Annotated in this window: 58 protein-coding genes and 1 tRNA gene (2 of these 59 cut by a window edge); 17 read left to right on the forward strand and 42 right to left on the reverse strand. The window is 63.8% G+C overall.

Annotation, left to right across the window (positions count from 1 at the left end):
- Positions 1-404, forward strand: partial view of a glutamate-5-semialdehyde dehydrogenase gene (locus DL238_RS13745; protein ID WP_115493028.1) — the final stretch only. The gene continues 862 nt to the left of window position 1, outside the view; 404 of the gene's 1,266 nt are visible here — the last part of the coding sequence; its start codon lies beyond the left edge, outside the window; its stop codon occupies positions 402-404.
- A gap of 205 nt (positions 405-609) precedes the next feature.
- The gene (locus tag DL238_RS13750; RefSeq protein ID WP_181883960.1) at positions 610-1,383 is read left to right on the forward strand and encodes a hypothetical protein; all 774 of its coding nucleotides are present in this window, start codon (positions 610-612) and stop codon (positions 1,381-1,383) included.
- Positions 1,384-1,423: 40 nt separating this feature from the next.
- Here the strand turns inward: DL238_RS13750 and DL238_RS13755 are convergent, their stop codons facing one another.
- The 3 genes from DL238_RS13755 to DL238_RS13765 all read right to left on the reverse strand — a co-directional run bounded on the left by DL238_RS13755 (position 1,424) and on the right by DL238_RS13765 (position 8,804).
- A complete protein-coding gene (locus DL238_RS13755; protein WP_115493029.1) occupies positions 1,424-4,042 on the reverse strand; it encodes an NACHT domain-containing protein in 2,619 nt (872 codons plus the stop codon).
- A 137-nt stretch (positions 4,043-4,179) separates the two neighbouring features.
- The gene (gene lepA, locus DL238_RS13760; protein WP_115493030.1) at positions 4,180-6,015 is read right to left on the reverse strand and encodes a translation elongation factor 4; all 1,836 of its coding nucleotides are present in this window, start codon (positions 6,013-6,015) and stop codon (positions 4,180-4,182) included.
- 98 nt (positions 6,016-6,113) lie between these two features.
- Complete coding sequence (locus tag DL238_RS13765; protein WP_234031116.1) at positions 6,114-8,804, reverse strand: EAL domain-containing protein; 2,691 nt, start codon at positions 8,802-8,804, stop codon at positions 6,114-6,116.
- A gap of 240 nt (positions 8,805-9,044) precedes the next feature.
- On the opposite strand from DL238_RS13765, the gene DL238_RS13770 reads away from it, so the two are divergent.
- Positions 9,045-9,965, forward strand: a complete 921-nt coding sequence (locus tag DL238_RS13770) for an alpha/beta fold hydrolase (RefSeq protein WP_115493031.1) — start codon at positions 9,045-9,047, stop codon at positions 9,963-9,965.
- Positions 9,966-9,967: 2 nt separating this feature from the next.
- On the opposite strand, the gene DL238_RS13775 is transcribed toward DL238_RS13770, so the two are convergent.
- The 5 genes from DL238_RS13775 to DL238_RS13795 form a co-directional block, all read right to left on the reverse strand.
- Positions 9,968-10,903 (reverse strand): glycerophosphodiester phosphodiesterase family protein, encoded by a 936-nt coding sequence (locus tag DL238_RS13775; protein ID WP_115493032.1) that lies wholly within the window; start codon positions 10,901-10,903, stop codon positions 9,968-9,970.
- A 38-nt stretch (positions 10,904-10,941) separates the two neighbouring features.
- Positions 10,942-12,069 carry a DNA polymerase III subunit beta gene (dnaN, locus tag DL238_RS13780; RefSeq protein ID WP_115493033.1) on the reverse strand — a complete coding sequence of 376 codons (1,128 nt, stop codon included), beginning with the start codon at positions 12,067-12,069 and terminating at the stop codon, positions 10,942-10,944.
- A gap of 227 nt (positions 12,070-12,296) precedes the next feature.
- Positions 12,297-13,049, reverse strand: coding sequence for a 3-oxoacyl-[acyl-carrier-protein] reductase (gene fabG / locus DL238_RS13785; protein WP_115493034.1), 753 nt, complete (start codon positions 13,047-13,049; stop codon positions 12,297-12,299).
- Positions 13,049-13,987 carry an ACP S-malonyltransferase gene (gene fabD, locus DL238_RS13790; protein ID WP_115493035.1) on the reverse strand — a complete coding sequence of 313 codons (939 nt, stop codon included), beginning with the start codon at positions 13,985-13,987 and terminating at the stop codon, positions 13,049-13,051. Before fabD ends, fabG begins: the two co-directional genes overlap by 1 nt.
- A 25-nt stretch (positions 13,988-14,012) precedes the next feature.
- Entirely contained in the window at positions 14,013-14,843 is an 831-nt protein-coding gene (locus DL238_RS13795; protein WP_115493036.1) for an LD-carboxypeptidase, read from the reverse strand.
- Positions 14,844-14,988: 145 nt separating this feature from the next.
- Here DL238_RS13795 and DL238_RS13800 point away from each other — a divergent pair, with 145 nt between their 5' ends.
- Both DL238_RS13800 and DL238_RS13805 read left to right on the forward strand, forming a co-directional pair.
- A complete protein-coding gene (locus DL238_RS13800) occupies positions 14,989-16,419 on the forward strand; it encodes a glutamate ligase domain-containing protein (protein WP_115493037.1) in 1,431 nt (476 codons plus the stop codon).
- On the forward strand, positions 16,416-16,703 hold the full coding sequence (locus DL238_RS13805; RefSeq protein ID WP_115493038.1) for a hypothetical protein: 288 nt from the start codon (positions 16,416-16,418) through the stop codon (positions 16,701-16,703). Before DL238_RS13800 ends, DL238_RS13805 begins: the two co-directional genes overlap by 4 nt.
- On the opposite strand, the gene DL238_RS13810 is transcribed toward DL238_RS13805, so the two are convergent.
- Positions 16,700-17,656, reverse strand: a complete 957-nt coding sequence (locus DL238_RS13810) for a DUF808 domain-containing protein (protein WP_115493039.1) — start codon at positions 17,654-17,656, stop codon at positions 16,700-16,702. The two genes, DL238_RS13805 and DL238_RS13810, sit on opposite strands and share 4 nt — an antisense overlap.
- A 224-nt stretch (positions 17,657-17,880) precedes the next feature.
- Here DL238_RS13810 and rpsF point away from each other — a divergent pair, with 224 nt between their 5' ends.
- The 4 genes from rpsF (at position 17,881) to DL238_RS13830 (ending at position 20,770) form a co-directional block, all read left to right on the forward strand.
- A complete protein-coding gene (rpsF, locus tag DL238_RS13815; protein ID WP_115493040.1) occupies positions 17,881-18,252 on the forward strand; it encodes a 30S ribosomal protein S6 in 372 nt (123 codons plus the stop codon).
- Positions 18,252-18,476 (forward strand): 30S ribosomal protein S18, encoded by a 225-nt coding sequence (gene rpsR, locus DL238_RS13820; RefSeq protein ID WP_010240048.1) that lies wholly within the window; start codon positions 18,252-18,254, stop codon positions 18,474-18,476. The genes rpsF and rpsR overlap by 1 nt, the downstream gene beginning before the upstream one ends.
- A 14-nt stretch (positions 18,477-18,490) precedes the next feature.
- Entirely contained in the window at positions 18,491-19,180 is a 690-nt protein-coding gene (gene rplI, locus DL238_RS13825) for a 50S ribosomal protein L9 (protein ID WP_115493041.1), read from the forward strand.
- A 153-nt stretch (positions 19,181-19,333) separates the two neighbouring features.
- Positions 19,334-20,770 (forward strand): AMP nucleosidase, encoded by a 1,437-nt coding sequence (locus tag DL238_RS13830; protein WP_115493042.1) that lies wholly within the window; start codon positions 19,334-19,336, stop codon positions 20,768-20,770.
- Between the two features lie 449 nt (positions 20,771-21,219).
- Here DL238_RS13830 and DL238_RS13835 read toward each other — a convergent pair whose 3' ends face one another.
- From DL238_RS13835 to DL238_RS13950, 25 genes are all read right to left on the reverse strand, one after another.
- Complete coding sequence (locus DL238_RS13835; RefSeq protein WP_115493043.1) at positions 21,220-23,424, reverse strand: putative bifunctional diguanylate cyclase/phosphodiesterase; 2,205 nt, start codon at positions 23,422-23,424, stop codon at positions 21,220-21,222.
- A 168-nt stretch (positions 23,425-23,592) separates the two neighbouring features.
- Positions 23,593-24,498 carry a 30S ribosomal protein S6--L-glutamate ligase gene (rimK, locus tag DL238_RS13840; RefSeq protein ID WP_115493044.1) on the reverse strand — a complete coding sequence of 302 codons (906 nt, stop codon included), beginning with the start codon at positions 24,496-24,498 and terminating at the stop codon, positions 23,593-23,595.
- Positions 24,495-24,938 (reverse strand): ATP-dependent zinc protease family protein, encoded by a 444-nt coding sequence (locus tag DL238_RS13845; RefSeq protein ID WP_115493045.1) that lies wholly within the window; start codon positions 24,936-24,938, stop codon positions 24,495-24,497. The genes rimK and DL238_RS13845 overlap by 4 nt, the downstream gene beginning before the upstream one ends.
- Positions 24,935-26,011, reverse strand: coding sequence for a YncE family protein (locus DL238_RS13850; protein ID WP_325048449.1), 1,077 nt, complete (start codon positions 26,009-26,011; stop codon positions 24,935-24,937). Before DL238_RS13850 ends, DL238_RS13845 begins: the two co-directional genes overlap by 4 nt.
- Positions 25,969-27,822 (reverse strand): M2 family metallopeptidase, encoded by a 1,854-nt coding sequence (locus tag DL238_RS13855; RefSeq protein ID WP_115493047.1) that lies wholly within the window; start codon positions 27,820-27,822, stop codon positions 25,969-25,971. The genes DL238_RS13850 and DL238_RS13855 overlap by 43 nt, the downstream gene beginning before the upstream one ends.
- A gap of 73 nt (positions 27,823-27,895) precedes the next feature.
- The gene (locus tag DL238_RS13860; protein WP_115493048.1) at positions 27,896-28,669 is read right to left on the reverse strand and encodes an alpha/beta fold hydrolase; all 774 of its coding nucleotides are present in this window, start codon (positions 28,667-28,669) and stop codon (positions 27,896-27,898) included.
- Positions 28,670-28,712: 43 nt separating this feature from the next.
- Entirely contained in the window at positions 28,713-29,159 is a 447-nt protein-coding gene (locus tag DL238_RS13865) for a GFA family protein (RefSeq protein ID WP_115493049.1), read from the reverse strand.
- A gap of 29 nt (positions 29,160-29,188) precedes the next feature.
- The gene (locus DL238_RS13870; RefSeq protein WP_115493050.1) at positions 29,189-29,779 is read right to left on the reverse strand and encodes a hypothetical protein; all 591 of its coding nucleotides are present in this window, start codon (positions 29,777-29,779) and stop codon (positions 29,189-29,191) included.
- A 52-nt stretch (positions 29,780-29,831) separates the two neighbouring features.
- A complete protein-coding gene (locus DL238_RS13875) occupies positions 29,832-30,242 on the reverse strand; it encodes a hypothetical protein (protein ID WP_199801469.1) in 411 nt (136 codons plus the stop codon).
- A 41-nt stretch (positions 30,243-30,283) separates the two neighbouring features.
- A complete protein-coding gene (locus tag DL238_RS13880) occupies positions 30,284-31,309 on the reverse strand; it encodes an aspartate-semialdehyde dehydrogenase (protein ID WP_115493052.1) in 1,026 nt (341 codons plus the stop codon).
- Between the two features lie 67 nt (positions 31,310-31,376).
- Positions 31,377-32,564 carry an APC family permease gene (locus tag DL238_RS13885; protein WP_115493053.1) on the reverse strand — a complete coding sequence of 396 codons (1,188 nt, stop codon included), beginning with the start codon at positions 32,562-32,564 and terminating at the stop codon, positions 31,377-31,379.
- 7 nt (positions 32,565-32,571) lie between these two features.
- Complete coding sequence (locus DL238_RS13890) at positions 32,572-34,809, reverse strand: S9 family peptidase (RefSeq protein WP_115493054.1); 2,238 nt, start codon at positions 34,807-34,809, stop codon at positions 32,572-32,574.
- Positions 34,810-34,901: 92 nt separating this feature from the next.
- Entirely contained in the window at positions 34,902-35,294 is a 393-nt protein-coding gene (gene rplS, locus DL238_RS13895; protein WP_115493055.1) for a 50S ribosomal protein L19, read from the reverse strand.
- 2 nt (positions 35,295-35,296) lie between these two features.
- The gene (gene trmD / locus DL238_RS13900; RefSeq protein ID WP_115493056.1) at positions 35,297-36,133 is read right to left on the reverse strand and encodes a tRNA (guanosine(37)-N1)-methyltransferase TrmD; all 837 of its coding nucleotides are present in this window, start codon (positions 36,131-36,133) and stop codon (positions 35,297-35,299) included.
- Entirely contained in the window at positions 36,130-36,489 is a 360-nt protein-coding gene (locus DL238_RS13905; RefSeq protein WP_115493057.1) for a hypothetical protein, read from the reverse strand. The genes trmD and DL238_RS13905 overlap by 4 nt, the downstream gene beginning before the upstream one ends.
- A 2-nt stretch (positions 36,490-36,491) precedes the next feature.
- A complete protein-coding gene (locus DL238_RS13910) occupies positions 36,492-37,325 on the reverse strand; it encodes a TIGR04222 domain-containing membrane protein (RefSeq protein ID WP_234031117.1) in 834 nt (277 codons plus the stop codon).
- Positions 37,326-37,348: 23 nt separating this feature from the next.
- Positions 37,349-37,912, reverse strand: coding sequence for a glycine-rich domain-containing protein (locus DL238_RS13915; RefSeq protein WP_115493058.1), 564 nt, complete (start codon positions 37,910-37,912; stop codon positions 37,349-37,351).
- A gap of 38 nt (positions 37,913-37,950) precedes the next feature.
- Positions 37,951-38,670, reverse strand: coding sequence for a DUF5818 domain-containing protein (locus tag DL238_RS13920; protein ID WP_115493059.1), 720 nt, complete (start codon positions 38,668-38,670; stop codon positions 37,951-37,953).
- 66 nt (positions 38,671-38,736) lie between these two features.
- Positions 38,737-39,588, reverse strand: coding sequence for a methyltransferase domain-containing protein (locus tag DL238_RS16195; protein WP_181883961.1), 852 nt, complete (start codon positions 39,586-39,588; stop codon positions 38,737-38,739).
- Entirely contained in the window at positions 39,578-40,405 is an 828-nt protein-coding gene (locus DL238_RS16200) for a glycine/sarcosine N-methyltransferase (protein WP_181883962.1), read from the reverse strand. Before DL238_RS16200 ends, DL238_RS16195 begins: the two co-directional genes overlap by 11 nt.
- 159 nt (positions 40,406-40,564) lie before the next feature.
- Positions 40,565-41,074 carry a ribosome maturation factor RimM gene (gene rimM / locus DL238_RS13930; protein WP_115493060.1) on the reverse strand — a complete coding sequence of 170 codons (510 nt, stop codon included), beginning with the start codon at positions 41,072-41,074 and terminating at the stop codon, positions 40,565-40,567.
- Between the two features lie 119 nt (positions 41,075-41,193).
- Entirely contained in the window at positions 41,194-41,694 is a 501-nt protein-coding gene (rpsP, locus tag DL238_RS13935) for a 30S ribosomal protein S16 (protein WP_115493061.1), read from the reverse strand.
- Positions 41,695-41,731: 37 nt separating this feature from the next.
- Positions 41,732-43,216: a signal recognition particle protein gene (gene ffh, locus DL238_RS13940; protein WP_115493062.1), complete on the reverse strand. Its 1,485-nt coding sequence runs from the start codon at positions 43,214-43,216 to the stop codon at positions 41,732-41,734.
- Positions 43,217-43,345: 129 nt separating this feature from the next.
- Positions 43,346-43,421, reverse strand: a tRNA-Ala gene (locus DL238_RS13945).
- A gap of 102 nt (positions 43,422-43,523) precedes the next feature.
- Entirely contained in the window at positions 43,524-43,859 is a 336-nt protein-coding gene (locus DL238_RS13950; RefSeq protein WP_115493063.1) for a TIGR02300 family protein, read from the reverse strand.
- 162 nt (positions 43,860-44,021) lie between these two features.
- Here DL238_RS13950 and aroA point away from each other — a divergent pair, with 162 nt between their 5' ends.
- Genes aroA through DL238_RS13970 form a run of 4 tightly spaced genes read left to right on the forward strand, consistent with a single transcriptional unit; the run spans position 44,022 to position 46,725 of the window.
- Positions 44,022-45,362, forward strand: coding sequence for a 3-phosphoshikimate 1-carboxyvinyltransferase (aroA, locus tag DL238_RS13955; RefSeq protein ID WP_115493064.1), 1,341 nt, complete (start codon positions 44,022-44,024; stop codon positions 45,360-45,362).
- Positions 45,363-45,386: 24 nt separating this feature from the next.
- The gene (locus tag DL238_RS13960) at positions 45,387-45,833 is read left to right on the forward strand and encodes a DUF411 domain-containing protein (protein WP_115493065.1); all 447 of its coding nucleotides are present in this window, start codon (positions 45,387-45,389) and stop codon (positions 45,831-45,833) included.
- Positions 45,830-46,099, forward strand: coding sequence for a CBU_0592 family membrane protein (locus DL238_RS13965; RefSeq protein WP_115493066.1), 270 nt, complete (start codon positions 45,830-45,832; stop codon positions 46,097-46,099). The genes DL238_RS13960 and DL238_RS13965 overlap by 4 nt, the downstream gene beginning before the upstream one ends.
- A complete protein-coding gene (locus DL238_RS13970) occupies positions 46,096-46,725 on the forward strand; it encodes a (d)CMP kinase (protein WP_115493067.1) in 630 nt (209 codons plus the stop codon). Before DL238_RS13965 ends, DL238_RS13970 begins: the two co-directional genes overlap by 4 nt.
- 4 nt (positions 46,726-46,729) lie before the next feature.
- Here the strand turns inward: DL238_RS13970 and DL238_RS13975 are convergent, their stop codons facing one another.
- Positions 46,730-47,452: an EAL domain-containing protein gene (locus tag DL238_RS13975; RefSeq protein WP_115493068.1), complete on the reverse strand. Its 723-nt coding sequence runs from the start codon at positions 47,450-47,452 to the stop codon at positions 46,730-46,732.
- A 441-nt stretch (positions 47,453-47,893) separates the two neighbouring features.
- Between DL238_RS13975 and rpsA the strand changes: the two genes are divergently transcribed.
- The 3 genes from rpsA to gloB all read left to right on the forward strand — a co-directional run bounded on the left by rpsA (position 47,894) and on the right by gloB (position 51,028).
- Positions 47,894-49,597 carry a 30S ribosomal protein S1 gene (rpsA, locus tag DL238_RS13980; protein ID WP_115493069.1) on the forward strand — a complete coding sequence of 568 codons (1,704 nt, stop codon included), beginning with the start codon at positions 47,894-47,896 and terminating at the stop codon, positions 49,595-49,597.
- Positions 49,598-49,805: 208 nt separating this feature from the next.
- Positions 49,806-50,255, forward strand: coding sequence for a hypothetical protein (locus DL238_RS13985; RefSeq protein WP_234031118.1), 450 nt, complete (start codon positions 49,806-49,808; stop codon positions 50,253-50,255).
- Positions 50,256-50,272: 17 nt separating this feature from the next.
- Positions 50,273-51,028, forward strand: a complete 756-nt coding sequence (gene gloB / locus DL238_RS13990; protein ID WP_115493070.1) for a hydroxyacylglutathione hydrolase — start codon at positions 50,273-50,275, stop codon at positions 51,026-51,028.
- Positions 51,029-51,043: 15 nt separating this feature from the next.
- Here the strand turns inward: gloB and DL238_RS13995 are convergent, their stop codons facing one another.
- The 6 genes from DL238_RS13995 to DL238_RS14020 all read right to left on the reverse strand — a co-directional run bounded on the left by DL238_RS13995 (position 51,044) and on the right by DL238_RS14020 (position 54,130).
- Positions 51,044-51,514 carry a GNAT family N-acetyltransferase gene (locus tag DL238_RS13995; protein ID WP_234031119.1) on the reverse strand — a complete coding sequence of 157 codons (471 nt, stop codon included), beginning with the start codon at positions 51,512-51,514 and terminating at the stop codon, positions 51,044-51,046.
- A gap of 4 nt (positions 51,515-51,518) precedes the next feature.
- Complete coding sequence (locus DL238_RS14000) at positions 51,519-52,094, reverse strand: F0F1 ATP synthase subunit B family protein (protein ID WP_115493071.1); 576 nt, start codon at positions 52,092-52,094, stop codon at positions 51,519-51,521.
- Positions 52,087-52,581, reverse strand: coding sequence for a F0F1 ATP synthase subunit B family protein (locus DL238_RS14005; RefSeq protein ID WP_115493072.1), 495 nt, complete (start codon positions 52,579-52,581; stop codon positions 52,087-52,089). The genes DL238_RS14000 and DL238_RS14005 overlap by 8 nt, the downstream gene beginning before the upstream one ends.
- An 82-nt stretch (positions 52,582-52,663) precedes the next feature.
- Positions 52,664-52,888, reverse strand: coding sequence for a F0F1 ATP synthase subunit C (locus DL238_RS14010; RefSeq protein WP_115493073.1), 225 nt, complete (start codon positions 52,886-52,888; stop codon positions 52,664-52,666).
- 68 nt (positions 52,889-52,956) lie between these two features.
- Positions 52,957-53,715, reverse strand: coding sequence for a F0F1 ATP synthase subunit A (locus tag DL238_RS14015; protein ID WP_115493383.1), 759 nt, complete (start codon positions 53,713-53,715; stop codon positions 52,957-52,959).
- A 79-nt stretch (positions 53,716-53,794) separates the two neighbouring features.
- Positions 53,795-54,130: an AtpZ/AtpI family protein gene (locus tag DL238_RS14020; protein WP_115493074.1), complete on the reverse strand. Its 336-nt coding sequence runs from the start codon at positions 54,128-54,130 to the stop codon at positions 53,795-53,797.
- A gap of 274 nt (positions 54,131-54,404) precedes the next feature.
- Between DL238_RS14020 and radC the strand changes: the two genes are divergently transcribed.
- A complete protein-coding gene (gene radC / locus DL238_RS14025) occupies positions 54,405-55,097 on the forward strand; it encodes a RadC family protein (protein ID WP_115493384.1) in 693 nt (230 codons plus the stop codon).
- Positions 55,098-55,118: 21 nt separating this feature from the next.
- On the opposite strand, the gene DL238_RS14030 is transcribed toward radC, so the two are convergent.
- On the reverse strand, positions 55,119-55,223 hold the final stretch of the coding sequence (locus DL238_RS14030; protein ID WP_115493075.1) for a DUF3857 domain-containing protein. It continues 2,697 nt past the right edge of the window; the window shows 105 of its 2,802 coding nt (coding positions 2,698-2,802); its start codon lies off the right edge, out of view; the stop codon is at positions 55,119-55,121.

The following is a 55,223-nucleotide window of genomic DNA, read 5'->3' on the forward strand; positions in this document are numbered from 1 at the left end:
ACGACTGCGAACTGCGCGGCGACGAAACCGCCGTCGCACTCGCGCCCAGCATCAAGCCCGCGACCGACGAAGACTGGGGCACCGAATATCTCGACCCCATCGCGAGCGTGAAGGTGGTCGACGGCCTCGACGAGGCGATCGACTGGGTCGACACCTATTCGAGCCACCACACCGACGCGATCATCACCGAGGATGACGACGCTGCCGCTAAGTTCATGACCAGCATCGACTCCGCGATCCTGATGCACAACGCCTCGACCCAGTTCGCCGACGGCGGCGAGTTCGGCATGGGCGCGGAGATCGGCATCGCGACCGGCAAGATGCACGCGCGCGGTCCGGTCGGCCTCGAACAGCTGACCAGCTTCAAGTACCTCGTCCACGGCAAGGGCCAGACGCGGCCGTAGTTTGTTTGGCCTCAAACGCCGGCCCCTTGAGCTAACTTGGGCCATCCGGCCCCTTAGGCTTTCCTCGCAGGAGCTCGGGCGGGCGGTCGCCCTTGCCTCCCTGCGGTCGGATTGGCGCATTTAACGCTGTCCTACAGCATAAGGGCCGGGGCATATGCCTCGGCCCTTTTCGCATGTGAGGAGAGCTGCCGATGAGTCCGAGGCCATGACCCGCAAAGCCGACAACCGCGAGCAGCGACTGCCCGTGCCTGCTGGCGAGCTGCCCGACTTCGTCCCCGTCCCCCGCGAGTACAACCGCCACGATGGCTGGACCGAAGATCGCCAGCGCCGCTTCATCGCCGCGCTCGCCGATACGGGCTCGGTCCACGCCGCGTGCAAGGCGGTCAACATGAGCCAGGCCGGCGCCTACCACCTGCGCCGCCAGCCGGGCGCGCAGAGCTTTCGCGCCGCATGGCAGGCGGCGATCGACCTCGGCGTGCAGCGGATCGAGGACGTTGCCATGGACCGTGCCCTGAATGGCGTCGACGTGCCCGTCTACTCCTACGGCAAGCTGGTCGGCACGCGGACCACCTATAACGACCGCCTGCTGATGTTCATGCTGCGCAACCGCGCGCCCGATCGCTTTGCGGAAGGCCGCGCAAAAGGCCTCAACGCGGTCGGCCAGATGGAGCTGAAGCGGCTCAAGAAACAATGGCGCGAGGAGTACGAGCGCGAGCGCGCGCAGGGCGGCGAGGCCCGCGTGTTCGCCTCGATCGACGCCAAGCTGAAAGCGCTCCACCAGCGCCACCTCGACTCCATGAGCCCCCGCGCCCGCGCGGCCTGGGACGCCTTCAAGGCCATCGAGGCCGAGGACGAGGCCGCAGGCTACCGCTGGTGGGAGGACCCGGAGCACCCGGCTTATGCGGAGGCGATGAGCGAGGAAGCGGAAGATGAGGGGGAAGAGGAGAGCGGCATCTGCCAAGAAGACGGAAACCTCTGAAAACATAAATTGGCACAGTAAGCCTTTTCTCCCTCCCATACTACGTTTCCACTTCTTCCCCGTGAGGGGGAACATTTACATCTAGAACAACGCTAGCTCCTTTGCTCTCAAGGCGTCTTTTAACCGCCTTCACCCCTCTAGGTAAAACTGCAAGCCCATCCCTTGCGCCCTCTAGAATAATACTTTCCGACCGGGCACCTGCGCTGATACGAAATTCTGCATTTGCCATTTTCGCATTAGAGAAATTTGTATTCAGAAATTTTGCATGTCGAAACCGGCACCCTCGAACATCTGCACTCGCAAAAATCGCAAAATGCAAATCAGCATCGTCAAATATTGATCCGCTCAACTCTGCACTGTAAAAATCGAACATATCCAAAACGCAGCCTGAGAAATTCAACCGCCTTAGGCAATACAATACTAACTGATTGACCGGCCCTTGGCGTTGCCCGCTGAGCTTGCGGAGAAAGGCTCCGGCTGCAGTTCTCGACGGCCAATCTATGTTAGAAACTTCGCCTGTTGCAACCGCGAAACTATTAAGTACAGCCACGCAAGCTTCCGCCGCATTGCGGAAGCGGCGATTTTTCTCATTTGTCCTCAACGTAGAGAACCTATCCATATCGACGCCATCGCGAACGAAAACAGCGACCAACTCGGAAAATACACTTTGGCCGCACACCTGCTCATCTTGCGACAAACGCTGAATCTCGCGATCTACAAAAGCCAATACCTCGTGGTCGAGCGCAGTTTTCCCGCAAAGTCGGGCCCAGCGAAACGCCGCTTCTCCCTCATCCCAACCCTCATCAAAATTCGCCTTATGCTGCTTCCGTTTCCTAACAATTTCTTTTATCAACCTGAATAATGCCAAGGCTATAAGATACTCAGCAAACGACTTATGAGTAAACTCAAACGTCTTTTGCCCGTCCTCCCTCAGACCCTTTTGCCTAAAATAGAAGGCAAGAAGGAGGTTAGAAATGCCATCAGACATTCCCTTTTCAAAGCTTGGCAGAAGATTAGACACTTTACTTTGCCTACAATGCTCCTCTACTTCCGCTAAAGTAGCAGTTCTTCCTGCGCCGTGCCAAACAGCAACCGAAACTTCTTCCAATAATCTAACAAAATGATCAAACTCTAAGGCGCCTGTTGTGGGGTGCCTCCGAGCTGACCAGACCCTTTCGTGTATCGCTGCCAATAAATCTGCATAAATTGAATTGACAGAAATATTATTGAGATCAATTTTTCCACGAAAGTAGGCAAGAGCGACAAGGTAGTTGAGAAGTGGTTGAGATGTGACGGAGCCCAACTCCCCCCGCCGCAAGTTTTCGGGCATCGACTTTATAACTCTATTAGTCAAAAGAGCATACTTTGCCCACCATACATCTCTCAGATCATCGTTGAGAACCTCTGCATTCTCGTACCTGCGGCGCTCTTCGGGAGGTGTATAATATGACAGCAAATGAAATATTTTTCCGTCGCCGCGAAATGAGGCCTCAGCGGACTGAACAGCCAAATCCCGACCCGTAAATAGGATCTTAGCACGCAAGTCGTCTCCAGAGTTCTTTCGATCAAGCCAGCGAAGAGCATCTGCAACAAAATCCTTGGCGCTCTCATGGGCCGCTCGACCTTGCATTTGGATTTCGTCGAGTCCGTCCAGGATAATTAATAGAGGCCGCTCAGCAGTACCTTCGTCCAATGGGTTGTGCATTCTAAAGAAACGAGTTTCTTGAAAATAAGATGATATCGCTGATGCAAACGAATCTTGAATGTCAAGAAGATGAAGCTGAAGTAGCAGTATATTGCGGCCCTCGGAGGCGAGTTCAGCTGCCGCCATGTACGAAAGAGATGACTTTCCAGAACCAGGCCCCCCGGTTAAAGCTGCGAAGCTATGCCCTTTATCCTGACAGAGGAATTTTTTAATTTCCGAGCCAGTCATGCCCGCTTGCGGGCGGAGATTGAGGTCTATATCACTCGAGCGGATATCTGAATTGCCGAATTTCTTTTTCTTGGTTATAAAATACAGAGGGGTATCAACATATATATCTTTTAGAGAGAAAGTCTCATCGAATACGTTTCGGTGAATTAACGAAACCAAATGAGCCCTATAATCCGACCACTCGATGAATTTCTCTTTGGCTGAAAAGAATGGCGACACCTTCTCTTCTTTGAGAGTTTGATATCGGTCTCCATTCTCCAACCACTCGGCGTGCAGAGCCTCTGCAAACTGGCCATCAGCGCGTCTTAGCAGGTTTGAAGCATCTATAGAGTTTATATTTATATAGCCAAGCCACTCTGAGATTTGGACCTTAAAACTAGCCGGTAGCCCAGAATACGCCATCTCTAATAAGTCTGAGAAATGAAGGTCGTAAATAACTTTCAGATCAAGTGACTGGAAAGATGCGGCCTTCTTTAAATCGTACCGTGTCTCATCATGAAAACTCTGCTCTATTATCTTATAGGCAACACGCTTTAGAGCCCCTTCTATGAGAAGTGCTAGCTCGGTATCCGCGCCTTTTCTTAGCCCCAGGGAATCGGCTATCTCAAACGTATGTCCGGTCGCGCGCAATGGGTCGTTTGCGGAAATGGCGCTGCCCAAAGATGCAGCTGCCTTTAGTAATTTCCATGGTGAAATTTGTAGCGTCAGATACCTTTGTTTGACCATACACTCCCCCCGTAATCTGCCTGATTTTTGTTAGGAAAGAAGGAAGTGGTACTATCTTGGTGTCGCCGTCAAGTGGCGGCAGCCGTCGGGCCGGGGGTGTCTACTAAACGCGCGCGCCCGCATCCTCAGAATGAGGGTCACTCCTCCCCCATCCGCAGCGCAGCAATAAACGCCTCCTGCGGAATGCTGACATTCCCATATTCCCGCATCCGCGCCTTCCCCTTCTTCTGCTTCTCCAGCAGCTTCTTCTTGCGGGAAATGTCGCCGCCGTAGCATTTGGCGGTCACGTCCTTGCGCAGGGCGGCGATGGTTTCGCGGGCGATGACCTTGCCGCCGATCGCGGCCTGGATCGGGATCTTGAACAGGTGGCGCGGGATCAGGTCTTTCAGGCGCTCGCACATGCCGCGGCCGCGTTCCTCCGCCACGCCGCGGTGGACGATCAGCGACAGCGCATCGACCGGCTCGTTGTTGACGAGGATGTTCATCTTCACGAGGTCGCCTTCGCGCAGGCCGATCTGCTCGTAATCGAAGGAGGCGTAGCCGCGGCTGATCGACTTCAGGCGATCGTAGAAGTCGAACACCACCTCGTTCAGCGGCAGCTCGTAGGTCACCTGCGCGCGGCCGCCGACATAGGTCAGGTTGGTCTGGATCCCGCGCCGGTCCTGGCACAGCTTGAGGATGCTGCCCAGATATTCGTCGGGCGTGTAGATCACCGCCTTGATCCACGGCTCCTCGATCACCTCGATCCGGTTGGGGTCGGGGTAGTCGGCGGGATTGTGCAGCTCGATCACCTTGGCATCCTCGGTCTTCGAATGGCCGAGGTGGATGCGGTAGACGACCGATGGCGCGGTGGTGATGAGGTCGAGGTCGTATTCGCGGCTGAGGCGCTCCTGAATGATCTCGAGGTGCAGCAGGCCGAGGAAGCCGCAGCGGAAGCCGAAGCCCAGCGCGGCGGAGCTTTCCGTCTCGAAAGTGAAGCTCGCATCGTTGAGGCGCAGGCGCGCGATGCTCTCGCGCAGCTTGTCGAAATCGGCGGCGTCGACGGGGAACAGCCCGCAGAACACCACCGGCTGCGGCTCGCGATAGCCGGGCAGCGCCTTGGTCGCGCCGTTCTTGACCGTGGTGATGGTGTCGCCGACGCGGGCCTGCTCCACCTCCTTGATCTGCGCGGTGATGAAGCCGATCTCGCCCGGGCCGATCTCGGTCAGGTCGATGCGCTTGGGGGTGAAGGCGCCGACGCGGTCGATCAGATGCTCGGTCCCGCCCTGCATGAACTTGACGTTCAGCCCCTTCCTGAGGACGCCGTCGATCACGCGCACGAGGATGACGACGCCGAGGTACGGGTCGTACCAGGAATCGACGAGGCTGGCGGTCAGCGGTGCGTCGCGGTCGCCCTGGGGCGGCGGAATGCGTGCGACGATCGCTTCGAGCACGTCCTCCACGCCGATGCCCGATTTCGCGCTGGTGAGCACCGCGCCGCCGTTCTGCCAAGTGCCAGTGGCCTGGATGCCGACGATCTCCTCGATCTCCTCGGCGACCCGCTCGGGCTCGGCGGCGGGGAGGTCTATCTTATTGATAACGGGCAGGATTTCGTGGTCGTGCTCGATCGACTGGTAGACATTGGCGAGGGTCTGCGCCTCGACCCCCTGCGCCGCGTCGACCACCAGCAGCGCGCCCTCGCAAGCGGCGAGGCTGCGGCTCACCTCGTAGGCGAAGTCGACGTGGCCGGGCGTGTCCATCAGGTTGAGCTGATAGGTCTCGCCATCATTGGCAGTGTAGTTGAGGCGCACGGTCTGCGCCTTGATGGTGATGCCCCGCTCGCGCTCGATATCCATATTGTCGAGCAGCTGCGCGGTCATCTCGCGCTCGGTCAGGCCGCCGGTGAGCTGGATCAGCCGGTCGGCGAGCGTGCTCTTCCCGTGGTCGATATGGGCGATGATGCTGAAATTGCGGATCTTGGAAAGGTCGGTCATTACCGCGCCGCAATAGACATGGGGCGGGCGTCTGTCAGCATGTTTGAGGGTCTGGCCGGTCGGCTTCGTGTGGGACCGGGGAAATCGCGCGAGCGCGCTCAGGCGGTGCGGCGGCTCTGCTGGTCGGGGGAAGTGCGAGTGGCCAGTGCAGTGGGCAGGTCGATATTGCCCCGGCTGTCGCGGCTGAGCGCCTGGTCGAACAGCACCCCGATGCGGTTCTCTGCGCACCAGCGCACTTCGGCGTCCACCGCCAGCCGTTCGGTCAGCGCCACGCGGAAGCGGGTGCCCTCGGGCACGTTCCACAGCCCCTCGATCAGGGCCCCGCGCGAGGACAGGTTGCGCACGGTGGCGTTGTAGAAATCCTCCCCGTGCTGCAGCACCACACGGCGCAGCATCGCCTGACGCGCTTCGCGCGAAAGGCGCGGGCCGGTGGGCGTGATCGCAAGCCCCTCTTCGAGGCGCGCGTCGGCTTCCTCGACCGAGAGAGGCTTGGAATAGATATAGCCCTGGATGTGGCTGCAGCCGTGGCGACGGATCAGATCGAGCTCGTCCATGGTCTCGACACCCTCGGCGGTCGTGTCCATCCCGAGCGCTTCGGCCAGGCTGCTGATCGCCGCGATGATCGCGCCGTTGCGACTTCCCGGGAGTGTCGCTCCACGTACGAAGCCCTGGTCGATCTTGATCTTGTCGAACGGCGCATTCTTGAGATAGCCGAGCGATGAGTAACCGGTGCCGAAATCGTCGAGTGCCAGCCGGACGCCGACTTTCTTGAGTGCGGCGAAAGTGGCGTCGGTGTTCTCGCCGTCGTCAAGGAAGACGCTCTCGGTAATTTCCAGTTCGAGCCGGGATGCCTTGATCCCCGTGCTGGCAATGGTGCGCGCAATCGTCGCGGGCAGGCCTGGGTCGGCAAATTGCAGGGGCGAGACGTTGACGGCGCAGCGGATCGTCTCGGGCCAGCGGGCCAGATCCTCGCACGCCTTGCGGATCGCCCATTCACCGATCGCCACGATGAGCCCTGCATCTTCGGCCACCGGTATAAATTTTTCCGGGCTGATCCACCCATGGGCGGGGTGCTTCCAGCGCAACAGCGCCTCGAACCCGGAAATGCGCTCGCTCACCGTGTCGATGACCGGCTGGTAGTGAAGCTGCAGGCTGCCACTGTCGACCGCGAGCCGCAGTTCCTCTTCCATCTGATTGCGCTCCTGCGCGGCAGCATGGAGATCGTGGCTGAAGATGTGATAGCGTCCGCGGCCCGCATCCTTGGCGGCATACAGCGCCAGGTCCGCGCTGCGAATTACGCGTTCGCTGCTGGTGCCATGGTCAGGGGCCATGGCAATACCGACCGACACGCCGATGACCATACGCTTCCCCTCGATCGAATAGGGTTGCGAGAGCGAATGAATGATCTCCTTGGCCAGATGCTCGATCTGGACCTCGGTACAGCGTCGGGGAATGATGATCTTGAACTCGTCGCCCCCCAGGCGACCGACCACGCCCATGTCGCCGATCACCTTTTCCAGTCGCCGGGCGACCTGCACCAGGAGCTTGTCGCCGGTGGGATGCCCGAAGGTGTCGTTCACATGCTTGAACCGGTCGAGGTCGAGCATCAGGATGGTGCACGCACGCCGGTTCTTGTCGCGGCTGGTCAGCAGCTTCGACAGGCCCTGCGAAAGCGAATGCCGGTTGGCCAATCCGGTCAGCGAATCGTACATCGCCAGGCGAGAGGCATGTTCGGCGCTGCGGCGGCGTTCGGTCAGGTCGGTGCCCGAGCCTCGGAAGCCGCAGAAATTGTCGAACCCGTCGAAGATCGGCCGGCCATTGATCGACCACCAGACGGCATCCTCGCGCGCACCGTCATTGCCGCGCACCGGCATGTCGTGAAACGCCGACTGCGCAGTGAAGTGGAACTTGATCGTCCGCTCCGCATCGCGTTCGTCCGGCTCGATCTCGAACAGGTTGGTGAAGATCTTGCCGTAGAGGTCGTCGATGTCGAATCCGTATCGATCGGCGAATTCCTGGGAAATATAGACGATTCGCCCATTGCAGTCGGTCTCCCAGAACCAGCCCTGCCCGGTCGCCTCGTATTCGCGCATGATGTCGATCGAGCGGTTGCGCAGCCGCTCGTCCGCCTGCCGCTCGACTTCGGTGTTGCGCTCGTGTCGTTCCTGGAAGAGCGCGATGCAGACCCCGGCGAGGGTGGCGAGAAGGAACGCAACCAAGACGGTAACGTCGCCACCGATGGCCATGTGACCGACGAAGGGAAGCCAAAGCCCGACTTTCAAAGACAGCAGCACGAAGGGCCGACCGCCCAGGAAGACCGCAGCCAGATTGCCCATTCCGATGATGGCAGCGAGGCCGAGGCTTTGCGGCAGCCCGCCATGCGCCATCCACTCCGAAAAACCGATGCCCACCAACAGATTCGGCAGCAACGCGAAGGCGGAGAAAACCGCAATGTCGCGCACCAGCCCTTCGCCCCGGATCGGGCGCGTCGCAAAAAACAGGAGGGATGCAAACAGGAATGCCACCAAGGCTGGCAAGGTGGGGAGGATACTGCCGATCAGTCCGCAGATCGCTGCGGCGACCAGCGTGACCCCTCCCAGAATACGCCACCGCTCGGGCAGCGCGGAGGTATCGATTTCCGGCACGTCCATGCTATCGCATGCGACCTTGTCTGCCTGCTTGCGCTCGGCCAGCTTCACGACACGGCGGCGCTTCTCGGCAGGTGCATCGGCGCCCGAAGCGCGGTCCTCCCGCAATGCCTGTCTGGGTTTCTGCGCGCTCGCGTCCATGCTCGGATATATCCCACGCACGCGCGAGGAAATGATGAACGGGAGTGGTTAGCGCGTCCTTAATTTGCGCTGCCAACGGGCCTTCGCGGTCATGACAGGGATTCCGTGACTTGTGTCGCCGCCCGCAGCCCGGCATCACCGCCTCGTGTTCGAACTCCGCCATCCGCACGCAGACTGCTCGCACTGCGGGAAAAAGCCGCCATTTCGGTGTAACTCCCGGCTTCTCAAGGCAAATTCAGTATGATCCCTTTCGCCGATATCGACATGTGCCTGCGTGGATGGGGACTGTTCGGCAGTCCGCCCACTACCACCAGCCGAAAGACAGGGCGGAACGGTGAACCCGGCGGGCCGCTCAGTGCGAAAGTAACTTTCGAAAAGGTTGACGGGCACACACTGCGCGTGGCGCGATGGCGACTCGACCAGGCCTCGGACAAGCCGCCACTGCTGTTCTTCAACGGCATCGGCGCGAATATCGAGGCGGTGGCTCCGCTGGCCGAGGCGCTGACCGAGCGCGGTTTCATCATGTTCGACATGCCGGGCACGGGGGAATCGCCCGATCCGTTGTTGCCGTACAACCCCTTTACGATGAGCTGGACCGCGCTCTCGCTTCTAGACCGCTTCGGCCTCGACGAGGTCGATGTCATGGGGATGAGCTGGGGCGGCTCCATGGCGCAGCATTTCGCGCTTCAGCACGGGGGCCATGTCCGCCGGGTGGTCCTCGCGGCGACCTCGCCGGGAATGCTGATGATCCCGGGCGACCCCAAGATGCTCGCCGAGATGGTCGATCCCTCCTCGGCCATAAACGAGATGCTGGTCGGCGAGTATTTGACCGCGATGGGGAACGCGGATGTGAGCAAGCTGGCGCGCAACACGATCGGCAGTATCACCGCGCCGAGCACCACGGGCTACTTTTACCAGCTGATGGCGCTGGCGGGATGGACTTCGCTCCCCGCGCTGCCTTTCCTCGACAAGCCGGTGCTTGTCATGATGGGAGAGAATGATCCGATCGTCCCTCTATCCAACGGGAAACTGCTGGCAGGCACGATCCCCAACGCGCGGCTGGAAGTGTTCGAGGACGCAGGCCACCTGTTCCTGATGACCCATCCGGAAAAATCGATCCGTCTGCTGCGAGAGTTCCTCGACGCGCCCGAGGATGCCTGAACCTAGCGACGCGAAGCCCCGCAGATACCCTCACCCGCAAGACGCCCCGCCTCGGCCAATGCCTCCGCGGCTTCCCGAGGACGGTCGGTGGCGATGATATCGACCCCCGCCGCGCCGAGATCGGCGTAGCGTTCGTCGATCCCCAGATCCCCGATCTGCCGATCGATCGATTGCGCGCCGCCCAGCGTGCCGAAAATCACCTCGACATCGCTCTCGTCCAGCGCCGCGTACAGGTCCGGCTGAGGCAGACGCGTGCCGGTGAAGGCCACGATACGATCGCTGGGAATGCCTGCCTCGATCGCCTCGGCCAGCGCGTCGAAGCGATTGATGGACAGCGAGATCGTCATGTCCGGTGCCAGCCGATGCAACCTGACAGCGGACGCAACGGAGTATGCAATCAGCACCACCGAATGCTGCATATCCGCATCGCGGATGGCGGCGATGGTATTATCGTATGAGGCAGACGGCTTGAAATCGATCTGCAGGACAGTTCGACCCTTTGCCCAGGCAAGCGCCTGGGCCAACGTCGGAATTCCGTAGGGAGTGGTCCAGCCCGCCTCATCGCGCAGGCGCAGCTTGGCGAGATCGGCCCACTGCTGCTGAGCTGCGGTCCCGCGGCCGGTCGTCGTACGATCGAGACGGTCGTCGTGAAGCAGGAACAGAACACCATCGCTGCTTTGCGCGACATCGATTTCCATGATCGCGGGCGCGGCATGGAGCAGCGCATCCATCGCCTCGATCGAATTCTCGGGCAGGCCGGGCGTCGGCCCTCCGCGATGCGCCGAAACGATCGTGCGCTGCCGGGCCTCCATGCAATCGAGGAACGCCGAGAGATCGCCCCCGGTATCGAGCGACCATGCGCGCGGTGTCTCTTGGGACACGGCAGGGACCGCGGTCAGCGAGGCCGCTATCAGCGACGGGAGCAGAAAAGCCTTCATGCGACGCGCCTACCAGCGCCGTATGACAGCTTCGTCTCTCAGACCCGCATCGGCATGAGGACGTAGAGCGCGGGCGAATTTTCGTCGCGACGGATCAGCGTGGGTGCGCCCGCATCGGCGAGGTGCAGTTCGACCATGTCGGAATCGATCTGGCTGAGGATGTCTTTCAGGTAATTGGCGTTGAAGCCGATCTCGAACCCGTCGGACTTATACTCCGCCGCGATTTCTTCCGCCGCAGTGCCGTTGTCGGGGCTGGTGACCGACAGCGTCACCTTGTCCGCATCGAGGCCCATCTTCACCGCGCGCGTCTTCTCGGTGGCGATGGTCGCCACGCGGTCCACGCCTTCGTAGAAGGCCTTGGGATCGAGCCTGAGCAGCTTGTCGTTGCCGGTCGGGATGACGCGGCTGTAATCGGGGAAGGTGCCGTCGATCAGCTTGCTGGTGAGGACAACGCCGCCCTCGCCGCCCAGCGCGAAGCGGATCTTGCTGGCCGAAAGGTCGACCTGGACGTTCGAATCGAGCGCCTCTTCGAGCAGCTTGCGCAGCTCCGCCACGGCCTTTCGCGGCACGATGACGTCGGGCATGCCGTCGGCGCCTTCGGGCCGGTCGATCGTGTAGCGGGCCAGCCGGTGGCCGTCGGTCGCCGCGGCCTTGAGCACGGGGCGCGCTTCGTCCGACACGTGCAGGAAAATGCCGTTGAGGTAGTAGCGCGTTTCTTCGGTGCTGATCGCGAAGCGCGTGCGGTCGATCAGTTCGGCCAGCTCGCGGGCGGGCAGTTCGAAGCTGGTCGGCAGTTCGCCTTCGACGATCACGGGGAAGTCGTCGCGCGGCAGCGTGGGCAGCTGGAAACGGCTGCGCCCCGCCTTCACCGTCATGCGGTTGTCGGCCGTTTCGAGGCTGACCTGGCTACCATCGGGCAGCTTGCGGGCGATGTCGAACAGCAGGTGCGCGGACACGGTAATCGCGCCGCCGCTCTCCACGCTCGCGGCGGTCATCGTCTCGACCACCTGCAGATCGAGGTCGGTCGCCATGACCTTGACCCCGCCGCCCTCGTCGGCGTCGATCAGGACATTGCTCAGGATCGGGATGGTGTTGCGCCGCTCCACGACCGACTGCACGTGGGACAGGGAGCGTAGCAGCGTCGCGCGTTCGATGGTGGCCTTCATCGGTCCTTCTCTCGTCTCATTTGCGCATCGGAAACAGCGGAACTCCCCCTTCGGGTCCGCCCAGCGCGAGAATCTTATCCGGTTTCCTTATCGCGCCTGCAAGCATGGGCAAGGATCAAGCGCGAGTCTGCCGGAAAAGCCGGGGATAAGGCGTTGAACGCGCTTAGGCCAGCGGTAGCTGCCCCTGAAGCACGTTTGCCACACCTCTGCACCCGTTTTGCCAGCCGTCAGCTCAACATCGCCATGCCGCCATTGACGTGCAGCGTCTGCCCGGTGACGTAGGCTGCCTCGTCGCTGGCGAGGAACGCCACCGCAGAGCCGATCTCGTCCCCCTCGCCCATGCGCCCCGCCGGAATGCGCGCGTTGATCGCGGCCTTCTGCTTGTCGTCTAGCGCATCGGTCATCGCAGTGCGGATGAAGCCCGGCGCAACGCAGTTGACGGTGATCCCGCGGCTGGCGAGTTCCTGCGCAAGGCTTTTCGACATGCCGGTAAGGCCCGCCTTCGCCGCAGTGTAGTTCATCTGGCCGGGATTGCCGGTCGCCCCGACCACGCTGGTGATCGAGACGATGCGCCCGGAACGCGCCTTCATCATCGGGCGCGCAGCGGCGCGCATCAGGCGGAAGGCGGCTTCGAGGTTGATGCGGATCACCTGATCCCACTCCTCGTCCTTCATCCGCATGGCGAGATTGTCGCGCGTGATGCCGGCGTTGTTCACCAGGATATCCATCTTTCCCAGCGTATCGATGGTGGCGGGCACCAGTTCCTCGACACTGTCCGGGTTCGACAGGTCGCAGGTGATCTCCACATGATCGCCGCCGACCTCGTCCTGCAACTGCTCGCGGAAGGCGCGCAGCTTGTCGCCGTTGGAACCCGACAGCGCGAGCCGCGCGCCCTGACCGGCAAGCGCCTTGGCGATGGCGGAGCCGATGCCGCCGCTCGCGCCGGTGACCAGCGCGGTCTTTCCTTCGAGTGAGAACATCAGCCGATCTCCTTCGCCACGGCTTCGAGGTCTTCCATCGTGATGCAGCTGGCGACCTTCGCGTCCTTGTCGGTGCGCAAGACCATCGGGCCGAGCACCTTGCCGCCAAGCTCCACGAAATGTTCCACGCCATCGGCGCGCATCGCGAGGACGCTTTCGCGCCAACGCACGCGGCCGGTGATCTGTTCGACCAGCAGCTTCTGCTCTTCCTTGGAATCGGCGACCTTGGCGGCGCTCACATTGGCATAGAGCGGCAGGTCCAGCGCCGACGGCGAAGTGTTCTCGAGCGCGAGCTGCATCCGCTGCGCGGCGGGCTTCATCAGCGAACAGTGGAACGGTGCCGATACCTGGATGCGCACGGCGCGCTTCACGCCGAAATCCTTGGCCGTTTGCAGCACGCGCTCGATCGCCTCGGCATGGCCGGAGAGCACGACCTGCGACGGGTCGTTGTCGTTCGCGATCTCGCAGACCTGGCCCTGCGCGGCCTCGTCCGCCAGCTTCTGCGCGGTCTCGATATCCGACCCCAGCAGTGCCACCATGCCGCCGACGCCGATCGGCACCGCATCCTGCATGGCAATGCCGCGCAGGCGCAGCAGCTTCGCGGTATCGCCCAGCGAAAACGCATTGACGGCCGCAAGCGCGGTATATTCGCCCAGCGAGTGGCCTGCGACGCACGAGGCGGCGTCCTTCAGCTTCACGCCGAAATCCTTCTCCAGCACCCGCAGCGTGGCGATGGCATTCGCCATGATCGCGGGCTGCGCGTTCGAGGTGAGCGTCAGTTCCGCATCGGGCCCTTCGCGCATCATCGCCGACAGTTTCTGGTTGAGAGCGTCGTCGATTTCCTGGAAGGTCTCGCGCGCGGCGGCGCTGGCGTCGGCAAGATCGGCACCCATGCCGACCTTCTGGCTCCCCTGACCGGGGAAGATGAAAGCTCGCATCTAAATCTCCTTGTTGGCCGCGGGCCTAGGAACCGCGCGCCGGGCTTGCAAGGCCGAAGGGGACGATCCGGTTCTCGGCCGTATGACCGATCTCGGCCCGCCCCAGATACGGAATACCCGCCCGCGCGCACCAGAATTCCGCGATTTCCTCGGCGCTCTGCCCGAACTCGCGGTCGTTTTCGGGCACGTTGGTGACGGCGCCGAGACGCAGGCCCGCGACGCGCGGCAGGGTGTTGGAAAGGCTGAAGAACAGCCGGTCGACGGCATACAAATGCTCGCTGACCTCCTCGACCATCACGACATGCCCGGAAAGATCGGGCAGCAGCGGCGTATCGACCAGCATGGCGAGCGTGATGAGGTTGAAGGCAACCGTCGGCGTCTTTCCGTCAAGGCTCGGCTCGAGCCCGCTGCCGTCGCCCGAGAACCAGCGCAGCACACGGCGCACCGCCTCGCGCCCGCGCTCCGAGCGCGCGCTGACCGGCATCGAGCCGTGGACCGGCTGGCCGATCCCTGCGCGGTAGAGTGCGGCGAGCATGTAGCCCATGTCCGAAAAGCCCACGTAGGTCTTCTGCCGCGCGGCATCGTTCATCTGCGCCACCGCCGCCTGCGCGATCCGGTTGGAGCCGTAGCCGCCCTTGGCGAACCACACCGCGTCGTATTGCGGGTCGTTGGCGCATTCGAGAAGGGCGGTCAGCCGTTGCAGGTCGGTACCGGCGAAGTGGCCCCAGCTCTTGAAGCATTGCGGGTGCACGTAGACGCTGTGTTCGGGAAATTCGTCGGCGACGAGCTGCTCGATCGCTGCGGCATGGTCTGGCGTGATGGCGGTGGCGGGCGCGCAGATGGCGATGCGGGTCATGGGCCTGCTGTACCCGCCAAACCCACCCCCGTCATCCCCGCACAGGCGGGGATGACGCTCACTTCTACCGAGCCTGGCCGCAAAAAGCGGGACCCCCGCCTGCGCGGGGGTGACGAGTTGATCTTATGCCAATAGTGCTCAGCCCATGACCGACTTCCCCGACCCGACCGCCGACCTCACTGCCCGCCCCTGGTTCTTCTGCGGGATCGGCGGATCGGGAATGCAGCCGCTCGCCGCGATCCTGAAGGGTCGCGGGGCGGAGGTCGCGGGATCGGACCGCAGCTTCGACCAGGGCCGCACGCCGGAAAAATTCGCCGCGTTGGAAGCGCAGGGGTTCAAGCTCTTCCCGCAGGACGGCAGTGGGATCACGCGGCCCGAGCAGGTGCTGGTGGCCAGCGCGGCAGTGGAAGACACCGTGCCGGAAGTGGTGCGAGCCAAAGAGCTGGAGCTTCCCCGCCTGACCCGTGCGGACCTCAACGCGGCGCTGTTCAACGCCGCCGAAACGGGCGTCGCCGTCGCGGGCACCAGCGGCAAGTCGACCGTGACCGGGATGCTCGGCTGGATTTTGCACCACGCAGGCCGCAATCCGACGATCATGAACGGCGCGGTGATGAAGAACTTCGTCAGCGACGACCGCCCCTTCGCCAGCGCAGTGGTCGGTGACGCCGACCTTTACGTGTCCGAGGTCGACGAAAGCGATGGTTCGATCGCGCAATACAAGCCCGCCGTCGGCATTCTCCTCAACGTCAGCCTCGACCACAAGAGCATGGACGAGCTGCGCCAGCTGTTCGGCGACTTTCTGGAGGCGTCGCAGCGCGGCGTGGTGAACGCCGACGACGAAGAGGCTTTCCGGCTGGTCGCGCACGCCAATTCGCCACTGACCTTCGGCGTGACCAATGGGTGCGCCGCGCTCGGCATCGTCGAGGGATCGCTGGCAGAGGGCCCGACGCGGCAGGCGGCGATGGTGCACGACAAGCGCGACGACAGCCAGCACGCGCTGACGCTTAACCTGCCGGGGCACCACAACCTCTCAAACGCACTTGCGGCGATTGCGGGGGCGAACGCGGCTGGCGTTTCGGTGGCCGATGCGGTCGCGGCGCTGGCCGAGTTCAATGGGCTGGCAAGGCGGTTCGATATCGTCGGCACAAGCGCAAATGGCGTGACCGTGATCGACGATTTCGGTCACAACCCGGAGAAAGCCGCAGCAACGCTGCGCACGCTGAAAGCACACGAAGGGCGCGTGCTCGCCTTCTTCCAGCCGCATGGCTACGGCCCTCTCAAACAGATGGGCGCCGAACTCGCCGAAACCTTCGCCCGCGAACTCGGCCCGGAAGATATCACCATGCTGTGCGACCCGGTCTATTTCGGCGGCACGGTCGACCGCTCCGAAGGCAGCGAGCGGATCGTCGACCTGATCGCGAAACACGGCGGCAAAGCCATCCACATCAACACACGCGACGGCTGCGGCGACTGGATAGTGGCGAATGCCCAGCCCGGCGACCGTATCGCTATCATGGGCGCGCGCGACGACACGCTGAGCGCCTTCGCGCGCGACGTGCTGGAGCGGCTGGGTTGAGCGTCTACCAGCGCGCCCGCCGCCATGCGCTCAAGATGCTGCTCGGCGTCGCGCTCGGCGTCGTCTTCATCATCGCGGTCGATGCGTGGATCGGCCATTCGAGCATCGCCTTCGCGGTCGTCATCTTCGGCCTGTTCATGGCCAATATCGGCATTCTCGGCTTCAATTGCCCGAACTGCCGCAAGAACCTGTTCTTCCGCGGACCGCTGATGCTGCCCTGGCCCAACAAGACCTGCAGCCGATGCGGAACCGACCTGACGAAAGTGCCTGCCAAGGCCCCTTAGTGAGCGCCCTCTTCCTCGCCATGCCCGAGGCCGAAAACCTTGTGCAGCACGAGGAAGATCACTGCGCCCAGCACCAGACCGAGAAGCGCCGAGGCCGCTGCATAGGTCACCCAGCCGAGAATGCCGCCGAGCGCGCCCGTGGTGCTCTCCACTGCGTGCTCCAGCCCATGGCTCGCATCGTAGAGCGTGTGGAAGCCCAGCTCGTGCGTGCCGTGCAGGATGATCCCGCCGCCGACCCACAGCATCGCGGCCGTGCCGACGACGGACAGAATGGTCAGGATGTGCGGCATGGCATTGAGCATCAGTTTGCCGACCTTCTTGGCGGTCTCGCCCGGCTTCTCCATCAGGTGCAGGCCGATATCGTCGAGCTTCACAATCAACGCGACCGCGCCATAGATGCCCACCGTCACCGCCAGCCCGACGAGCGCCAGCACTACCGCACGGGTGACGAAGGTCTCCGCCGCGACTTCGTTCAGCGCAATTGCCATGATCTCGGCGGACAGGATCAGGTCGGTACGGATCGCGCCCGACACGCGCTCCTTCTCGAACGCCGCCTTGTCCTCGATCGGCTCTTCGATCGTCTTGCCGTGCTTCGCCCCGCTCAGCTTCTCGACGATCTTCTCCGCGCCTTCGTAGGAGAGGTAACAGCCGCCCAGCATCAGTATGAAGACGATCGCCTGCGGCAGGAACTCACTGAGCAGCAAGGCGCCGGGTAGCAGGATCAGCAGCTTGTTTTTGATGCTGCCCTTCGCAATCTTGGCGATGATCGGCAGTTCGCGCGCCGGGCTGAATCCGGTGACGTAGCTGGGCGTGACCGCCGCATCGTCGATCACCACGCCGGCGGTCTTCGATCCCGCACGGCCGGCAGCTGCCGCCACATCGTCGACCGAGGCCGCCGCTGCGCGCGCGATGATCGATACGTCGTCCAACAAAGCGGCGAGGCCACCGGGCATTGCAATTCCTTTTCACATTCTGCCTATGCCACGCCAACGCGGCAGAAGCGTCTTTGGCACCGCAAGAGCGCCAAGCGAAGCCTTGCATTATCCCTCAATCCCGCTATGTGCCCCGCTTCCCTGCTGTCGGCGACGGCTGGCAGTGGGGAAACCAAGAAAGCCGGAGGGGCCCCGCGATCCGCGCGGATCAGCCAGCGATCGGCAGCAACGTGAAAGGACAAGGGATGGCTCTTTACGAGCACATTTTCCTTGCGCGCCAGGATTTGAGCCAGTCGCAGGTCGACGCTCTGGCAGCGCAAGCCACCGAAATCATCGAGTCGAATGAAGGCAAGGTCACCAAGACGGAGACCTGGGGCCTCAAGAACCTCGCCTACAAGATCGACCGCAACCGCAAGGCGCACTTCGTGCTGCTGAACGTGGAAGGCCCCGGCAGCATGGTTGCCGAGCTGGAGCGCCAGACCCGCATCAACGAAGACGTCATCCGCTACATGACCATCCGCGTGGACGAACACGAGGAAGGTCCCTCGGCGATGATGCGCAAGAACGAACGCGATTCCAAGAAGCGCCGCGAGCGCTCGGATCGGGGAGACGACTAATGGCCCGCCCGTTTTTCCGCCGCCGCAAGACCTGCCCGTTCTCGGGCAAGAACGCACCGGTCATCGACTACAAGGACGTGCGCCTGCTGCAGGGCTTCATGTCCGAGCGTGGCAAGATCGTGCCCAGCCGCATCACCGCCGTCAGCGCGAAGAAGCAGCGTGAACTCGCCAAGGCGATCAAGCGCGCGCGCCACATCGGCCTTCTTCCCTACGTCGTGAAGTAAGAGGAGCGAGACACATGGATATCATCCTCCTCGAACGTATCGGCAACCTCGGCTCGATCGGCGACGTTGTTACCGTGAAGGACGGCTACGCCCGCAACTTCCTGCTGCCGCAGAAGAAGGCGCTGCGCGCCAACGCCGCCAACAAGAAGGTGTTCGAAGCCAACCGCGAACGCCTCGAAAAGGAAAACGCGGAACGCCGCGGCGACGCCGAAAAGGCTGGCGAGAAGATCGCCGGCGCCGAAATCGTCCTGATCCGCGCGTCCTCGAACGCCGGCCAGCTGTACGGTTCGGTCAACGTGCGCGACATCGTGGCGGGCCTCGAAGCCCAGGGCCACGAAGTCGACAAGCGTCAGGTCGTCATGGGCAGCCCGATCAAGACGATCGGCATGCATGACGTCACCGTCGCGCTGCACCCCGAGGTGCACGTGACGGTGAAGGCCAACGTCGCCCGTTCGGACGACGAAGCCGAGCTTCAGAGCCAGGGCGTCGACGTCCTCGCCCAGCTGTTCGAAGACGAACAGAAGGAAATCGAGGAAGCCGCCGCGGCGAACCAGACCGACCCCAATCTCGAGCCGGGCGAAATCCCTGCCGAGCTGATGGAAGACGGCGTTTCGACTCCGGAAGACCAGACGACCACCGAGTCGCTGATCGAGGCGACCGAGCCGGACACGAGCTCGGACGAGGTCGAACCCAAGAGCGAGTAAGCCCTACGGCGCGAAACCGCCGGCCATACGACGCCACACGAAAGGCCGCTCGCATCTCCCGATGCGCAGCGGCCTTTCCTTTTGCACGCCAAATGGCCTTCATCGCGGGTGCCATCTTGGCGCTGTCACGCGACGCGGCTAGGACGCGGAGCAATGCTATCCATCGACCAAGCCCTCGACGCGCTCGAAGCGCAGTACGACGCCGCCGTTTCCGCCCTGCGCGCGGACATCATCGCCTTCGTGGAACGCGGCACGCTGCCGGCAGAAAGCGCGCGCGCCGGACGCTACACCTATCCGCGCCTCTTGCTGCATTACGACGGCAGCGAAGCTCACAATGCACAGAGCCGCGCCTTCGGCCGTCTCGGCATGGCCGGCACCTACGCCACCACGGTCACCCGCCCGGCGCTGTTTCGCGCCTACCTGCGCGCTCAACTGGAGCTTATCGAGAGCGATTACCCGGTGCGGCTGGACGTGCAGCCGTCGGAGCAGGAAATTCCCTTCCCCTACGTGCTCGACGGTGAAACCAGTGCGCAGCTGACCGGCGTCACACCGCAAGACATCGCACGTCACTTCCCGCATACCGACCTCGCCGATATCGGCGACGAACTGGCCGACGGGATCGAGCTGACCGAACCGGATCAGCTCATTCCGCTGTCGCTGTTCGATGGGTTGCGGACCGATTTCAGCCTTGCAAGGCTGGCGCATTACACCGGTACCGATCCCGAGCACTTCCAGCGCTACGTCCTGTTCACCAACTACCACCGCTATGTCGATGAATTCGTCGACTGGGCGGGCGCGCGGCTGGGCGAGGACGAGTGCAACGCGCTTGCCGGCCCCGGCGGGCTCTACCTGACCGAGGCGACCGAAAACGCCTCGCAGCAGCTTTCCGACGCGGCATGGCGGCGGCACCAGATGCCCGCCTACCACCTGATCGGGAAGGACGGCGAAGGGATCACGCTGGTCAATATCGGCGTAGGGCCGAGCAATGCGAAGACGATCTGCGATCACCTCGCGGTGCTGCGGCCCGAGGCGTGGCTGATGATCGGCCACTGCGGTGGTCTGCGCCCGAGCCAGAAGATCGGCGACTACGTGCTCGCCCATGCCTACCTGCGCGACGACCATGTGCTCGACCCCGTGCTTCCGCCGGAGATCCCCCTGCCCGCGATTGCCGAGGTGCAGCAGGCGCTGGCGGCAGCGGCGGAGGAGGTTTCCGGCCGGCACGGCAGCGACCTCAAGCAGCGGCTTCGTACCGGCACCGTGGTCACGACGGACGATCGCAACTGGGAACTGCGTTACGCGCTCTCGGCCAAGCGCTTCTCGCTGAGCCGCGCGGTCGCGATCGACATGGAAAGCGCGACCATCGCCGCGCAGGGCTTCCGCTTCCGCGTGCCCTACGGCACGCTCCTGTGCGTATCGGACAAGCCGCTGCATGGGGAAATCAAGCTGCCCAAACAGGCGAACACCTTTTACGAAGAGGCGATTGCGGGACACCTGCAGATCGGGATCGGGGCCGTGCGCCATCTGCGCCGCGAAAGTCCGCGCCTCCACAGCCGCAAGCTGCGCGCTTTCAATGAACCGCCCTTCAGGTGAGTGTTGCCAGCGCCGCGCGATCCTGATCGACTGCGCCAAGGACCGAACTGGCGCCGTCCTACCTTTCGAATCTCGCCGAGCAATTTGGTTTTCTCGCGAGTTTTCTTGGTGGATTCTCCGCGACCGTTTTCGCCACTCTGTTCACACTGACGGAGAAGTCTCGTCCGGCGAGCTGTGCCATCGCCCTGGCGGCGATTGCGGCGGTGTTCTTCATTGTCACGGTTTCGGTCAGCATGACCCTTCTGGCCGCAACGCATCCGGACGCTCCTGAGAACATCGCGAACTCGTCGACAGAGGGCCAACGTATTTTCGTAGGGCTGACCTTCATTTTCGGCCTCTACTCATTGCTCGGCGCCATCGCCGCGAGCGGCTGGATCCGGTCCCGAAAGCTTGGATGGACAACCACCTTGGCAGCGATGTTCGGTGCAGTCTGCGTGATCGCGCAGGCCTCACCCGACTGCCTGGGCGTCGCCGGACGCGAAAGCGCCCAGTTCCATGATGCTCGCGGCCTTCCCGTAGAAGTAGCCCTGCCCGTATTCGCACTGCATGAGCTTCAGTATATTGCGCTGCTCCTGCGTTTCGATCCCTTCGGCGATCACCGAAATGCCCATGTTCTTGGCCATCCCGATCATCGCCTGCACGATCGTGCGCGACTGATTGTCACTCTCGATCCCCTGCACGAAGGAAAGGTCCAGCTTGACCTTGTCGATCGGAAAATCGCGCAGGTGCGACAACGACGAGTAGCCCGTTCCGAAATCATCCAGCGCGATGCTGACGCCCGCCCGACGCAATTCGTCCAGAACCGACTTGATCGGATCGGTCTTTTCGACCGACAGCATCGTCTCGGTGACTTCGAGCACGATCAGGCCCAGGTCCACCTGATGTTGCGCGAAAGTGGATTTGAATCGGGAGGCGAAGTCCCGCGAAAGAAGATCGGCTTCGGTGGCATTGACGCTGATGAAGCTGAGATCGGGGAAAGCCGAAACGAGCAGCGCGGTTTCCTTGGCCACCATTTCCAGCATGTGCTGGTCGATCTTGCGCGAGACTATCGGATCGAGAAGCGCAGGGGCGACCTCGCCGGCGGTCTGGACGATACCTTCGGGTGAGGTTATCCGCATCAGGGCCTCGAAGCCTACGGTCTTTCCCGAACCGAGATCAACCACGGGCATGTAGCCCGCGAACATGCGCCCTTCGGTAATCGCCTCGCGAACCTCGTCGATGGCCTGCTGGCGCACCGCTCCCATCCGGTCGAAAGCCTCCGAATACACCGTCAGGCTGCCGCGCTCGGTGTGTTTCGCATGGTATAGTGCGGTGTCCGCGCGCCGGATCGTTTCCTGGGGACCGAGGTCCTTCTCGATCGAGGCCATACCTGCGGTCGCACTGATCTCGAAGCCTCGCCCGCCGATGCGGGAGCAGTGCTTGACCGCTTCGAGCATGCGTTCGGCGGCACGCCGCGCGTGACCGGCGATCTGATAATTGGGAAGGATAACTGCAAATTCATCGCCGCCCCATCGGGCAACGATTGACCGCGCCGGAGCCGCCGCGCCAAGACGCTCGGCGATCTCGACGAGGATGGCGTCGCCGGTGAGGTGGCCGAAGGTGTCGTTGAGATCCTTGAAGCCGTCCAGATCCAGCAGAACCAGGCTGCTGAATTCGCAGTCGGGCTCGATTTCGCCGATCCGCTGCTTCAAAGCCCGGTCGAAGGCCGCGCGATTGAGCATTCCGGTAAGCGAATCGTGGCTTGCTGCGTGGCGCAGGGCCAGTTCGTTGCGATAGCTATCGGAAATATCCTGTATCACCCCGACGAGGCGGGCCGGCCGCTCGCCATCGCTGCCGATATACTCACCCGCCGAACGCACGCGCTTCATCGTACCATCGCCGGCCACAAGGTCGGCATCGAAGGCGTAGGAACCACCTTCGTCGATCGCCCGGGTCACGGCGTTGTACACCATATCGCGATCTTTGGGATGATAATGGTCGATACACGCCTCGATCGGCGGCACCTCGCCATATTCCAGGCCATAGATCGAAAAGACCTCCGTCGACCAATGCAGCGTGCCGCTTTCCACCTCGATCTCCCACGCTCCGATCTTGGCGACGCTCGCGGCCTGGGCCCAGAGCCGGTTGGCCTTGGCGAGCGTCTCGTTCTGGGTTTCGAGGCGGGCGTGGAGTTCGGCTGCCTCCACGCTGACCGCGTGCAGTCGCAGCAGATCCTCGACCGTAGCAGCATGTTTCAGCAGCTCGGCGATATGGCTCTCGCCGAAGCGATGGGGCCGCGAGTCGACAAGGCACAAAGCGCCCAGATAATCCCCGCACTTGAGGCGTATCGGGACCCCGACATAGGAGCGGACAAACGGCGCCCCCGTCACGATCGCGTTCCGGGCGAACGTCTCATCGACATGAGTGTCGTGAATCAGAAGGGGGCTTTTCTGGTCGACCGCGTGGCGGCAAAAGGACATCTCGATCGGCAGTTCGCTGATCTCGGCCCCAGTCCGGGCGAGGTAACCCTGTCGTGCCGGCTCAAGCATGGTGACGAGCGAGGCGTCGCAATCGAATTGCTCGGCACATTGCTCGACCACGCGATCGAGCGACTGCTGGACGCCGTCATCAAGCTTGGAATAAAGCCGCAAAGTGTCTTCCGACGGCGCGCCCATCGCCTGCCCTTCCTCATTTCCCTCGCTTTTCAGCGCTTGAATCAGTGAATGGCAGGTAAACCGTTAGGAAATGCTTTCGAAACCAAGCGAATATTGGCTGGGTCACGTGAGCTCACACGGGTATCGTTAACCCCGCCCCCGCGGGGCAGTTGGAGAAGGAGGAGGGTCCTAGCCCGCTCCCTTCGTCTTGGTCGCGCCGATCTTTGCATGGGCACTGATGAAGTCGATGATCTGGCCGGCGATATCCTTGCCCGTTGCCGCCTCGATACCCTCCAGCCCAGGCGAGGAATTCACCTCCATGATCACCGGGCCGTGGTTGGACCGGAGCATATCCACACCGCAGACATTCAGCCCCATGCGCTTTGCCGCGCGCACCGCGGTGCTGCGTTCTTCGGGCGTTATCTTGATCAGCTGAGCACTGCCGCCACGGTGCAGGTTGGACCGGAAATCGTCCGCCGCGCCGGTACGCTTCATTGCCGCGACCACCTTGCCGCCGATCACCAGCGCGCGGATATCGGTGCCGCCCGCTTCCTTGATGAATTCTTGAACCAGGATGTTGACGTTCGCCCCCCGGAACGCCTCGATCACCGACTTTGCCGACGACATCGAGTCCGCCAGCACCACGCCGATGCCCTGCGTGCCCTCCAGCAGCTTGATGACCACCGGCGGGCCCTTGACCGCGCGGATGATCTCCTCCGCTTTCTTGGGATCATTGGCATAGGCAGTCAGCGGCAGTCCGAGGCCGTGCTTGGCGAGGATCTGCAGGGACCGCAGCTTGTCGCGGCTGCGCCCGATGGCGACGCTTTCGTTCAGCGGCCAGCAGCCGCGCATTTCGAACTGGCGCAGGATCGCGAGCCCGTAGTTCGTCACAGAGGCCCCGATGCGCGGGATGACCGCGTCGTATCCGATGCACGGCTCGCCATCGTAATAGACCTCGGGCTTGTGGCTGGCGATATGCACGGTGCAGCGCAGCGTGTTGAGCCAGTCGATCTGGTGCCCGCGGGCCTCAGCCGCCTCGACCAGCCGCTTGTGCGAATAGAGGTTGGGGTTTCGGGCAAGCAGCGCGATTTTCATGGTTTATGGCCTTTCACCGGATCTCTGCCGGGGGACTGGAGCCAGGAATTCCCCGAATCGACAACGAAACGTCTTCGGAGCGCACTTCTCCCTACCAGCATCGGGAATTTCATGTCGCTACGATCTGCTAGACTGATCTCTGCGCGAAAGGTTTCCTCCCCGATTGTGAGCGGCGTCTTTATGACATAACGCAGCTGGGTTTCGCCGTTCGAACTGGTGATGCCGCGCACGTCGACATGCACTGCCTCGCATACCTGCATGACCCTGGTGCCGGGGAAGAACACCTCGAAGCGGACGAACTTTTCCCCGTCGCGCCGAAATTCCTCGATAACCATGCCGTGCAATGAACTCGTGCGCGCGCCGCTGTCGATCTTTGCGGGCACGCCTTTCAGCCCGAGTTCGGGCAGTTCGACCAATTCACGCCATCCGACCGTAATCACTGTGCGGGCCTGCGCTTCACGATCGCAAGCCCGTCGCCGCCATCGCCGGTCGCGATACGGCGCAGGACGCGGCCGCTCTTGTAATCGACCTCTGCCACGGTGTCGGTCCCCGTTTCGGCGACATAAATCCGCTCCCCGTCGGGCGACCACAGGATGGTGACTTGGAAGCGGGCCTGCGCAGCGTCAGGCTCGTCCACCGCGATCGTGCGGACGACTTCTGACGTGTCGAGGTCGATTACCGAAAGGCTCGCGTCGGCGAGGTTGCTCGTGACCGCGACGTCGCCCTGCGGACGGATCGCGAGGCGCAGCGCGAAGCGGCCGACATCGATCGTATTGCGCAGGTCCAGCGTCGCCGGATCGAGCTCGTACGCTCTGTTCGATCCGCGTGCGGAGACCCACAGCGCCTCGCCGTCGGGCGACAGGTCGATGCCTTCGGGCTCTTCGCCGATCGCCGCCGAGAGGGGCGCACGTCTGGTGATGAGGTCCACCAGCGTCACCGTGCCGGAGCCGAGGTCCATCGTCCACGCGTTGCGCGCGTCGGGCGACACCGCGAGCATGTGGCTGCCATCCTGACCGGTGGCGTATTCGAGCTTCCGCGGCTCGCTGCCGAGAGGGTCTTGTATCCAGTAGATGGATTTGCGCCCCTCGGCGGTGACGTAGATGTCGCCATTGGGGTGCCATTCGATACCGTGCGGGCGCGCACCCTCCCCCAGCACCAGATCCCGGACGCGGGTCAGATCGTCCGCCTCGAAGATCGCCACCTCGCGTCCGCCGTAGCAGGCGAGGGCGACGAACTGACCGTCGGGCGAGGTCGCCAGCTCGTGCGGAGTGGCGCAGGCTTCGACCCGGCGCACCTCATCCCCGGTGGCGAGGTCGATCTGCGAGAGCGTATTGCCGCGCTTGTTCGCCACGAACAGTGTTCCCGACGGCATATCCTGGGCGGTCGCGGCCTGGGACCGGCATCTGCCGCAGACCGGCTGAGCGCAGGCGGCGAGAAGCCCCCCTGCGGCGCTTGCAAGGATGAACGCCCTTACCACCCGGTCGGCTTGCCCTCGTTCTGCTCGTCGAGCCATTCCTTCAGCGGCGCGAAATATTCCATCATCGCCTCACCGCTCATCTCGCGAGTGCCGGTGAAGGCTTCGAGTGCATCGGGCCACGGCTCGCTCGCGCCCATTTCGAGCATCGCGTCGAGCTTCTGCCCCACCTCCTCGTTGCCGTAGAACGAACAGCGATGCAGCGGCCCTTCCCAGCCCGCCTGATCGCAGGCGGCCTTGTAGAACTGGAACTGCAGGATCCGCGCGAGGAAGTAGCGGGTGTAGGGCGTGTTGCCGGGGATGTGGTACTTCGCGCCCGGATCGAAGGCGTCGGCGGGCCGCTCCACCGGCGGGGTGATGCCCTGGTACTCGCGCTTCAGATCGTGCCACGCGGTGTTGTAAGTGGCCTGCGTGATCGACCCGTCGAACACGCCCCAGCGCCACTTGTCGACCAGCAGGCCGAAGGGCAGGAACGCGACCTTGTCCATCGCCTGGCGCAGCAGCAGGCCGATGTCCTTGTCCGCACTGGGCACGTCCGCGCGGTCGAGCAGGCCGATCTGGACCAGATATTCGGGCGTGATCGACAGCGCGATAAAATCGCCGATCGCTTCGTGGAAGCCATCGTTCGCGCCGTTCAAGTGCAGGTAGTCCTGCGCGTTATAGGCGCGCTGGTAGTAGTTGTGGCCGAGCTCGTGGTGGATGGTGACGAAATCGTCCGCATTCACCTTGATGCACATCTTGATGCGGATATCGTCCTTGTTGTCGACGTCCCACGCCGATGCGTGGCACACGACTTCGCGGTCGGCCGGCTTGGTGAACATGCTGCGTTCCCAGAAGGTCTCCGGCAGCGGTTCGAAGCCGAGCGAGGAATAGAACCCCTCGCCGATCTTCACCATGTCGATCGGGTCCTGGCCCTGCGCCTGCAGCAGCTCGCCGATGTCGTAGCCGAGATCGCCCGCGCCTTCGGGTGCGACCAGCGGGTAGATATTGCCCCATTCCTGCGCCCACATATTGCCGAGCAGATCCGCCCGGATCGGGCCGGAAGCGGGCTGGATGGCGTCCCCGTACTTCGCGTTCAGCTTGGTGCGCACATAGGTGTGGAGCGACTGGTAGAGCGGCGCGACCTCCTGCCACATCCGCTCCAGCTCGTCGGAGAATTCCTCGGGCGGCATGTCGTATCCCGACCGCCACATCGTGCCGACATTGTCGAAGCCCAGCTCCTCCGCGCCCTCGTTGGCGATCTCGACCATGCGGGCATAGTCGTCCTTCATCGGCGCGCCGACATTGGTGTGCCAGCTGGCCCACATCTCCGCGTATTCCTCGGGCGTATGGTCGAGATTGCCCATCTCGGCCTCGATATCCGAACCGCTGATTTCTTCGCCGTTCAGCGTGCCCTTGCCCTTGCCGTACTGGCTGTTGAGGCTGGTCGCGATCTCGTTCAGCTCGGTCGCCGCGCCGTCGGCGGTCGGTGCGGGCAGGACGATGCCGTTACGCAGGATGTCGAGCTTGCGCGCGACCTCCGGGTCGAGCCCGTCGACCTCGGCATATTTCGCGGCTTGGAGCGCGTAGTTGACCGATTTCTCGGTCCCCTCGGCACCCACCTGCGCCGCGAGCGCATCGGTATCGTGCGTGATATAGGTCGCATTGACCCAGTATATTTGGCTGGCCCGCACCGAATAGCCGAACAGGTCCGTCTCGACCATCGCGACCCAGTTGGCCGCGCCCTCCGGCGTCATCGGATACTCGGCCATCGCCGCTTCGGTTTCGCCGCCCACGTGATGGTCGGCCAGAGCAGGCGTTGCGAGCGTCGCGGCGGCAAGCGCGGCGAGCGAGACAGAGAGAAGCTTCATCGGGGCATCCTGTCGTAGTGTTTGCAATTGGACGCGAAACTAGCTTCGCGCGATGTAATAGCAAGCGGACGCTTCAGCCTTCCGCCGGGCCCAGCCAGTCCGCCATCGCGCGGCCGAGATCGGGCTTGGTGACGCTGGTCATGTGCGTACCGGGCACCTCGACATAGCGTGCGTCGGGCAGCCGCGCGGCCAGGTCCTGCGCGGAGCCGTTGTCGCGGTCCTCGTCGCCGCAGACGACCAGCGTCGGGCAGGCGATCTTCGCGAGCTCCGCGAGGTCGAGGTCCTCCATGCTGCCCAGCAGCAGCCGCGCAGCGACGCGGTCGACCTTCTGCGATTTGAGGAACTGCATCGAGAAATAGGCGGGATCGCCCTTCGGGATCGCATCGAACTCGTCGATCACCCGGATGAAGAAGGCCGCGCGTTTCTGCCATTCGCCGAGCCCATCGATCCCCATCCCGCCGAGAATGAGGCGGGCCGGGTCGAGCGCGCCGGAGGAGACCGCATGGATCGAGGTCCGCGCGCCGAGCGAGAAGCCGGCAAGGTCGTAATCGGTCAGGTCCAGATGATCGACCAGCGCCGCGACATCCTTCACCAGCACGCCCGGCGGATAGGCCTCCGGCGCGCGCGGCGCATCGCTTTCGCCATGCACGCGAAAATCGAGCATGACGACCTCGTAGCCCTGCTCCGCAATCCGCTCCGCATGGCCCCACTTGATCCAATTCATCTGAGCGCTGGAGAACAGGCCGTGCAGCAGCACCAGCGGTCGCGCGCCGGGATCGCCGACCCGATGCAGGGCGAGGCTGGTGCCGTCGAGGGATGGGAAGAATTCGGTCGTACTATCGGTCATGATCAATCCAGTGTCGGGTCGCCGATGGATGCGCGCGCATCGCTCAGCACGGCGGCTCCTTGCCCGCACTCTTCCATTTCTGCATGAGGATCTCGTGCTCGTCCGTACGGATGCGCGGCAGGTGAGACGTATCGAGCCAGGCTTCGTACATGCTTTCCGCGCCGAAATGATGCTTCGGCTCGAACCCGGACGGATCGTCGAAACTTCCGACTGTCAGATCCATATTCTCGGATCCTTCGCGAAAGCGGAAGCCGAGCGGAGTCCCGCACCGGGAGCAGAAGGGGCGCCTGGCAATGGGCGAACTGTCGTACCAGTCGGGTTCGCTATCCCACGCGATAGTCACGTATTTTACCGAGACGAATGCGATCGAAACCCCACCTGTTGCCCTCTGGCACATCCGGCAGTGGCACAAATACGCTTCACCCGGATCGACCATGGCCGAGTAGCGCACACGTCCGCATTGGCACCCGCCGCTCCGCCGCTCTTCCATTCCGTTCGTCCCTCTGCTCGCGTGCTCGATTAACGGAAGTTGCAGTTCGTCCCGCCCCACAAGGTCGCCACCTCGCCATCCTCGATCAGCCCGGAGACGGACATTTCTCCTTCGCCGAGCATGAATTCCTTGCCCAGCGTGCTGTCCTCGAACGCCTCGTAGGTCCCGAGTTCACGCACGGTCTCTTCGCTCATGCCAAGGGTCACGCCATCCGGCCCGGAAAATTCGGCACGTTCGCTCGGTCCGCTGACCGACCAGCCGACGAAGCGCTCCTCCTGGAAATGAGCTACGAAATCGTCGAAGGTCGCAAAGGTGATTTCCCCGGCCGGACAGTCCGGGTTGGTGCCGAATTGCGGGCCACCGAAGACCATCGTCAGTTCTTCGACCACCATGTCCTGCGGTTCGCCGAAATCGAGCAGGACGGCATCGCCACCTGCCTCGGGCGGCGCGATCGTCAGCCCGTCTGCGAGAAGCGAAATCGGGCGGTTGCTCGGCGCATTGGGCGTTTGCGCGGCAATCTCTTCGGCGGTCGGGGTCGCGGGGTCCTCCGCCGTCTCGCCGCACGCGGCGAGCGCCAGCGCTGCCATGCCGATCATCGCAAAACCGAAACGCGCCTTCATCTGCTCTCTCCCACGGGCCTGTTGCGCCGTTAGTGTCAGAGCGATGCGCGCTTCACAAGCGCTCGTCGTCGTCGGAGGCTGGCGGCGGGTCGTCGATGCGCCGGTCGATGATGATCCCGTCCGGCTGCGCAGCCCGGTCCGGCTCCGTATTCCGCGACGCCTCGCGCCAGGAGCCATCGATGGTCGCACCGACACCATCGCCAAAGCCGCCCATCTGGCCGCGCACCCTTGCCAACCGCTTCATCAGGAAGCGGCGGAAGAGCAGCGGCACCAGCAGCGAGATCGCGGCAATGGGCACCGCGATCCACCACAGCCAGTCGAGCCAGTCGACCATGCGGGTAAGCGCGAAGATGATCGCGAATGTGATCGCCCAGCGAAGTGCCCAGCGCCGGACGGCTCGCCCGATCACCGCCGAGGTCTCCCGCTCGATCTGGTCGAGCGACTGGCCCATCTGCGCGGCCATGTGTTCCTGCTGGCGGGGATCGGGGCCGAGCACGGTCCTGCTCAGCCCTTCTTGAGGTGTCGGCGGCCCAGAAGCTCCGCGATCTGCACGGCATTGAGCGCGGCACCTTTGCGCAGGTTGTCGCTGACGCACCACAGGTTGATGCCGTTCTCCACCGTCGGGTCCTCGCGCACGCGGCTGATGTAGGTCGCGCCGTCGCCCACGCTTTCCACCGGCGTGATGTAGCCTTCGTCCTCGCGCTTATCGACCAGCATGATGCCGGGCGCCTCGCGCAGGATATCCTGCGCCTGTTCGGCGGTGATTTCGCGCTCGAACTCGATGGTCACCGCTTCGGAGTGGCCGACGAACACGGGCACGCGCACGCAGGTGGCGGTCAGCTTGATCTTGGGGTCGAGGATCTTCTTGGTCTCGACCACCATCTTCCACTCTTCCTTGGTCGATCCATCGTCGAGGAAGACGTCGATATGCGGGATCACGTTGAACGCGATCTGCTTGGTGAACTTGCTCGGCTCCACCGGATCGCCGACGAAGATCGCGCGGCTCTGCTGGAACAGCTCGTCCATGCCTTCCTTGCCGGCGCCGGAAACCGACTGGTAGGTCGAGACGACCACGCGCTTGATCCCTGCGGCATCGTGCAAGGGCTTCAGCGCCACGACCAGCTGCGCGGTCGAGCAGTTGGGGTTGGCGATGATGTTCTTGGCGGCGTAGCCGTCGATCGCATCCGGGTTCACCTCGGGCACGATCAGCGGCACGTCCGGGTCCATCCGGTAGTGCGAGGAATTGTCGATGACCACGCAGCCTGCCGCAGCAGCCTTCGGCGCATATTCCTTGGCGATGGCGCCACCAGCGGAAAACAGCGCAATGTCCCACCCGGTGAAGTCGAAATGCTCGAGGTTCTTGCACTTGAGCATCTTGCCGCTGTCGCCGAATTCGATCTCGGTGCCCTGGCTGCGCGAGCTGGCCAGCGCGACCACCTCGTCGATCGGGAACTCGCGCTCGGCGAGAACCTGCATCATTTCGCGCCCGACATTGCCCGTCGCGCCTACGATGGCGACTTTGTAGCCCATCAAAAACTCCTGTCCGTGCTGCGCTGCCACATGGGGCCAAGGACGCGATGTCGCAAGCGGAACCGGGTCAAATCACGCCGAACATGTGCAGCACCAGCACCATCAGCGCTCCAAAGGCGAGCAGCGCGCCGGGCAGCGTGATCCAGCGACGGCCGACGTTCTCTTTCAACGCCAGCGCGTTGAGCGTGCCGAACACCAGAAGGAAGACCACGCTCGCTCCGCTGACCAGTCCATCCAGCCCGCCCATCACCGCAAGCGCCAGCGCCAGCGCGGCCAGCGCGAGCACCGCCCATTGCGGCGAGCCATGCGCGTTCTTCCCCACCAGCACATCGGGCAGGCCGCCATCCTGCGCCACTTCGCGCGCCAGCCGCGCGGAACTGAACAGCGTCGCGTTGATCGCGCTCGCGGTGGAGAAAGCGGCGGCGATGGTCACCGCGATCAGGCCCGGCGTGCCCAGCGCCGCCTGCCCGGCCTGCGACAGGGCGACCTCGCCATCCTCGATCACGGCCTGCGTGCCGGTGAGCATCGGCACCGCGAGAGCGACAAGTACGTAAATCAGCGCGGCGCTGCCAATCGCGAGCGGCATGATCCGCCGCATCACCCGCTTGCGGTCCTTCATCTCGTCATAGTCGTAAGCGATCAGCTCGAACCCTTCGTAGGCCATGAACACCGATGCCGCGCCGATCACGATGCCGATCAGCCCCGGTTGCTGCGCAATCGAGAGCTTCTCCACCTCGAACTGCGCAAGGCCCATCGCTGCAAGCCCGGCAAGAATGGTCAGCTTGATCACCACGATGGCAATCTCGACCCCGGCCGCCTGCCCGGCCCCGCGCAGGTTCAGTCCGGTCATGATCAGTATCGCCGCCGCCGCCATCGCTGGCGGGAGCCATGAGAGGCCGCCCGACGCGTGGCCCAGATAGGCGCCGAACGTATAGGCATAGACCGCGCAAGTCAGCACGTATCCCGCCAGCAGCACCCATGCGGAGCCGCGTGCGAGGCGGGTAAATCCCAGATCGCGGAGGAAGCTGTAAACGCCGCCCGCCTCATCCTTGTCGACCGTCAGCGCTGCGAGGCTGTGCCCCGTGGCATAGGCGACCATTCCGCCCAGCACGAAGCTGAGCGTGGCCCAGTGTCCGGCATTGGCGATGACGACGCCCAGCGTGGAAAAAATGCCCCCACCGACCATTCCACCGACCGCGATCGCCCAGACGGCAGCCAGCCCCAGCTGCCCGTCGGCGGACCTTTTCTCGGTCATGCGCGGGCTACTCCGGCGGCGTCACATCATGGCTTTCGAGGAAACGGAAGATCGTGTTCCACAGGTGCGGGCTGATGTTCTCGCCCGATACGCGGTGCGTGTAGCCGGGGTAGAGCATCATCTCGAACGGCACGTTGCCTTCCTGCAGAACCGAAATCAGCTCGGACGAATTTTCGAACACCACATTGTCGTCCGCCATGCCGTGGATCAGCAGCAGCGGATCGCTGATCTTCGTCGCGTTGGGAATGGCGCTGGCGGCCTCGTAAGCCTCCGGCACCAAATTCGGATCGCCCATGAACCGCTCGGTATAATGCGTGTCGTAGAGGCCCCAGCGCGTCACCGGCGCACCCGAGATGCCCGCCGCGTAAAGCCCCGGATCGGCTTGAAGGCGCTTGAGCGTCATGTAGCCGCCATAGGACCAGCCGTAAATCGCGAGCTTGTCCGGATCGACGAAATCGAGCGTCTTGAGGAATTCCGCCCCCGCCTTCTGGTCGCGCACCTCGACCCCGCCCATCGCGCGGTAGAGCGGCTGTTCGAAGGCGACGCCGCGATTGGCCGATCCGCGATTATCCATCGCAAACCAGATATAACCCTGGTCGACCACCGCCTGCGCCAGCGCACCGGTCCAGCTGCGATCGACGATCTGCGGCCCAGGCCCGCCATAGTGATAGATGAAGACGGGGTACTGCTTGCCCGGCTCCATTTCGGGCTTGAGCATCATGTAGTGCAGCGGCGTGCCATCCTCGGCGGGAATCGTGCCGTATTCGGGCATAACGTGGCTGGCGAGATACGGCGCGTAGGGATGGTCCGCGTCGAGCGCGTTTTCCTGCACCCAGGCGAGTCGCTCGCCACTTGTGTCCGCAAGGTAGCTCTGCGTCGGCTGGTCGGGTGCCGACCGGCTGACGAGCAGCGTCTGCGCGTCCTTGTCCATCACGGCGGCGTTAACGAAGCCGGTCTCGGTCAGCCGCGTCTCTGCGCCGCCCTCCATCGGCGCGGCATAGGTGTGGCGTTCGAGCACGTTCTCGACGCCCTGATAATAGATGCGGCCTGCGTCCTCATCGACACCGGTGAGCCCGATCACCGGCTCGGCGCGGTCGGTAACCTTGGTCCAGTCGCTGCCATCGAAGAGATAGAAGTTGCCGATGCCATCGCGCTCGGACCACCACAGTAGGCGACCATCCTTCAGGAAGCGGTAATTGTCGGAAAGATTGATCCAGTAATCCTCGGTCGCGGCTTCCTCGGTGAACCACACCTCGCTCGCACCGGTCGCGGGATCGACCTTGAGCATGTCGAGCCGGGTCTGCTCGCGGTTCTGCCGCTGGACGTAGAGCGCGCTGCCGTCAGGCGCCCAGTCGACCCGGGCGAGATAGATGTCGGTTTCCTCGCCCATGTCCACCTTCACGCGGTTGCCGCTGTCGGGGTCCATGACGAACAGCTCGACGATGGCATTGTCGCTGCCCGCCACGGGGTAGCGCTGGTCGAACACCTTGGTGCCGGTCGCGCCGATGGCGGCGCGGGTCACGACGCCCACCGGCCTCTCGTCGGTCCGCTGCACCGCGATGCGGGTGTCGTCCGGGCCCCACCAGTACCCGGTCAGCCGCGCCATCTCCTCCTGCGCGACGAATTCCGCCTCGCCCCAGCGGATCAGTTCGCCCTCTTTGGGCGTGATCGGCTGCGCGTCCTCGCCGACCGGGCCGACCCATAGCTGACGATCGCGCACGAAGGACACGTATCCGCCCTCTTCGCTCAGCTTGGGATTGAGTTCGCTCTCCTCGGTGTCGGTCAGCCGGGTGACGCTGCCATCGAGTTTCGCCAGATAGAGATCGCCGTCGAGCGGCACGAGCACACCCGACCCATCCGAATTCCACTGATAGGTGATGATGCCCTTGAGGTTGCCCACCCGTGCGCGTTCGCGCTGCATCTTCTCGTCTTCGGACAGCTCACGGCCCGACCCCAGCGCCTCGCTGTCCACCAGCATCGTCCATTCGCCCGTTTCGCGGTCGTACCCCCACAGGTCGTACCGCTCGCGCTCGTCCTCGCGGTTGCGCAGCAGGGTGAGATAGCGTCCGTCGGGCGAAAGCTTGGCCTGCCGTGGGCTTGGCCCGTCGAGGCCGGGGCTGGCGAACACGCGTTCGAAGGTGAGATCGGCGGTCTGGGCGGCTTCGCTGGTCATGGCGTCGCTCTCCTGTGCGGCAAGGGGCGTTGCAAGGGCAAGGATGGCAGCGGCGGCAAGCAGGTGGCGCATGTGATGGGCGATCCCTCGAAACAGGCAAAAGAAAAGGCGCCGCGGTTCTAGACCGCAGCGCCTTTTCGTCAAACCGGTACTGGCAGAAGGGCTCAGTCGGCCTTCTGGTTCGGCGCGTTCTTGGCCGGGCGCGTGTCGCGACGTTCGGCGATACGCGCGCTCTTGCCAGTACGGCCGCGCAGGTAATAGAGCTTCGCACGACGCACGACGCCGCGGCGGACTACGGTGATGGAGTCGACGATCGGCGAGTAGAGCGGGAACACACGCTCCACGCCTTCGCCGAAGCTCATCTTGCGAACGGTGAAGTTGGAACCCATGCCGCGGTTCGAACGCGCGATGACCACGCCTTCGAAGTTCTGAATACGCTCGCGCGTACCTTCGACGACCTTCACGCCGACGCGCACGGTGTCGCCGGGGCGGAAGTCCGGAATATCCTTGCCGAGATTTTCAATCGCCTCGGCTTCGAGTGTCTGGATCAGGTTCATGCCTAATCGTCCTTCGTTTCTCGCTGCGCGCCAGAGGCAGACTGGACCGGAGCACCAGTGTGGCGCTCCCACAAATCCGGCCTGCGTAACCGTGTCATTTCTTCGGAGCGTTGCTTGCGCCACGCCGCGATCTTCGCATGATCCCCCGATCGCAGCACTTCAGGGATCGTGCGCCCTTCCCATTCCTGAGGTCGGGTGTAGTGCGGGTACTCGAGAAGGCCGTCCTCGAACGACTCTTCCGCCCCGCTTGAAGCCGCGCCCATTACTCCGGGAAGCAGCCGAATGCAAGCATCGAGTATTGCGATTGCGGCAGGTTCTCCGCCGGACAGGACGATGTCCGCCAGGCTGACTTCCTCGATCTCGGGCCGCGCGTCGAACAGCCGCTCGTCGAAGCCTTCGAACCGCCCGCAGATGATGGTGACGCCAGGGCCTTCCGCGATCTCGCGGATGCGGGCCTGCGTGATCGGCTTCCCGCGCGGAGTCATCGCAAGCACGGGGATTGCTCTGTCCTCAGTTCGCCCGTCGACAAGCTCAGGACGAACGGTTGTAGCGTCACTCTCAAAATCCGTTCGTGCTGAGCCTGTCGAAGTGCGGGCGGATTTTCGCTCGGCAACTGCATCCAGCGCCGCCGCCAGCACATTGCACTTGAGCACCATGCCCGCCCCGCCGCCGGCAGGCGTGTCGTCGACCGTGCGGTGCTTGTCGGTTGCGAAATCGCGAATCTGTACGGTGTCGAGCGACCACGCACCCTCGCGCAGCGCGCGCCCGGCGAGCGACACGCCGAGCGGGCCGGGAAACATCTCCGGGTACAGGGTCAGAACATTGGCAGCGAAGGTCATTCGAAAACGTCGGGATCGCTCTTGTCGGAGGGCCGCAGAATTTCACCCATTTTGGTCATAGGAGCATGGAGCACAAGTAGCGCGATCATCGAAGCACACCAGATCCAGAAAGTCTCGTACGCCGCAGCAAAATAAGGAAGCCCAGCAGCCGGACTATCGTCCAATTCATCGACACCCCATCTCCAGCGCACCGTCCCAAAAGCCACCAGAGGCGCGCAAACGAATATCGCAAGCGCAGATATGGCGCGCGCACGCTCGGGGGATCGCAAGTACCGATAGGGCACCAGCATCGTCACGGGGGTCAGTAATGCGGCTGCCAAAAGGATGAAAGGCGTGCCGATGAGTTCGCGTTCCATTTTTACCCCCCGCAACCGCCGCAGCCACCGCCGCTGCAGCCCGAGCCGCCATCGCCGCCATCGCCCGCGTAGCCGGCATCTCCGCCGCCATGGCGCATCGCGTGCAGCGGGTCGAGAGGCGTGCCTGCGAGCACCGCGGTACCGAAGATCGCCACGCCCAAAGCCATCTGATCGTTCATGGGCGCGCGCTTGAGCCCGACATTTTCCTCGCGCGCATCCTTCAGCACGCGGATACCCTCGCGCGTGCGGCGCAGGCCCGACAGCAGGCGCCAGCCGATCACCACCAGGCCCAGCACGATCAGCACGGCCAGGATGGCGACGGGCTCGCCCTCGGCGCGGCCCGCCTGCAGGCGGTAGAGGCCCAGCAGCACGATCAGGATCATCGGCACCGCCGCCATCAGCCGTACCGATAGCGCCTCGCCCGATCGGGTCAGCAGGCCCGCTTCGATCAGCGCATCGCGATCCTTCCTGTAACCGCCGTCGATCGCGCGCACGAAGGTGTTCCAGCTGAAGCTGTCGCCCAGGCTCATCAGCCGCGTTTCTGCGCCTCCGCCTGCGCGGCCATCCGCACCATCGCGGGCGCGGACATGGAAGGTCTTGCCCTCCAGCGCCAGCCGTCCCGACGCGAGCAGGCCCGCCATCATCGCTTCGGCATAGCGGCTCTTCCCGCTCGCCAACGCTGCATATTGCCCGGCATCGGCAGGTACGCCCGGTTCGCCCACCGGGCGCAGGATCATCGGCACGACCAGCGCCAGCACCCAGCCGAGCACGACCAGCGCCGAATAGAGAACCAGGAAATCGCGCGCGTCGTATTGCGCCAGGCCAAAGTCCATCATGCCCCCTTCGCTACAGGCCTTCGCTAGAGGATTGCCGCTGCAACCGCTGCGGCCAATGCTATCGCGATTGCCGCCGCCAAGCCAGTGGCACGGCCGACAAGAACGCGGCGCGGCACGATCGCCACATCGACCGGATTAACCCGTACGCTGCGCGGATCGATCACGAAGCGGCGATGCGCATCCGGCCAGATGTCGGCCGGAGCGGGAGCGCCGAAATGCTCTTCATAGCTGGCGAGGGTCCGGGCATACTGGTCGTAATAGCGGGTCCGTTCGACCGTGCCGCCCGCCGTGGGACCATGGTGGAGAGGCATGCGCAAAGCCTCGGGGCAGAACCGCTCCCAGTAATCCCGGGTGAAGGTAAGGTGCAGGTGCCACGCCTGGTCGACCGCGTCGGACGGGGTGACTTCGTGCCCCGCCGCGCAGGCGAGCCAGCAGAAGCGCTTGTATTCGTGAACGACGCGCGCGGCGTGATCGGCGGCCCAGCGGTTTTCGCGCGCGAGCCTCTGCGTAAAGTTAAAGGCGGCGTCGGGCGGTCCGATCTCGAAGGCGGCAAGCCGCTGCCACAGGTCGGTATCGGTCGCGCGCATCGCGCCCTTATCGCGGCGCGGGCACGCTCACGCCAGAGCTAGGCTGCGCATTTCACGAACACGACGCCATCGCCCTCGACCGTGGCCGCACCGATGCTGACCGGATCGTACTGCGCATCGGTCGCCGGTCGCATGATTGCGAGACCGTCGGGCCCGCGCGCTTCGATGGGAAGATCGCCCATCGGCGCGTCGAGATCGATGCGGGGATACTGGTCGAGGATCACCAGCGCACTTTCGTCGTGCCGGCTGATTTCGCCGTCGAGGATCGTGCCCGCCGGACCCGTCTCGATCTGGAAATCGGGATCCGCGCAATCGGCATTCACACTCTTGGCAACCCAGCTGCCGGTCACATAGTCGCGCGTCAGCGCGACGCCGCCCGACCGGGCCGGATCGCGATCTGCTGCCGGCGGGGTCGTACGCTGCATCGAATCGATGATGATCGTGCCATCGCCTTGCTGACAGAAGCTGGCATCGGCCATTTCCGCGCGGACCGACACATAGTCGCCCGGCCCGAAACCGTCCTGCGGGGTGAAGGCGTAGCGCGCGCCGTCGGCAGTCGCCAGCACTTGGCATTCGACGCCGTCCTCGATGCGGCCTTCATAGCTCGCGAGCGCCGGTCGCCCCGATGGTCGCGTGCCCGCTGCGGGGTCCGCGCCCCCATCGGCGCCCGGCAGTGTGTCGGTGTCGTTGCCGCCCGCACAGGCTGCGATGGCCATCAGCGCGGCGATCAGAACTGCTGTGAATTTTCGTTCCGCCATGCCCGGTCAAGCCATCGGCGCAGCCTGTGTTCCGAAATTCGCCAATGCTGGTCCGCGCGCGACCTGTCAGGCTTTCTTGCGGAAATGCATGATGCCCCAGGTGAGCTTGCCCGCATCCGCACCGCGGACCCAGTGCGCCAGTCCTTCGAGCATGCGGTCGACGAAGGCGTCGTCGGTCGACAGCTCGCCACGCTGCGCATCGAGGTCTTCGGCAACCTGTGCGTAGTGGTTGCGCAGCTGCCCGCTGAGATCGTCGACCCGCACCTCGTCCATGCCGCGCTCGCCCAGTGCCTCGCGGTAGAAGCCGAAGCTGGCGAGATTGGCGAGGTGGATGCGATCGTAGATCGGCTGGAGCGAGGAGGTATCCTCGATCCCGTCGGCCTGCATCGGATCGGTGAAGATGAAATCGCCACCCGGCCTCAGCACGCGGGCGACCTCGCTCATCACCGCGCCGCGATCGGGCGCGTGCAGGATCGCGTCCTGGCTCCACACGACATCGAAGGAGGCATCGTCGAAGGGAAGGTCGTCGAAAGATCCCTCGACCACGTCGATGCGGTCTTCCAGCCCCTGTTCGGCGGTCAGCTTGCGATTGCGCGCATTCTCCGCGGGCGCGATATTGAGGCAGGTGACATGGCCCGCGCCATGTTCGCTCAAGATCCGGCGGGCGCCCCCGCCATAGCCGGATCCGATGTCGAGCACCTTCTTGCCGGCCAGAGCGCCGACCGTCGCGGCCATGCGATCGACCGTGCGGCGGCTCGCCTCGCGGATATCCTTCGTGTCGTCGTAAAGACCGACATGGATATCCTCGCCGCCCCAGACGGTGGAATAGAACTCCACCGCATCGTCGCTGGTGTAATAATCGCGCGCGGTATCGGTCGTCGCTTCGGTAACTGCCTGCGTCTGGGCGTCACTCGGCATATTCTTTTTCCGCCACGTGGATGAAGAAATCGGGCGTCTCGCCATTATCGGACTGCTGGAAGTCGCCGTAGGTGTGGATCTGCTGGAAGCCCACATCCTCGAGCAGGCCGCGCACGTAGCTTTTCCTCAGCGGAAACATGTTGAGGAAATATTCCGACTTGTCGGGGAAGGTGTATTTGAACCGCGCAAGGCTGTCGTCGACATAGTCGGGCTCGGCGGTCACCTGATCGCCGCAGTAGTAGTATTTGTGCTTCGTGCTGAAGCCGTCGTCCAGAATGCCATCATAGTTCCGCTGGTCGATGATGAGCACGCCGTCATGCTTGAGCGCCGCATAGAACTCGGCAAGCGCACGGCGCCGGTCGTTCTCGTCATGCAGGTGGGTGAAGCTGTTGCCGAGGCAAATGATCGCATCGAACTTGCCGTGCACGTCCTTGTTGAGCCAGCGCCAGTCGGCATGGACCGTCTTGAGCACGAGGTCCTCGTTGGCGGCGTTCTGGAACGCCATGGCAAGCATCTCGGCCGAGCCATCGGCCGACGTCACATCGAAGCCGTTCTTGAGCAGCTGGACCGAATGGAAGCCCGTGCCGGTGGCGACGTCGAGCACCGACTTCTTGCCGCGCCCGGCGAGGATGTCGACGAAGAAGCGCCCTTCGCTCTGCGCCCGCGCGTCCCAGTCGATCAGCTCATCCCACTTCTCGACGAAGCCGCGGACATATTCCTTCTGATAGCTTTCGGTATCGCGGACGGCGTGCGGGTCTGCGCCGTAATCCTGGGTCGATTCGGGCGCGAATGCGCGCTTCTCGGTCTCGGTCTTCATCGTGGCTGTCCCTCGCGCGTCATACCGGACGAAGTCTCCCGTCGTGAGACCCTCCGGTGGTGATGGGAAGCCCTCCTGTCGAATGCGGAAGGCCCATAGATTATCGCGTAGGCGGCTTAGAACATACCCGGCAGGGTCATTACAACCGCACTGTTTCCCTTACGGCAGGAAAGCGCGCGCCAGCACCAATCGTTCCGAGTTCCAGTCGAGAACGGCGGCGGGGATCAGCGGCACGAGGAACGGTGTGCCGTCGTCGGGGGCGATCTCGACGATGTCGGTTGCCCCGTAATTCATGATGTTAGTGGTCATGCCGATCGGCTCGCCGCCTTCGGTCACGACCGGCAGTCCGATCAGGTCGGCGTGATAAAATTCGTCCTCGTCCAGCGGCGGCAACGCGGACCGGGAGACGGTGAGGACGGTGCCTCGCAAAGCTTCGGCGGCGGTACGATCGGCGACTTCGGCAAAGCGGGCGATGGCCCCCCCCTTGTTGTCGGAGCGGATCTTCGTGGGGGTGAGAGCCCCGTCATTGAAGGATTTCTGGGCCTTCAGCGTCTCGACGTCGTCACCGAACAGCTTCAGACGGACCTCGCCCGTTACCCCGTGCGCGCCAATGATGGCTGCCAAAACGATCTCGGAGCGGGCAACAGGCGTGTCGGATGCACTGGGCATTATGCCTCAACCCAATATCCGCTCGCCCTGAGCCTGTCGAAGGGCCGCCTGCCCTTCTTCCAGCGCACGGCTAGAGAAGAGCAATTCTTCGACAAGCTCAGGATGAGCGGCTTTCTGTCCTAGCCCTCGGCCTTTTCTTCGCCGGCGTCTTCCTTGGCGTCTTCGGTGGGAGCTTCTTCGGTGGGAGCTTCTTCAGCGGCTGCTTCTTCCGCCGGCGCTTCTTCGGCCTTGGCCTCTTCCTCGGCCGGAGCTTCTTCGGCGGCCTTCAGCGCTTCGGCTGCTTCGGCTTCCTTGGCGGCCTTTTCTTCGGCGCGTTCCTTGGCCTTCTCGCCCGGCTCGGCCTTGTTCGGATTGTTGCGCGCCTTGCGCTCCTGGATGCCGGCGGCATCGAGGAAGCGGGCCACGCGATCGCTCGGCTGCGCGCCGACGCCGAGCCAGTACTTGGCGCGGTCTTCGTTCAGCTGGACGCGCTTCTCGTCGTCCTTGGCGAGGAGCGGGTTGTAGGTGCCGATCTGCTCGAGATAGCGGCCGTCACGCGGATAGCGCGAGTCCGCGGCCACGATGCGGTAATAGGGGCGCTTCTTGGCGCCGCCGCGCGAAAGTCGAAGTGAAATAGCCATATTGGTTCGTCCTTAGGTTTTTGTCTGTCGTTTTCGGTTATTTCTTGGGCAAAAGCTTTTGGAGGTCGGGGGGCAGCTTGCTCATGTCGACATCGCCCATGCCCTGCCCGTCCATGCCGGGCAGCGAGCCACCCTTGCCGCCCATGCCGGGAAGGCCACCCATACCGCCGCCTCCGCCAAGCATCGCGGCAAGGCCCTTCATCCCGCCCATCTTCTTGATCTGCTTCATCGCGCGGGACATTTCCTGGTGCATCTTGAGCACCTTGTTCACGTCCTGCACCTGCGTGCCGCTGCCCGCCGCCACGCGCTTCTTGCGCTTGGCATTGAGCAGTGCGGGATTGCCGCGTTCCTTGGGCGTCATCGAGCCGATGATCGCATCCATGTGGACCAGCACCTTGTCGTCCATGCCGCTGGCCTGCATCGCCTGCTTGGCCTTCTTCATGCCCGGCATCATGCCCGCCAGCATGCCGAGGCCGCCCATCTTCTGCATCTGGGAGAGCTGGCTGCGAAGGTCGTTCAGGTCGAACTGCCCCTTCATCATCCGCTCGGCAGCACGCTCGGCCTCTGCCTGGTCGATCGTCGCCGCAGCCTTTTCGACCAGCGAGACGACATCCCCCATGCCGAGGATGCGTTCGGCAACCCGGCGCGGGTGGAAGGCTTCGAGCGCGTCGAGCTTTTCGCCGACGCCTGCAAACTTGATCGGCTTGCCGGTGACCGCGCGCATCGAAAGCGCCGCACCGCCGCGCGCATCGCCGTCCATCCGGGTGAGAACCACGCCGGTCAGCGGTACTTCGTCGGAGAAGCTCTGCGCGACGTTGACCGCGTCCTGCCCGGTCAGGCTGTCGACCACCAGCAGCACTTCGGTCGGCGTCGCCACCGAAGCCACCGCCTTCATCTCGGCCATCAGCGCTTCGTCGACATGCAGGCGGCCCGCGGTGTCGAGCAGCACCACATCGACGTTGCGCAGCTTGGCCGAGTCGAGCGCGCGCTTGGCGATATCGACCGGCTGCTGGCCTTCGACGATCGGCAGCGTGTCGACCTGCGCCTGCTCGCCCAGCACCGCGAGCTGTTCCTGCGCGGCGGGGCGATTGACGTCGAGCGAGGCCATCATGGCCTTCTTGCCGTGCTTTTCGCGGATCAGCTTGCCGAGCTTGGCGGTGCTGGTCGTCTTACCCGAACCCTGCAGACCAACCATCATGATGACGACCGGCGGCTTGGCGTCGAGCGTCAGCGGGACATGGCCATCATCGCCCTCCGCCCCACCAAGCATCGCGACCAGCTCGTCATTGACGATCTTGACCACCTGCTGGCCCGGTGTGACCGACTTGAGGACGCTTTCGCCGACCGCCTTCTCGGTGACCTTCTCGATGAAATCGCGCGCGACCGGCAGCGCCACGTCGGCTTCGAGCAGCGCGATCCGCACTTCGCGCATCGCATCGCGCACGTCCTGTTCGCGCAGGGCACCACGCCCGCGCAAGCGGTCGAAGGTATTGCCAAGGCGATCCGACAGCGCGTCGAACATCAGGTCACTCCAATTCATCCCGCACGGGATAAACGCGAAAAACGCCGGCGGACGAAACCTCGTCGGCCAGCGTCGGGGCGGTGCCCCTTCTGCTACTCAATTCGGACAGCGAGCTGTCCATGAAACCGGTGGTGGAGCCTAGCGGGATCGAACCGCTGACCTCTACAATGCCATTGTAGCGCTCTCCCAGCTGAGCTAAGGCCCCGGCCGGTTTCTGGCCCACCCCCAAACGAATGGAAGGCGGACCGGGAGGCGCCCTTTAGAAAGCGCGCCTCCGATTGGCAAGCCCAATATCAGTTTGGGCGCATCAGGTATCGTCGGAATCGTCGTCGTCGCCCTTGGACTTCGACACGCCGAGGTCGTCGTCGCCGCCAAGGTCCACCTCGTTGTCGGGCGAATCCTCGTCGTCGTCGACGTCGATATCTTCCAGGTCGTCGCCAGCCAGATCGCTGTCGGCTTCCTTTTCCTTCTTCTTCTTGTCCTCTTCCTCGAACGGAATCGGCTGCTTGGACTTGAGCACGGGCTCAGGCGTCCACTCGTTCCCGCATTCGATGCAGGTCACCGGATCGTCGTTGGTGAGGTCATAAAAACGCGTGCCGCATTTGGGGCAGGTACGCTTGGTGCCCCATTCGGGTTTGACCATGTCGGATATATTCCTTGTTGCGGGCGCTGCCTCTTTGCGCGCGCCGGGTAGATTCGTGAGAACTGACTTGGGGGCAACTCGCGCCCGAATCAAGAATGGCGCGCGCCTTGCCATGCAGCTTTGCGGGTGTCAAAGCCCGGCACCCTTTGCAAAGAGCCGTCCATGCAGAATTCACCCTCCCCGCAGACCTTCCGACCCGCCAGCCCGCTGCGGGGAAGCATCGCGGTGCCGGGCGACAAGTCGATCAGCCATCGCGCGCTGATTCTGGGCGCCTGCGCCGTGGGCGAAACGCGCGTTTCCGGCCTGCTTGAGGGTGAAGACGTGCTTGCCACCGCCGCCGCACTGCGGAGCATGGGGGCGGATATCGAGAGAACCGGCGATGGCGAGTGGCGCATCCATGGCGTCGGCGTCGGCGGACTGCTGCAACCCGATGCCGCGATCGATTGCGGTAATAGCGGGACTTCGGCCCGCCTGTTGATGGGGCTGGTCGCGAGCCACGGGATCACCGCGAGCTTCACGGGCGATGCAAGCCTGTCGAAGCGCCCGATGGGCCGCGTGATCGAGCCGCTCTCCCGGATGGGTGCAGGCTTCACGTCCTCGCCGGGTGGCCGTATGCCGCTGATGCTCGAAGGCGCAGACCCGGCGGTGCCAATCAGCTATCGCCTGCCGGTGGCGAGCGCGCAGGTCAAAAGCGCGGTCCTGCTCGCCGGGCTGAACACGCCGGGAATCACCACCGTGATCGAGCCGGTCCCCACCCGCGACCATAGCGAACGCATGCTGCGTGGCTTCGGGGCACAGATCGAGGTGGGTGAGGAAGATGGAGCGCGCGTCATCCGCCTGACCGGACAGGTGGATCTGCAGCCGCAGGTGCTGACCGTGCCGGGCGATCCGTCTTCGGCCGCGTTCTTCATGGTCGCCGCCACACTCGTCGAAAGCAGCGACCTGACGATCCGCAATGTCGGGATGAACCCGACCCGCGCGGGATTCGTCGGCGTGCTGCGCGACATGGGGGCCAGTATCGAAGAAGTCGACGCCCGCGAAGTCGGCGGTGAGCCGGTCGCGGACCTGAGGGTCCGCCATGCTCCGCTGACGGGCATCGAAATCGATCCCGCCCTCGCCCCCTCGATGATCGACGAATTCCCGGTCCTGTTCGTCGCCGCAGCGCTGGCGCAGGGCACCACGATCACGCGCGGGCTGGAAGAATTGCGCGTGAAGGAAAGCGATCGCCTCGCCACGATGGCCGCGGCGCTCACCAGTATCGGCGCGCGGGTGGAAGAGAACGAGAACGGGTTGACGGTCCACGGCACCGGCGGCGAGCCGCTTCGCGGATCGGCCAATGCACGGGTGAAGACGCACCTGGACCATCGGATCGCCATGAGCATGGCAGTCGCCGGTCTCGCCAGCCGCGACGGAGTGGAGATCGACGACGCCTCCCCCATCGCAACCAGCTTCCCCGGCTTTGAAAGCTTGCTCGAACAGGCTAGTTCGCCAGAAGCCGCCTGATCGTATCCAGAGAGGAATCCGCCGATGATGTTCCGCCTGATCGCCCCCGCCCTGATCGCGCTGGCCGCCTGCTCGACCGCCGTCCAGGCCGCCACCTACGAGATGTTCCGCGATCCCAATTGCGGCTGCTGCGAAATGTGGGCGGACCATGTCCGCGCCGAAAACGAGACCGACGTAGCCGAGGTGACCACGCAGGACATCGCGGCGGTCAAGACGGCCAATGGCGTGCCTCAGGACCTGTGGAGCTGCCACACGATGATCGTCGATGGCTACGTGATCGAAGGTCACGTCCCCGCCGCCGATATCGCCCGCCTGCTGGCCGAACGTCCCGCGGGCGTGAAGGGCCTGGCCGTGCCGGGAATGCCGCTCGGTTCGCCGGGAATGGACATGGGCGATCGCAAGCAGGCCTACCAGGTCATCGCGTTCGGCGATAATGGACGCTCGGTCTTCGCAAGCTATCCGGGAACATGACCGGGCTCGACACCTATTCCATCGTCGGCTTCGTCGGGATGGCCTGCATCATCGGGGCCTATGCCTTTCTGACCCAGAGCAAGGCGGCGAACCCGTTCATCCTCCACGGAACCAACTTGGTCGGCGCCGCGCTGCTGACGGTCAGCCTGCTGGTCCACACCAACTGGCCCAGCCTCGTGCTCGAAGGCTTCTGGGCGGCGATCGCGATCTGGGGGCTGGCGAAAGCGATATGCGAGCGCCGCAAGCAAGGGATTGCGCAGCAATGATCATCGCTGTCGACGGCCCCACCGCCAGCGGAAAAGGCACCATCGCCAGCGCCATCGCGCGTCATTTCGGCCTGCCGCATCTCGATACCGGGCTGCTCTACCGCGCCGTCGGACGGCAGGTGCAGCTTGCCGGAGGCGATCCCGATAATGCCGAGCACGCGCTTGCCGGGGCAAGCTTTCCCGATAGCCTGCTCGACGATCCCGAACTGCGCAGCGAGGACATCGGCGGGTTCGCCAGCCGGGTCTCGGTGCACCACGATGTCCGTACGGCCCTGCTCGACCGGCAACGGCTCTTCGCGCAAGCAGAATGCGGCGCAGTGCTCGACGGGCGCGATATCGGCACCGTCATCTGCCCCGATGCGGACGTGAAGCTGTTCGTCACCGCATCTCTCGACGCGCGGACCGAGCGGCGCTTTGCCGAAATGCAGGGCCAGGGTCGCGACATGACGCGCAACGAGGTTTACGCCCAGATCGAGCGGCGCGATGCGCGCGACATGGGCCGCAAGGACGCCCCGCTCAAGCCTGCGTCCGATGCGTTCATTCTCGATACCACCTCGCTCGACAAGCAGGCCTCGATAGAAGCCGCGATCGCAGCGGTGGAAGACGTGCGCGGGCAGCGCGGCTGAGCAGTCAGGCGGCGGCGCGCTTGCCCGCGCCGGTGCCTCCGGGCAGCTTCACCTCGGGCAGTGCCCTGAAACCGGGGCGCGCCAACAGGTAGCCCTGGATGTAACGAATCCCCAGCAGGCCGAGCGTGTTGAGCTCTTCGACGGTCTCGATCCCCTCGGCAATGACGGTAATGCCGAGCCTCTGGGCGATCCGGACGATGCCCTCCACGATCACCCGCTTGCGCTCCGAGCCGTCGATTCCGCGGATCAGTTCCATGTCGAGCTTGAAGTAGTCGGTCTCGATCCGGGCGAGCAGCCCCAGACCGGCATAGCCTGCGCCGAAATCGTCCAGCGCCGTGCCGAAGCCCATTTTGCGGTAGTTTTCGACGATCACCGCGACGTGCTCGGGATCGGCCATGTGCTCGTTTTCGGTGAATTCGAAGATCAGGCGCTCGGTCGGGAAGCCCACCTCGCGCGCGGTTTGCAGGGTGAGCTGGATGCAGGCGAGCGGCGAATAGACCGCATTGGGGAGGAAATTGATCGAGAGCCGCGCCTGAGTGCCGAGAATGCCTGCCGCAACAGCGCCCTTGATGGCGGCGACCCGGCACTGCTGATCGAAAGCATAGCGATTTTCGTCGGTTACCCCCGCCAGAACCTCGGATGCAGGCTCGCCGTTTTCGCCCCGGACGAGCGCCTCGTATGCAAACACCTCCCCGGTCTCGAGATCCACGATCGGCTGGAATGCCATTGCGATGCTGAACTCGTGCTCCGGCGCACGACATCCCTGGCATCCGGTTTTTGTCTGATTTGCCCTGTCCACGATGCGACTAATGCAACAAAACCACTAAGGTATTCTAAACCATACGTTTCGAAATGCGCCGGTTCATTTCAGACGAGCCGTGCGGGCCGCAGTCGACGTCTGGCCAAAAAGGTCGAGAGGCAGGAGACCGGCCCGGCGAGTACTGCGCCCTCGAAACGCGCTTTTGCTTGCATTTTTGCGCCATCGCGCGTACCCGCGCCCCCGTTCTCGCATTCTCATGGATTCGACGGACCCGCGCGGTGGCATGCGGCCTCGCGTGGCAGACGGCCCTCTTGCCCCGTTAGCCTTCGCAATGGTGCGTCGGAGACGGGTAAAGACCCCGGACAACCGGTGGCCGGTAGCAAATGTGAATTAGGAACCCGATACCTTATGGCAACTGCAGCCAACCCCACGCGCGACGATTTCGAAGCGCTTCTCAACGAACAGCTCGGCGATGCCGACGACGGAGGCTTTGAAGGCCGCGTCGTCAAGGGCACCGTCACCGCGATCGAAAACGGCATGGCCATGATCGATGTCGGCCTGAAGAGCGAAGGCCGCGTCGACCTGCGCGAATTCATGCGCAACGAAGACGAGCACGGCCTCGAAGTCGGCAGCGAAGTCGAAGTCTTCGTCGACCGCGTCGAAAACGCCGATGGCGAAGCGATGCTCAGCCGCGACCGCGCCCGCCGCGAAGCCGCGTGGGATCGCCTCGAAAGCGAATTCGGCGAAGGCAAGCGCGTCGAAGGCCGCATCTTCGGCCGCGTCAAGGGCGGCTTCACCGTCGACCTCGACGGCGCCGTGGCCTTCCTTCCCGGCAGCCAGGTCGACATCCGCCCCGTGCGCGACGTCACCCCGCTGATGGATCAGCCGCAGCCCTTCCAGATCCTCAAGATGGATCGCCGCCGGGGCAACATCGTCGTCTCGCGCCGCGCCGTGCTCGAAGAAACGCGCGCCGAACAGCGCAGCGAACTCATCAACGATCTGGCCGAAGGCCAGGTGGTCGACGGTGTGGTCAAGAACATCACCGATTACGGCGCCTTCGTGGACCTGGGCGGCATCGACGGCCTGCTCCACGTCACCGACATGAGCTACAAGCGGGTCAACCACCCCAGCGAAGTGATCGAGATCGGCCAGACCGTGACCGTCCAGATCATCCGCATCAATGCCGAGACGCAGCGCATCAGCCTCGGCATGAAGCAGCTCGAAAGCGATCCGTGGGATGGCGTCGCAGCCAAGTACCCGGTCGGCATGAAGCTGACGGGCCAGGTGACCAACATCACCGAATACGGCGCCTTCGTCGAAGTCGAGCCGGGCATCGAGGGCCTGGTCCACGTCTCCGAAATGAGCTGGACCAAGAAGAACGTCCACCCGGGCAAGATCGTTTCGACCTCGCAGGAAGTCGAAGTGATGGTGCTGGAAGTCGATTCCGAAAAGCGCCGCATCTCGCTCGGCCTCAAGCAGGCCCAGCGCAACCCGTGGGAAGAGTTCGCCGAAGCGCACCCCGTGGGCAGCGAAGTCGAAGGCGAAGTCAAGAACGCCACCGAATTCGGCCTGTTCATCGGCCTTCCGGGCGACGTCGACGGCATGGTCCACATGTCCGACATCGCGTGGGGCATCTCGGGCGAAGACGCGCTGGCGCTTCACCGCAAGGGTGAAGAGGTCAAGGCGATCGTTCTCGACGTCGATATCGACAAGGAACGCATCAGCCTGGGCATGAAGCAGCTCGAAAAGGGTGCGCCGACCGAAGCCGCCGCCGGTGGTTCGCTGCGTCGCGGCGAGACTGTCACCGTCACCGTCCTCGAAGTCCGCGATGGCGGCCTCGAAGTCCAGGTTGGCGAAGACGGCGCGACCGGCTTCATCAAGCGTTCGGACCTCGGTCGCGACCGCGACGAGCAGCGTCCGGATCGCTTCCAGGCCGGCCAGAAGATCGACGCGCTCGTCACCGGTTTCGACCGCAGCAAGAAGCCGACCTTCTCGATCAAGGCGTACCAGATCGCCGAAGAGAAGGAGGCGGTTGCCCAGTTCGGTTCGGCCGACAGCGGCGCCTCCCTCGGCGACATCCTGGGCGAAGCGCTCAAGAAAAAGGAAGACTAAGCTCTTCCCTCCCGCTTCCGGGACATCGAAAGGCCCGCTTGCGTTCGCGCAGGCGGGCCTTTTCGTTTGAGCCGCCCTTGCTTTTGGCCGCCAACGGGACGCGTTCGGGGACGCCTGCCGAAGACGTATGATAGTGTACGCACGCTCTTGCCGCGAAGAGGGTCGAGCGGGCTTGTTTCCCTTGAGCGGGTCTCATAGCGTCGCGCCCATGATCGACTGCCGCCAGCTTGTCATCGCACCGGTCCTGATGGCCGGCTTCCTGTTCACCGCCGCATGCTCCGACGCCGCCCCAGAGGCCGACAGCGTCGAGCCGGTGCCAGAGGAAACTCGCGCTCCGCTGGAATTCGTCGCCCGGTACAAGGCGTTTCTCTACGAGCCGGACCACGCCGGCCCATCGGGCGAACAGCTGACCGAGGCATGGCAGGTGCTGCGCGAGGATCGCGCCAATTATCACGCCCGCGACGTGCGCCAGGCTGACGACGAGTCCGATCCGGTGTTCGCCAGCGCCGCCAACCGCGAACGGATCGAGGAGATGGTGGCGAAGGGCAACCTGACCGCAGAATCGGCGCGAAAGATCGTGGAACGCAATGTGCTGGTGGCCGTCGATATCTACGAACGCGATGGCGAACCCGCGCGGCTAGACGTCTCGGTCTATTGACCTTCCGGAAGAGGCCCATGCTCCAGATCCACCAGTTCCCCTGCCTGTCCGACAATTACGGCTTTCTCCTCCACGATCCCGACAGCGGGGAAACCGCCGCGATCGACACTCCCGACGGGGGGGAATACCTGAAGCAGGCCGAGGCCAAGGGCTGGACGATCACCCAGATCTGGAACACCCATTGGCACCCTGACCATGCGGGCGGGAACGAGGCCATCGTGGAGGCGACGGGGGCCAAGACGATAGCTCCGCAGGAGGTGGACCGCATCGCGACGATCGACCGCGTGGTGGCGCATGGCGACAAGGTGACGCTGGGGCAGCATACCGCGCGGGTGATCGACGTATCGGGCCACACCAACGGCCATATCGCTTTCCACCTTGCCGATGACGGCATCGCCTTCGTCGGCGACAGCGTCTTCGCGCTCGGCTGCGGGCGCATGTTCGAAGGCGAGCCGCCGCAGTTCTGGGACAGCCTCGAGCGGATCAAGGCATTGCCGCCCGAGACCACCCTCTATTGCGCGCACGAATATACGCAGGCGAACGCCAAATTCGCGCTTCATGCCGATCCCGAGAACGACGCGCTGCAGGCCTATGCGCGAGAGATCGAGGCGGCCCGCGCGAAGAACGAGCCGACGGTGCCCACGGTACTGTCGCGCGAGCTCGAGACCAATCCCTTCCTGCGGGCTGACGCGCCCGACATGCAGGCGCGCTGGGGCGGTGAGAACCCGGCGGATACCTTCGCCAAATTGCGCGCGGCCAAGGACGATTTCTGACGCCCGCAGCGCCTGCTAGAGCGCGCGGTGGAAGAACTGGTTGAAGTCGCTGCGTACATAGTCGCCGAAGGCCTCGCCTTCGCGAAAGCCGCGCGACCGATAGAAGGCGATCGCGGCATCGAACCCCGCCCCACTGCCGGTTTCCAGCGAAAGTCGCTTCATGCCGAGATCGCGCGCACGCTCGATGATCGTCCCGAGGATGGCATCGGCGATGCCCTGACGGACATGATCGGGATGCGTGCGCATCGACTTGATCTCGCCCTGGTCGGGCGAGAGCTTTCGCAGGGCGCCCACCCCTGCGATGCGATCCTCCCGCCACGCGGACCAGACTTCGACATCGGGTTGCCGAAGCCCGTCGAGACCCAGCGCGAATATCGCGTCGGGCGGCGAATGCTCGTGCATGCCGCGCAGGTGCAGTTCGATCAGGGAACGGCTGGCTTCGCCCGTCAGGTCATCGCAGCGTACGACAACCCGGCCGGGCGACACAGGGTCAGATACCCGCGATCAGATCGTCCGCCAGCTTGCGGTCGGTCTCTGCGTCGAGGTTCTCGCCAATCAGCTTGCGGCTGGCTTGGGCTGCCGCCGCTGCGGCCTTGGCGCGCACGTCTGCGATCGCATCGCGCTCGGCGGCGGCGATCTTGTCCTGCGCCATGCGCTTGCGGCGTTCGACCAGCGCCTTGCTCTCGGCTTCGGCGTTGGTGAGGATCGATTCCGCCTCGGCCTTCGCGTTTTCGAGCATTGCCTCGGCATTGTTTTCGGCGTTGGCGATCTTGGCCGCGTATTCGTCGCGCAGCGTCTCCGCCTCGGCGCGAAGCCGCTTGGCCTCGTCGAGCTCTTCGCGAATCGCGGCGATGCGATCGTCGAGACCCTTGCCGATCGTCTTGTGGACCTTGCCCACGAAGATCGCGATCAGCACCAGGATGAGCATCGCGACCGATACCCACTGGTACGATTCGAGCCAGAACAGCGTCGGCTCTTCGTAGGAACCGTGGCTGTCCTCGACCTCGATCACGCCTTCGGAATAGGTGCCGGCGGCGGCAGTCGCGAGGCTTGCGATATCAGCCATGAGCCAGGCTCTCCTTCACTGCCGCGTTGGCGGCGGGCTTGGTCACCTTGATCCCGGCAAGCTGCGCGACGATGTCCTGCGCGGCTTCGGTGGCGACCGCTTCGATCTCGGTCAGGGCGCTATCGCGCGCCTCGGCGATGCGGGCGTCCGCCTCTTCGAGCTTCTTGTCGAGCCGCTTCTGAGCGGCGGACATCTTCTTCTCGGACTTGGCGGCCGCCTCGGCCTTGGCTTCCGAGATCAGGGCCTGTGCCCGCGCGCGATTTTCATTCTCGCGCACGCGCCATGCCTCTTCTTCCTTGTCCGCCTGGTCGCGCGCAGACTGCGCCGCCGAAATATCGTCGGCGATCTGCTTGCTGCGCTTGTCCATCGTGTCCATCACCCGCGGCACCATGCCACGGCCGACGACGAAGAAGGTGATGCCGAAGAACACCAGCAGCCAGAAGATCTGGCTGGAGTAGGTCTCGGCGAGTTGATCGATCTGGGGCATGGTTTCCTGCGCGTATCCGCCGGGGAATTCAGGGTGATCCGGGCCTTGCCCCGGGCGGGGCAAGGCACACGGATCGAATGCGTCAGCCGACGATCAGAAGGATCGCGATGACGAAGGCCAGCAGGCCGAGAAGTTCCGAACCGGCGAAGCCGATGAACAGGCGGCCCTGCTGGCCGTCGGCGGCACCGGGGTTGCGCAGCGCGCCGTCGAGGAACGAGGCGAAGACGTTGCCCACGCCGAGCGCGGCGAGACCGCACCCGATTGCAGCGAGACCGGCTCCGAGCAGCTTTGCGGCTTCAGCGTCCATTTCAAATACTCCTTGGTAAAATCAGATCGAGATAAGATCGGTTGGGTGTGAGTGACAAGCGGTAGTGATCAGTGCAAGTGTTCGGCGTCGTTGATATACAGCGCCGTCAGCAGCGCGAACACATAGGCCTGGATGCCCGCGACGAGAATTTCGAGCGCCGAGATCGCGATCATCATCACGATGCTCGGGATGCTGACGATCAGGCCGGTGCCGATGCCGCCGAGCCCGCCGCTGATGACGAAGCCCGCGAACACTTTCAGCAGGATGTGCCCCGCCATCATCGCCACGAACAGCCGCAGCGCGAGGCTGAAGGGGCGCACCATGAACGAGATGAACTCGATCGGCGCGATGATCGGCAGCATGAAAATCGGCGTTCCGTGCGGCACGAAGAGGGTGAAGAACTTGAGACCGTGCTTCCAGAAGCCGACCGCGAGCACGATCGAGAAGCTCATGATCGCAAGCACGCCGGTGACCGAGAAGTGGCTGGTAAAGGTAAAGGGGTGCACATTCACCAGGCCCATCGGCATCAGGCCCAGCAGGTTGCCGAACAGGATGAAGATGAACAGCGTGAAGATATAGGGGATGTACTTGCGCCCCTCTTTCCCGATGCTCGACTGGACGAGGTTGTCGATGAAGCCGGTGAGGCTTTCGACCGCGACCTGCCAGCGGCCGGGGATAAGCTGCTGCTTGGTGCCCATCTGCACGAACGCGATCACCAGGATGGTGGTGATCATCATCCACAGCGCGCTGTTCGTGAACGCGATGTTGACGCCGTTCATATCCCAGTTTGCCCACGAACCGATCGGTTCGATGGTGAACTGGTGCATCGGATCGACTTTGCCTTCTTCGGCGGCCACCTGAAATTCCCGTTCGCTCTATCGGGCCGCGTTTGCGGCCCATCCAAGTTCAGCCTTCGTCTGAAGGCGGGCTTTGCGTTCCGGCCATGCGGAAGATGTTCCTGAAGGCCACGCCTATTCCTGCGAACAGGCCGACCAACAGACCCCAGGGCCAGGTCCCGGCCAGCGTATCCACGCCGAAACCGATCACCGAGCCACCGATAAGCCCACCCAGGAGGTCCGCCAGCACGCGGTTGCCACTGCGATAATCCGCATCGGCCTTCCGCTTGCTTTCCGATCCGCTACGCTTCTCCTCTCGCTCGCGTGCGGCTTTCAGCCGCGCCTCGAGCGCGTCGATCCGCGCATCCTCGGGTATGGGCTCTCGTGCGGACTTGTCGTCGCTCATGCCAAAGGCTCTCTTACTTACGCGTGAGAATCAAAGCGGCATGAGCAGGACCTGCCCGCCGAGGGCGCCGCCGCCTTAGAAAAGGGCTTTTGGCAAGTCAACCAGAGCCATCGGCCCGACGCGGTCATGCGTAGGCGTTGTTCCACCAGCTTGCGCGCGCCGCGCGGGGAAGGCAAGGCTTGTCGTCCTATCGCGAGGGGGAAGGCGCGTGACGCAAGAGGGGGACGATCTGTTCGGCACCGGCGAGGGAAGCTGCGCCGGAGACGCTGCGCCCCTGTCCGCGCCGGCCCCTGCCCCGCCCTCGGCGTCCGGACACCGCGAGCGTCTGCGCAATCGCCTGCTGACCGGCGGGGCCGAGGCGCTGGCCGATTACGAAGTCCTCGAATACCTGCTCTTCGCCGCGATCCGCCGGGGCGATACCAAGCCGCTCGCCAAAGCGCTGCTCGCGCGCTTCGGCAGCCTCGCCCGCGTGCTGGAAGCGGAGCCCGCAGCGCTCGCCAAATCGCCGGGCATGGGCGAGGCGAGCGCGGCTGCGCTGAAGGCGGTGGCGCTGGCGGCGCGGCGCATGGCGCGCAGCGAGGTCGCGAACCGCCCGGTGATCGCCAACTGGCACGCGCTGATCGACTACCTCACCGCCGACATGGCGCATCTGACGGTGGAGCGCGTGCGCGTGCTCTATCTCGATACCAAGAACCGGCTGGTGCAGGACCATCACGTGGGCGACGGATCGATCGACGAGGCCGCGATCCATCCGCGCGAGGTGATCCGCCGCGGGCTGGACCTGGGTGCGGCGGCGCTGATCCTCGTCCACAACCATCCCAGCGGCAGCCCCGAGCCGAGCCGGGCCGACATCCTCGTCACGCAGCGGATCGCCGAGGCCGGGCGGCTACTCGGCATCGCAGTCCACGACCACGTGATCATCGGTCAGGGCCGCCATGTCAGCCTGAAGGCGAAAGGGCTGATCTAGCGGCCCCTCCTTCAGCGGGGCCTATTTCGGCGGCAGGCCCCATTCGCTATAGAGCGGCGCCAATCCCGGCGACGCATGCAGCGCCAGCTCGATATCGGCGCGCGCGTCGGCCTTATTGCCGAGAGC

Source organism: Alteriqipengyuania lutimaris, assembly GCF_003363135.1.
Classification (GTDB): Bacteria; Pseudomonadota; Alphaproteobacteria; order Sphingomonadales; family Sphingomonadaceae; genus Alteriqipengyuania; species Alteriqipengyuania lutimaris.

Excerpts from the sequence above, each read along its gene's own strand:
- rimK (WP_115493044.1), bottom strand. The coding sequence starts at position 24,498 with ATGAAAATCGCGCTGCTTGCCCGAAACCCCAACCTCTATTCGCACAAG.
- DL238_RS13960 (WP_115493065.1), top strand. The coding sequence starts at position 45,387 with ATGATGTTCCGCCTGATCGCCCCCGCCCTGATCGCGCTGGCCGCCTGC.
- rimM (WP_115493060.1), bottom strand. The coding sequence starts at position 41,074 with ATGCCCAGTGCATCCGACACGCCTGTTGCCCGCTCCGAGATCGTTTTG.
- DL238_RS13885 (WP_115493053.1), bottom strand. The coding sequence starts at position 32,564 with ATGACCGAGAAAAGGTCCGCCGACGGGCAGCTGGGGCTGGCTGCCGTC.
- DL238_RS13950 (WP_115493063.1), bottom strand. The coding sequence starts at position 43,859 with ATGGTCAAACCCGAATGGGGCACCAAGCGTACCTGCCCCAAATGCGGC.
- rpsA (WP_115493069.1), top strand. The coding sequence starts at position 47,894 with ATGGCAACTGCAGCCAACCCCACGCGCGACGATTTCGAAGCGCTTCTC.
- DL238_RS13920 (WP_115493059.1), bottom strand. The coding sequence starts at position 38,670 with ATGGCGGAACGAAAATTCACAGCAGTTCTGATCGCCGCGCTGATGGCC.
- lepA (WP_115493030.1), bottom strand. The coding sequence starts at position 6,015 with ATGACCGACCTTTCCAAGATCCGCAATTTCAGCATCATCGCCCATATC.
- trmD (WP_115493056.1), bottom strand. The coding sequence starts at position 36,133 with ATGACCTTCGCTGCCAATGTTCTGACCCTGTACCCGGAGATGTTTCCC.
- rplS (WP_115493055.1), bottom strand. The coding sequence starts at position 35,294 with ATGAACCTGATCCAGACACTCGAAGCCGAGGCGATTGAAAATCTCGGC.
- DL238_RS13835 (WP_115493043.1), bottom strand. The coding sequence starts at position 23,424 with ATGGGCGCGCCGTCGGAAGACACTTTGCGGCTTTATTCCAAGCTTGAT.
- rpsF (WP_115493040.1), top strand. The coding sequence starts at position 17,881 with ATGGCTCTTTACGAGCACATTTTCCTTGCGCGCCAGGATTTGAGCCAG.
- DL238_RS16195 (WP_181883961.1), bottom strand. The coding sequence starts at position 39,588 with ATGCCGAGTGACGCCCAGACGCAGGCAGTTACCGAAGCGACGACCGAT.
- DL238_RS13890 (WP_115493054.1), bottom strand. The coding sequence starts at position 34,809 with ATGCGCCACCTGCTTGCCGCCGCTGCCATCCTTGCCCTTGCAACGCCC.
- DL238_RS13865 (WP_115493049.1), bottom strand. The coding sequence starts at position 29,159 with ATGGAAGAGCGGCGGAGCGGCGGGTGCCAATGCGGACGTGTGCGCTAC.
- rplI (WP_115493041.1), top strand. The coding sequence starts at position 18,491 with ATGGATATCATCCTCCTCGAACGTATCGGCAACCTCGGCTCGATCGGC.
- DL238_RS13775 (WP_115493032.1), bottom strand. The coding sequence starts at position 10,903 with ATGAAGGCTTTTCTGCTCCCGTCGCTGATAGCGGCCTCGCTGACCGCG.
- DL238_RS14010 (WP_115493073.1), bottom strand. The coding sequence starts at position 52,888 with ATGGACGCTGAAGCCGCAAAGCTGCTCGGAGCCGGTCTCGCTGCAATC.
- DL238_RS13970 (WP_115493067.1), top strand. The coding sequence starts at position 46,096 with ATGATCATCGCTGTCGACGGCCCCACCGCCAGCGGAAAAGGCACCATC.
- DL238_RS13855 (WP_115493047.1), bottom strand. The coding sequence starts at position 27,822 with ATGAAGCTTCTCTCTGTCTCGCTCGCCGCGCTTGCCGCCGCGACGCTC.
- DL238_RS13830 (WP_115493042.1), top strand. The coding sequence starts at position 19,334 with ATGCTATCCATCGACCAAGCCCTCGACGCGCTCGAAGCGCAGTACGAC.
- DL238_RS13770 (WP_115493031.1), top strand. The coding sequence starts at position 9,045 with ATGATCCCTTTCGCCGATATCGACATGTGCCTGCGTGGATGGGGACTG.
- DL238_RS13905 (WP_115493057.1), bottom strand. The coding sequence starts at position 36,489 with ATGGAACGCGAACTCATCGGCACGCCTTTCATCCTTTTGGCAGCCGCA.
- DL238_RS16200 (WP_181883962.1), bottom strand. The coding sequence starts at position 40,405 with ATGAAGACCGAGACCGAGAAGCGCGCATTCGCGCCCGAATCGACCCAG.
- DL238_RS13915 (WP_115493058.1), bottom strand. The coding sequence starts at position 37,912 with ATGCGCGCGACCGATACCGACCTGTGGCAGCGGCTTGCCGCCTTCGAG.
- DL238_RS13800 (WP_115493037.1), top strand. The coding sequence starts at position 14,989 with ATGACCGACTTCCCCGACCCGACCGCCGACCTCACTGCCCGCCCCTGG.
- DL238_RS13860 (WP_115493048.1), bottom strand. The coding sequence starts at position 28,669 with ATGACCGATAGTACGACCGAATTCTTCCCATCCCTCGACGGCACCAGC.
- DL238_RS13985 (WP_234031118.1), top strand. The coding sequence starts at position 49,806 with ATGATCGACTGCCGCCAGCTTGTCATCGCACCGGTCCTGATGGCCGGC.
- DL238_RS13795 (WP_115493036.1), bottom strand. The coding sequence starts at position 14,843 with ATGACCCGCATCGCCATCTGCGCGCCCGCCACCGCCATCACGCCAGAC.
- DL238_RS13975 (WP_115493068.1), bottom strand. The coding sequence starts at position 47,452 with ATGGCATTCCAGCCGATCGTGGATCTCGAGACCGGGGAGGTGTTTGCA.
- gloB (WP_115493070.1), top strand. The coding sequence starts at position 50,273 with ATGCTCCAGATCCACCAGTTCCCCTGCCTGTCCGACAATTACGGCTTT.
- rpsP (WP_115493061.1), bottom strand. The coding sequence starts at position 41,694 with ATGGCTATTTCACTTCGACTTTCGCGCGGCGGCGCCAAGAAGCGCCCC.
- DL238_RS14005 (WP_115493072.1), bottom strand. The coding sequence starts at position 52,581 with ATGCCCCAGATCGATCAACTCGCCGAGACCTACTCCAGCCAGATCTTC.
- aroA (WP_115493064.1), top strand. The coding sequence starts at position 44,022 with ATGCAGAATTCACCCTCCCCGCAGACCTTCCGACCCGCCAGCCCGCTG.
- DL238_RS13850 (WP_325048449.1), bottom strand. The coding sequence starts at position 26,011 with ATGGCTCGACGAGCAGAACGAGGGCAAGCCGACCGGGTGGTAAGGGCG.
- DL238_RS14015 (WP_115493383.1), bottom strand. The coding sequence starts at position 53,715 with ATGCACCAGTTCACCATCGAACCGATCGGTTCGTGGGCAAACTGGGAT.
- dnaN (WP_115493033.1), bottom strand. The coding sequence starts at position 12,069 with ATGAAGGCCACCATCGAACGCGCGACGCTGCTACGCTCCCTGTCCCAC.
- DL238_RS13810 (WP_115493039.1), bottom strand. The coding sequence starts at position 17,656 with ATGCCCGGTGGCCTCGCCGCTTTGTTGGACGACGTATCGATCATCGCG.
- DL238_RS13965 (WP_115493066.1), top strand. The coding sequence starts at position 45,830 with ATGACCGGGCTCGACACCTATTCCATCGTCGGCTTCGTCGGGATGGCC.
- DL238_RS13755 (WP_115493029.1), bottom strand. The coding sequence starts at position 4,042 with ATGGTCAAACAAAGGTATCTGACGCTACAAATTTCACCATGGAAATTA.
- ffh (WP_115493062.1), bottom strand. The coding sequence starts at position 43,216 with ATGTTCGACGCGCTGTCGGATCGCCTTGGCAATACCTTCGACCGCTTG.
- DL238_RS13875 (WP_199801469.1), bottom strand. The coding sequence starts at position 30,242 with ATGGCCGCGCAGATGGGCCAGTCGCTCGACCAGATCGAGCGGGAGACC.
- DL238_RS13910 (WP_234031117.1), bottom strand. The coding sequence starts at position 37,325 with ATGATGGACTTTGGCCTGGCGCAATACGACGCGCGCGATTTCCTGGTT.
- DL238_RS14020 (WP_115493074.1), bottom strand. The coding sequence starts at position 54,130 with ATGAGCGACGACAAGTCCGCACGAGAGCCCATACCCGAGGATGCGCGG.
- rpsR (WP_010240048.1), top strand. The coding sequence starts at position 18,252 with ATGGCCCGCCCGTTTTTCCGCCGCCGCAAGACCTGCCCGTTCTCGGGC.
- DL238_RS13880 (WP_115493052.1), bottom strand. The coding sequence starts at position 31,309 with ATGGGCTACAAAGTCGCCATCGTAGGCGCGACGGGCAATGTCGGGCGC.
- DL238_RS13765 (WP_234031116.1), bottom strand. The coding sequence starts at position 8,804 with ATGGACGCGAGCGCGCAGAAACCCAGACAGGCATTGCGGGAGGACCGC.
- fabG (WP_115493034.1), bottom strand. The coding sequence starts at position 13,049 with ATGTTCTCACTCGAAGGAAAGACCGCGCTGGTCACCGGCGCGAGCGGC.
- DL238_RS13870 (WP_115493050.1), bottom strand. The coding sequence starts at position 29,779 with ATGAAGGCGCGTTTCGGTTTTGCGATGATCGGCATGGCAGCGCTGGCG.
- fabD (WP_115493035.1), bottom strand. The coding sequence starts at position 13,987 with ATGCGAGCTTTCATCTTCCCCGGTCAGGGGAGCCAGAAGGTCGGCATG.
- DL238_RS13750 (WP_181883960.1), top strand. The coding sequence starts at position 610 with ATGACCCGCAAAGCCGACAACCGCGAGCAGCGACTGCCCGTGCCTGCT.
- DL238_RS14000 (WP_115493071.1), bottom strand. The coding sequence starts at position 52,094 with ATGGCTGATATCGCAAGCCTCGCGACTGCCGCCGCCGGCACCTATTCC.